The organism is Pseudomonas umsongensis (assembly GCF_012647205.1).
GTDB classification, from domain to species: Bacteria; Pseudomonadota; Gammaproteobacteria; order Pseudomonadales; family Pseudomonadaceae; genus Aquipseudomonas; species Aquipseudomonas umsongensis.
The window spans coordinates 900,172-957,842 of sequence record NZ_CP051487.1 but is presented as its reverse complement, the minus strand read 5'-3'; the positions used below and the strand labels follow the sequence as shown (position 1 = coordinate 957,842).

General features: G+C 58.8%; 52 protein-coding genes, 3 tRNA genes, 1 other RNA gene and 1 pseudogene (1 of these 57 running past the window's edge). 18 read left to right on the top strand and 39 right to left on the bottom strand.

Annotation, left to right across the window (positions count from 1 at the left end; genetic code table 11):
* The first annotated feature begins 119 nt into the window (after positions 1–119).
* Together cra and HGP31_RS04180 are read left to right on the top strand one after the other, a co-directional pair.
* On the top strand, positions 120–1,115 hold the full coding sequence (cra, locus tag HGP31_RS04185; protein ID WP_020796548.1) for a catabolite repressor/activator: 996 nt from the start codon (positions 120–122) through the stop codon (positions 1,113–1,115).
* Between the two features lie 3 nt (positions 1,116–1,118).
* Positions 1,119–1,895, top strand: coding sequence for a TatD family hydrolase (locus HGP31_RS04180; protein WP_020796547.1), 777 nt, complete (start codon positions 1,119–1,121; stop codon positions 1,893–1,895).
* Here HGP31_RS04180 and HGP31_RS04175 read toward each other — a convergent pair whose 3' ends face one another.
* From HGP31_RS04175 to HGP31_RS04155, 5 genes are all read right to left on the bottom strand, one after another.
* Entirely contained in the window at positions 1,896–2,285 is a 390-nt protein-coding gene (locus HGP31_RS04175; protein WP_168757225.1) for a hypothetical protein, read from the bottom strand.
* A gap of 174 nt (positions 2,286–2,459) precedes the next feature.
* On the bottom strand, positions 2,460–3,164 hold the full coding sequence (locus HGP31_RS30905; RefSeq protein WP_371106603.1) for a methyl-accepting chemotaxis protein: 705 nt from the start codon (positions 3,162–3,164) through the stop codon (positions 2,460–2,462).
* A 1,544-nt stretch (positions 3,165–4,708) separates the two neighbouring features.
* Positions 4,709–5,545: a regulatory signaling modulator protein AmpE gene (gene ampE / locus HGP31_RS04165; RefSeq protein WP_168757223.1), complete on the bottom strand. Its 837-nt coding sequence runs from the start codon at positions 5,543–5,545 to the stop codon at positions 4,709–4,711.
* Positions 5,545–6,102, bottom strand: coding sequence for a 1,6-anhydro-N-acetylmuramyl-L-alanine amidase AmpD (ampD, locus tag HGP31_RS04160; RefSeq protein WP_168759130.1), 558 nt, complete (start codon positions 6,100–6,102; stop codon positions 5,545–5,547). Before ampD ends, ampE begins: the two co-directional genes overlap by 1 nt.
* Before the next feature lie 62 nt (positions 6,103–6,164).
* A complete protein-coding gene (locus HGP31_RS04155) occupies positions 6,165–7,541 on the bottom strand; it encodes a DUF1631 family protein (RefSeq protein ID WP_168757222.1) in 1,377 nt (458 codons plus the stop codon).
* A gap of 242 nt (positions 7,542–7,783) precedes the next feature.
* Between HGP31_RS04155 and nadC the strand changes: the two genes are divergently transcribed.
* Positions 7,784–8,632, top strand: coding sequence for a carboxylating nicotinate-nucleotide diphosphorylase (nadC, locus tag HGP31_RS04150; RefSeq protein ID WP_020796541.1), 849 nt, complete (start codon positions 7,784–7,786; stop codon positions 8,630–8,632).
* Between the two features lie 94 nt (positions 8,633–8,726).
* Here nadC and HGP31_RS04145 read toward each other — a convergent pair whose 3' ends face one another.
* The 17 genes from HGP31_RS04145 to rlmE form a co-directional block, all read right to left on the bottom strand.
* A complete protein-coding gene (locus HGP31_RS04145; protein ID WP_020796540.1) occupies positions 8,727–9,032 on the bottom strand; it encodes a DUF6388 family protein in 306 nt (101 codons plus the stop codon).
* A gap of 134 nt (positions 9,033–9,166) precedes the next feature.
* Positions 9,167–9,242, bottom strand: a tRNA-Thr gene (locus HGP31_RS04140).
* Positions 9,243–9,423: 181 nt separating this feature from the next.
* On the bottom strand, positions 9,424–11,529 hold the full coding sequence (gene pnp / locus HGP31_RS04135) for a polyribonucleotide nucleotidyltransferase (protein ID WP_020796539.1): 2,106 nt from the start codon (positions 11,527–11,529) through the stop codon (positions 9,424–9,426).
* A gap of 209 nt (positions 11,530–11,738) precedes the next feature.
* Positions 11,739–12,008, bottom strand: coding sequence for a 30S ribosomal protein S15 (gene rpsO / locus HGP31_RS04130; RefSeq protein WP_011332409.1), 270 nt, complete (start codon positions 12,006–12,008; stop codon positions 11,739–11,741).
* Positions 12,009–12,123: 115 nt separating this feature from the next.
* Positions 12,124–13,041, bottom strand: coding sequence for a tRNA pseudouridine(55) synthase TruB (truB, locus tag HGP31_RS04125; protein ID WP_020796537.1), 918 nt, complete (start codon positions 13,039–13,041; stop codon positions 12,124–12,126).
* A gap of 3 nt (positions 13,042–13,044) precedes the next feature.
* Positions 13,045–13,446 carry a 30S ribosome-binding factor RbfA gene (gene rbfA, locus HGP31_RS04120; RefSeq protein WP_033039870.1) on the bottom strand — a complete coding sequence of 134 codons (402 nt, stop codon included), beginning with the start codon at positions 13,444–13,446 and terminating at the stop codon, positions 13,045–13,047.
* A 159-nt stretch (positions 13,447–13,605) separates the two neighbouring features.
* Positions 13,606–16,131 carry a translation initiation factor IF-2 gene (gene infB, locus HGP31_RS04115; protein WP_168757221.1) on the bottom strand — a complete coding sequence of 842 codons (2,526 nt, stop codon included), beginning with the start codon at positions 16,129–16,131 and terminating at the stop codon, positions 13,606–13,608.
* Positions 16,132–16,158: 27 nt separating this feature from the next.
* Entirely contained in the window at positions 16,159–17,640 is a 1,482-nt protein-coding gene (gene nusA, locus HGP31_RS04110) for a transcription termination factor NusA (protein WP_020796534.1), read from the bottom strand.
* A gap of 59 nt (positions 17,641–17,699) precedes the next feature.
* Positions 17,700–18,158, bottom strand: a complete 459-nt coding sequence (rimP, locus tag HGP31_RS04105) for a ribosome maturation factor RimP (RefSeq protein ID WP_007973115.1) — start codon at positions 18,156–18,158, stop codon at positions 17,700–17,702.
* 138 nt (positions 18,159–18,296) lie between these two features.
* Positions 18,297–18,373 (bottom strand) — tRNA-Met (locus HGP31_RS04100).
* Between the two features lie 97 nt (positions 18,374–18,470).
* Positions 18,471–18,556, bottom strand: a tRNA-Leu gene (locus HGP31_RS04095).
* Positions 18,557–18,578: 22 nt separating this feature from the next.
* Positions 18,579–18,962 (bottom strand): preprotein translocase subunit SecG, encoded by a 384-nt coding sequence (gene secG / locus HGP31_RS04090; protein WP_017336473.1) that lies wholly within the window; start codon positions 18,960–18,962, stop codon positions 18,579–18,581.
* 4 nt (positions 18,963–18,966) lie between these two features.
* Positions 18,967–19,722, bottom strand: a complete 756-nt coding sequence (gene tpiA / locus HGP31_RS04085) for a triose-phosphate isomerase (RefSeq protein ID WP_033045245.1) — start codon at positions 19,720–19,722, stop codon at positions 18,967–18,969.
* Positions 19,723–19,788: 66 nt separating this feature from the next.
* Positions 19,789–21,126 (bottom strand): phosphoglucosamine mutase, encoded by a 1,338-nt coding sequence (gene glmM, locus HGP31_RS04080; protein ID WP_020796532.1) that lies wholly within the window; start codon positions 21,124–21,126, stop codon positions 19,789–19,791.
* Between the two features lie 16 nt (positions 21,127–21,142).
* Entirely contained in the window at positions 21,143–21,994 is an 852-nt protein-coding gene (gene folP / locus HGP31_RS04075) for a dihydropteroate synthase (RefSeq protein WP_168757220.1), read from the bottom strand.
* 8 nt (positions 21,995–22,002) lie between these two features.
* Positions 22,003–23,913: an ATP-dependent zinc metalloprotease FtsH gene (gene ftsH / locus HGP31_RS04070; protein ID WP_020796530.1), complete on the bottom strand. Its 1,911-nt coding sequence runs from the start codon at positions 23,911–23,913 to the stop codon at positions 22,003–22,005.
* Positions 23,914–24,115: 202 nt separating this feature from the next.
* On the bottom strand, positions 24,116–24,745 hold the full coding sequence (gene rlmE / locus HGP31_RS04065; RefSeq protein ID WP_008057410.1) for a 23S rRNA (uridine(2552)-2'-O)-methyltransferase RlmE: 630 nt from the start codon (positions 24,743–24,745) through the stop codon (positions 24,116–24,118).
* A 101-nt stretch (positions 24,746–24,846) separates the two neighbouring features.
* Here rlmE and HGP31_RS04060 point away from each other — a divergent pair, with 101 nt between their 5' ends.
* Positions 24,847–25,155, top strand: coding sequence for a YhbY family RNA-binding protein (locus HGP31_RS04060; protein WP_020796529.1), 309 nt, complete (start codon positions 24,847–24,849; stop codon positions 25,153–25,155).
* 9 nt (positions 25,156–25,164) lie between these two features.
* On the opposite strand, the gene HGP31_RS04055 is transcribed toward HGP31_RS04060, so the two are convergent.
* From HGP31_RS04055 to grpE, 8 genes are all read right to left on the bottom strand, one after another.
* Positions 25,165–25,569 carry a hypothetical protein gene (locus tag HGP31_RS04055; RefSeq protein ID WP_020796528.1) on the bottom strand — a complete coding sequence of 135 codons (405 nt, stop codon included), beginning with the start codon at positions 25,567–25,569 and terminating at the stop codon, positions 25,165–25,167.
* Between the two features lie 28 nt (positions 25,570–25,597).
* Positions 25,598–26,074, bottom strand: a complete 477-nt coding sequence (greA, locus tag HGP31_RS04050; RefSeq protein ID WP_032831479.1) for a transcription elongation factor GreA — start codon at positions 26,072–26,074, stop codon at positions 25,598–25,600.
* Positions 26,075–26,076: 2 nt separating this feature from the next.
* Positions 26,077–29,298 (bottom strand): carbamoyl-phosphate synthase large subunit, encoded by a 3,222-nt coding sequence (gene carB / locus HGP31_RS04045; RefSeq protein WP_020796527.1) that lies wholly within the window; start codon positions 29,296–29,298, stop codon positions 26,077–26,079.
* A 118-nt stretch (positions 29,299–29,416) separates the two neighbouring features.
* Positions 29,417–30,553, bottom strand: coding sequence for a glutamine-hydrolyzing carbamoyl-phosphate synthase small subunit (carA, locus tag HGP31_RS04040; protein WP_168757219.1), 1,137 nt, complete (start codon positions 30,551–30,553; stop codon positions 29,417–29,419).
* Between the two features lie 259 nt (positions 30,554–30,812).
* A complete protein-coding gene (dapB, locus tag HGP31_RS04035; RefSeq protein ID WP_008057399.1) occupies positions 30,813–31,616 on the bottom strand; it encodes a 4-hydroxy-tetrahydrodipicolinate reductase in 804 nt (267 codons plus the stop codon).
* A gap of 10 nt (positions 31,617–31,626) precedes the next feature.
* Positions 31,627–32,751 carry a molecular chaperone DnaJ gene (gene dnaJ, locus HGP31_RS04030; protein ID WP_168757218.1) on the bottom strand — a complete coding sequence of 375 codons (1,125 nt, stop codon included), beginning with the start codon at positions 32,749–32,751 and terminating at the stop codon, positions 31,627–31,629.
* Positions 32,752–33,048: 297 nt separating this feature from the next.
* A complete protein-coding gene (dnaK, locus tag HGP31_RS04025; RefSeq protein ID WP_020796524.1) occupies positions 33,049–34,965 on the bottom strand; it encodes a molecular chaperone DnaK in 1,917 nt (638 codons plus the stop codon).
* 102 nt (positions 34,966–35,067) lie between these two features.
* Complete coding sequence (gene grpE / locus HGP31_RS04020) at positions 35,068–35,634, bottom strand: nucleotide exchange factor GrpE (RefSeq protein ID WP_020796523.1); 567 nt, start codon at positions 35,632–35,634, stop codon at positions 35,068–35,070.
* A 241-nt stretch (positions 35,635–35,875) separates the two neighbouring features.
* Between grpE and recN the strand changes: the two genes are divergently transcribed.
* On the top strand, positions 35,876–37,549 hold the full coding sequence (gene recN / locus HGP31_RS04015) for a DNA repair protein RecN (RefSeq protein WP_020796522.1): 1,674 nt from the start codon (positions 35,876–35,878) through the stop codon (positions 37,547–37,549).
* A 192-nt stretch (positions 37,550–37,741) separates the two neighbouring features.
* On the opposite strand, the gene fur is transcribed toward recN, so the two are convergent.
* The gene (gene fur / locus HGP31_RS04010; protein WP_003197684.1) at positions 37,742–38,146 is read right to left on the bottom strand and encodes a ferric iron uptake transcriptional regulator; all 405 of its coding nucleotides are present in this window, start codon (positions 38,144–38,146) and stop codon (positions 37,742–37,744) included.
* Between the two features lie 97 nt (positions 38,147–38,243).
* On the opposite strand from fur, the gene HGP31_RS04005 reads away from it, so the two are divergent.
* Positions 38,244–38,771, top strand: coding sequence for an outer membrane protein assembly factor BamE (locus HGP31_RS04005; RefSeq protein WP_020796520.1), 528 nt, complete (start codon positions 38,244–38,246; stop codon positions 38,769–38,771).
* A gap of 59 nt (positions 38,772–38,830) precedes the next feature.
* On the opposite strand, the gene HGP31_RS04000 is transcribed toward HGP31_RS04005, so the two are convergent.
* Genes HGP31_RS04000 through HGP31_RS03990 form a run of 3 tightly spaced genes read right to left on the bottom strand, consistent with a single transcriptional unit; the run spans position 38,831 to position 40,983 of the window.
* Positions 38,831–39,145 (bottom strand): RnfH family protein, encoded by a 315-nt coding sequence (locus HGP31_RS04000; RefSeq protein WP_042955274.1) that lies wholly within the window; start codon positions 39,143–39,145, stop codon positions 38,831–38,833.
* Entirely contained in the window at positions 39,138–39,572 is a 435-nt protein-coding gene (locus HGP31_RS03995; RefSeq protein ID WP_020796518.1) for a type II toxin-antitoxin system RatA family toxin, read from the bottom strand. The genes HGP31_RS04000 and HGP31_RS03995 overlap by 8 nt, the downstream gene beginning before the upstream one ends.
* Before the next feature lie 7 nt (positions 39,573–39,579).
* The gene (locus HGP31_RS03990) at positions 39,580–40,983 is read right to left on the bottom strand and encodes a sodium-dependent transporter (protein ID WP_083350116.1); all 1,404 of its coding nucleotides are present in this window, start codon (positions 40,981–40,983) and stop codon (positions 39,580–39,582) included.
* A gap of 118 nt (positions 40,984–41,101) precedes the next feature.
* Here HGP31_RS03990 and smpB point away from each other — a divergent pair, with 118 nt between their 5' ends.
* Positions 41,102–41,584 carry an SsrA-binding protein SmpB gene (gene smpB, locus HGP31_RS03985; RefSeq protein WP_008057382.1) on the top strand — a complete coding sequence of 161 codons (483 nt, stop codon included), beginning with the start codon at positions 41,102–41,104 and terminating at the stop codon, positions 41,582–41,584.
* 126 nt (positions 41,585–41,710) lie between these two features.
* Here the strand turns inward: smpB and HGP31_RS03980 are convergent, their stop codons facing one another.
* Positions 41,711–42,478 (bottom strand): GntR family transcriptional regulator, encoded by a 768-nt coding sequence (locus HGP31_RS03980; protein WP_020796516.1) that lies wholly within the window; start codon positions 42,476–42,478, stop codon positions 41,711–41,713.
* A gap of 263 nt (positions 42,479–42,741) precedes the next feature.
* On the opposite strand from HGP31_RS03980, the gene HGP31_RS03975 reads away from it, so the two are divergent.
* The 7 genes from HGP31_RS03975 (at position 42,742) to ssrA (ending at position 51,355) form a co-directional block, all read left to right on the top strand.
* Positions 42,742–44,436 (top strand): lactate permease LctP family transporter, encoded by a 1,695-nt coding sequence (locus tag HGP31_RS03975; RefSeq protein ID WP_020796515.1) that lies wholly within the window; start codon positions 42,742–42,744, stop codon positions 44,434–44,436.
* Between the two features lie 144 nt (positions 44,437–44,580).
* A complete protein-coding gene (locus tag HGP31_RS03970; protein ID WP_020796514.1) occupies positions 44,581–45,405 on the top strand; it encodes a (Fe-S)-binding protein in 825 nt (274 codons plus the stop codon).
* Positions 45,402–46,856, top strand: coding sequence for a LutB/LldF family L-lactate oxidation iron-sulfur protein (locus tag HGP31_RS03965; protein WP_033044654.1), 1,455 nt, complete (start codon positions 45,402–45,404; stop codon positions 46,854–46,856). The genes HGP31_RS03970 and HGP31_RS03965 overlap by 4 nt, the downstream gene beginning before the upstream one ends.
* Positions 46,856–47,527, top strand: a complete 672-nt coding sequence (locus HGP31_RS03960; protein WP_168757217.1) for a LutC/YkgG family protein — start codon at positions 46,856–46,858, stop codon at positions 47,525–47,527. Before HGP31_RS03965 ends, HGP31_RS03960 begins: the two co-directional genes overlap by 1 nt.
* Positions 47,524–50,337, top strand: a complete 2,814-nt coding sequence (locus tag HGP31_RS03955) for an FAD-binding and (Fe-S)-binding domain-containing protein (RefSeq protein ID WP_168757216.1) — start codon at positions 47,524–47,526, stop codon at positions 50,335–50,337. The genes HGP31_RS03960 and HGP31_RS03955 overlap by 4 nt, the downstream gene beginning before the upstream one ends.
* A 249-nt stretch (positions 50,338–50,586) precedes the next feature.
* Positions 50,587–50,862, top strand: coding sequence for a hypothetical protein (locus HGP31_RS03950; protein ID WP_083350114.1), 276 nt, complete (start codon positions 50,587–50,589; stop codon positions 50,860–50,862).
* Positions 50,863–50,958: 96 nt separating this feature from the next.
* Positions 50,959–51,355: a transfer-messenger RNA gene (gene ssrA / locus HGP31_RS03945) on the top strand.
* A gap of 116 nt (positions 51,356–51,471) precedes the next feature.
* Here the strand turns inward: ssrA and HGP31_RS03940 are convergent.
* Both HGP31_RS03940 and HGP31_RS03935 read right to left on the bottom strand, forming a co-directional pair.
* Positions 51,472–52,242, bottom strand: a complete 771-nt coding sequence (locus HGP31_RS03940) for an APH(3') family aminoglycoside O-phosphotransferase (RefSeq protein ID WP_168757215.1) — start codon at positions 52,240–52,242, stop codon at positions 51,472–51,474.
* An 84-nt stretch (positions 52,243–52,326) separates the two neighbouring features.
* Positions 52,327–53,046 (bottom strand): hypothetical protein, encoded by a 720-nt coding sequence (locus tag HGP31_RS03935; RefSeq protein WP_168757214.1) that lies wholly within the window; start codon positions 53,044–53,046, stop codon positions 52,327–52,329.
* A gap of 131 nt (positions 53,047–53,177) precedes the next feature.
* Here HGP31_RS03935 and HGP31_RS03930 point away from each other — a divergent pair, with 131 nt between their 5' ends.
* Together HGP31_RS03930 and HGP31_RS03925 are read left to right on the top strand one after the other, a co-directional pair.
* Entirely contained in the window at positions 53,178–53,774 is a 597-nt protein-coding gene (locus HGP31_RS03930) for a hypothetical protein (protein WP_168757213.1), read from the top strand.
* 465 nt (positions 53,775–54,239) lie between these two features.
* Complete coding sequence (locus HGP31_RS03925; protein ID WP_168757212.1) at positions 54,240–54,506, top strand: DUF6124 family protein; 267 nt, start codon at positions 54,240–54,242, stop codon at positions 54,504–54,506.
* Here the strand turns inward: HGP31_RS03925 and HGP31_RS03920 are convergent.
* Together HGP31_RS03920 and pmrG are read right to left on the bottom strand one after the other, a co-directional pair.
* The gene (locus HGP31_RS03920) at positions 54,487–55,332 is read right to left on the bottom strand and encodes a phosphatase PAP2 family protein (RefSeq protein ID WP_151140453.1); all 846 of its coding nucleotides are present in this window, start codon (positions 55,330–55,332) and stop codon (positions 54,487–54,489) included. The genes HGP31_RS03925 and HGP31_RS03920 overlap by 20 nt on opposite strands.
* Positions 55,333–55,358: 26 nt before the next feature.
* Entirely contained in the window at positions 55,359–56,030 is a 672-nt protein-coding gene (pmrG, locus tag HGP31_RS03915) for a lipopolysaccharide core heptose(II)-phosphate phosphatase PmrG (protein WP_020796485.1), read from the bottom strand.
* A gap of 251 nt (positions 56,031–56,281) precedes the next feature.
* Here pmrG and HGP31_RS30900 point away from each other — a divergent pair.
* Positions 56,282–57,343: pseudogene (locus HGP31_RS30900) on the top strand (methyl-accepting chemotaxis protein); the annotation flags it as partial.
* A protein-coding gene (locus HGP31_RS30895) for a methyl-accepting chemotaxis protein (RefSeq protein WP_411157092.1) crosses the window boundary here: on the top strand, positions 57,338–57,671 show its beginning. Its footprint extends 530 nt past the window's final position; only the first 334 of its 864 coding nucleotides appear in the window; it begins with the start codon at positions 57,338–57,340; its stop codon lies off the right edge, out of view. The pseudogene HGP31_RS30900 and the gene HGP31_RS30895, both read left to right, overlap by 6 nt.

The following is a 57,671-nucleotide window of genomic DNA, read 5'->3' as shown; positions in this document are numbered from 1 at the left end:
ATAATGGTGCATCGTTGAAGCCCAACTTGTCGGATGCGTTGTGACCAAGGTCGCCTGCCTGAATCGGGTAGGATTGGTGAAAATGTCGAGGCAAGCTCGAAAAAACAAGGAATAGCGGGTTGAAACTCAGTGATATAGCCCAGCTGGCCGGTGTGTCCGTCACCACCGCCAGCTACGTCATCAACGGCAAGGCCGAACAGCAACGTATCAGCAGCGCCACCGTTGAGCGCGTGCGCGCGGTCGTCGAAGAACATGGTTTCACGCCTAATCCCCAGGCGGCCGGCCTGCGCAGTCGCCACACCCGGACCCTGGGCTTCATTCTGCCGGACCTGGAAAACCCCAGTTACGCGCGGATCGCCAAGCTCCTTGAACAAGGTGCCCGGGCGCGTGGCTACCAGCTATTGATTGCCAGTTCCGACGATGCACCCGACAGCGAACGGCAATTGCTGCAACTGTTCCGCGCCCGTCGTTGTGATGCCCTGATCGTTGCCAGTTGCCTGCCGCGGGGTGACGACAGCTATCGCCAACTGCAAGCCAAAGGCATTCCGATCATCGCCATCGACCGGGTCATGGAGCCTGAATATTTCTGCTCGGTGATCAGCGATGACCGAGAGGCCAGCCTGCACCTGACCCAAAGCCTGCTTGAGCCGTTGCCCAAGCAGATCGCCTTGATCGGCGCGCGTCCCGAATTGAGCATCAGCCAGGAACGGGCTGCTGGCTTCAAGCAGGCCCTGGTCGGGTACGACGGCGAAGTGCTCATCGAACACGCTGATTCGTTCAGCCGTGAGTGCGGCAAGCAGTTGATGGAAGAACTGATCCAACGCGTAGGACATTTGCCCGAGGCCCTGGTGACGACGTCCTATGTACTGCTTCAGGGTGTGTTCGATGCGTTGCACGATTTCCCGTTGAAAACCCGCCCGCTGCGTCTTGGCACATTTGGAGACACCCAGTTGCTGGATTTCCTGCCGCTGCCGGTGAACGCCATGGCACAACAACACCAATTGATTGCCGACAAGGCGCTCGCACTCGCCCTGGCAGCCATCGAGCAGTCCGATTACCAACCCGGTGTGCTGGCCATCGCGCGGACGTTCAAACAACGTATTCGCCAGGACTGAGCCATGGACCTGATCGACACCCACACCCACCTGGACTTCCCCGACTTCGACGCGGATCGTCAGGCACTGATGGCCCAGAGCCGAGCTCTCGGGGTACGTGAAATGGTGGTATTGGGGGTGTATCAGGGTAATTGGCAGCGCGTCTGGGAATTGGTGCAAAGCGATCCCGACCTGCATGCGGCGTTCGGTTTGCACCCTGTGTACCTGGAGGATCATCGCCCCGAACATCTCACCGAACTGGGCGACTGGCTGGGGCGACTGGCCGGCCATCGCCAGCTGTGTGCGGTGGGCGAGATCGGCCTGGACTACTTCATCGAAACCCTGGACCGCGAACGACAGCAGGCGTTGTTCGATGCGCAACTGCAACTGGCGGTGGATTTCCACCTGCCCGCGCTGATCCATGTGCGGCGCAGTCATGCGGCGGTGATTGCCACGCTCAAGCGTTTCAAGTTGAAACGCGCCGGAATCATCCACGCCTTCGCGGGCAGTCAGGAAGAAGCGCGCGAATACATCAAGCTCGGTTTCAAGCTCGGCCTCGGCGGCGCTGCGACCTGGCCCCAGGCGCTGCGCATGCACCGCGTACTCGCCCACTTGCCACTGGAGTCGGTGGTGCTGGAAACCGACTCGCCGGACATGGCGCCAGCGATGTTCCCCGGCCAGCGCAACAGCCCGGCGCACTTGCCAGCGATCTGCACGGCGCTGGCGCAAATCATGTCGCTCGCCCCGGAACAACTGGCCGCCGCGAGCAGCGCCAACGCCCGTGAACTGTTCAACTGGTAATCAGTCGACGTGGGCCTTGGCGGCCTCGAGAATCAACGTCATGTGCTGACGCTGGCGGGCGAATCGAAGAGCAACGAAGTAGACGAAAATCGCCACCAGTGAAATGTTCAGTTGCTCCACGACGCTGAGCATTCCAATCCATTCCAGTACCAACGCCACCAGCAATGTGCTGCAAATCATGATTAGCAGGCTGGCCTTCAACATGGCTAACGAGTCCAGGGTCTTGAAGCGCCTGATCTGTTTCGGGTCGCTCAGTTGCAGGGCTTTCTGACAGTGGGTACAGGTGAATGCTTCGTTGATTGCAATGGCATTGAGTTGCCAGGGTTTGAGCAATAGCGTGCGCTGGCAATGTCCACAGCGCCCCTGGATACCAAGTGTTGCGACAGCCATAACCGTGCCTCCTCCATGCGGTCAGTGACGTTGATAGTCCTTCATTGAAGACGAAAAAAGCAGTTCCTAAGAAAATAAGGACCTTTCCTACAAAAGAAGAGGATGAGGTACTACAGAAATTTCAGGCGCTCACCAACCTGTGGGACTGAACTCCCACAGGTTGGTGAGATGTCTTCAGACCCGGAAGGCGCTGATCAACTGCTTGAGCTGCACCACCTGCGCCGACAGCGCGCGACTGGCATCCTCCGTCTGGTGCGCACCTTCGGCAGTACGCTCTCCGGCACGATTGATCTCGACAATGTTCTGGTCAATGTCGTGGGCCACGGCGGTCTGCTGCTCCACAGCCGCGGCAATCTGCTGGTTCTGATCGACGATCATGCCGACAGCGCCCAGGATATTGTCCAGGGCTTGCTGGACCTTTTCCGACTGCCCCACCGTTCCATTGGCCATCTCATGGCTGACGCTCATCGCCTTGACCGCGGCCCCAACACCGCCATGCAGCTTGGCGATCATCTGTTCGATCTCTTCGGTCGATTGCTGGGTGCGCTTGGCCAGTGTGCGGACTTCATCCGCCACCACCGCAAATCCGCGCCCCTGCTCACCCGCCCTGGCTGCCTCAATAGCGGCATTGAGTGCCAGCAAGTTGGTCTGTTCGGCAATGCTCTTGATCACCTCCAGCACACGACTGATGGACTGGCTGTCGCTGGCCAGTTGGTTAATCACCTGCACCGACTGGTCGATTTCACTGGCCAGCGCAGCGATGCTGCCCTGCTGCGATTCCACCAGCCCACGACCGCTCGCCGTTTCGTCGTTGACACTGTGGGCGCTGCTGACGGCGGCGGCAGCGCTGCGCGCCACCTCAAGGGACGTGGCCGACATCTGATTCATCGCCGTGGCGACCTGCTCGATCTGCGAGCGCTGACCGGCCACGGCCTGGTTGCTTTGCGCGGAGACACTCTCTACTTGCCCGGCTTGGCGCTCGACCTCGCCGACGGTCTGTCCGACACGCTCGATCAAGTCATGGATCTTTTTCACGGTGCCGTTGAACACCTCGCCCAACTCACCCAGCTCATCACGACTGTGGGCGTTGAAAGTGACCGTCATGTCGCCGGCCGCCACTTTGTCCATGACCTCGCCAAGACGCTTGAGGGTGGTGCGGGTCGAGGCGTAGAACGCACCGTACAGATAAAAAATCAGCACAAACACCACCGACAGCGCCACGGCCTGCAGAATCATGTGCGTGCGGTTCTGTTCCAGGCGTTGTTGCAACTGGGTGCCGAGAAATTTCAAGGTGGCTTCATTGAGTTGATAGGTCTGGCCCATCAGCGCCGAGACCTGATCGTAAAAGGCCTGCCATGGTGCATCGAGCGTGTCGGCCATCACCACCTGCTCTTCGAACAGTTCGCTGGCCTTTTTCAACGAGGCCTTGCTGCTGTCAGCCTGGGTCGCCAGGGTTTCACGTGCGGCGTTGCTCGAGCCCGTTGCGTCCTGCAGCTTCAGGCCGTACTCGGCATGGAGCTTGTCGAGCTGTACCAGCAATTCATCGAAACGCGTGCTCGACGACGAATTGAGAAACCCCTGGCCCAAGGAAGAGGAGCCCAATGCGCGACCTTCACCCAGCATCTGGGTAACGCGCGGAGTGATGTTGGTGACGAGCTCGCTCAGCTGACGCATGTCACTCTGGCTATCGTGGCTGAGACCGGCCTGACTGGCGATGATCTGGCCGAAGACCTGTGCATTGCCGAGCAGCTTGCTGATCAGTGCACTTTTGCTTTGCAGGGACTTTTCCGTCTGCTGCGCTTTGAATGCGTTGATCATTTCATCGCGCTTGGCATCGAACAGCACGACCTGCTCCGGATCGGTGGCCATTGCCGTCAAGCCCTGCAAACGTGCCAGGACACCTTGTTCAAGCGTACCGATCTGCGTCTCGACATTTCCCGCCTTGCCCGACTGGCCCAAGGCGACGTTGATCTGCACAAGATTGTTCAGGGTTTCCAGATCACGCCTTAACGCGAGACTGCTACCCAACAGATCCAGGCTCTGCAATTCGACCCGGGTGCCCTGGAACTCGCGATAGGAATCACGCACCAGGTAGAAGTTGGTTACCAGCATCGGCACCAGGAACAGTACGCTGATCAGGCTGAACTTCATGCCGAAGCTCAGGCGGTTCATCAGCGCGACGGCGGGATAGAGCAAGCTCTTCACTGGAAGTCTCCCTTCGATTTCTTATTTTTATTGGCGGGCGCAGCGAGACGGCAGATAGCCAGTATTCGGCGCTATCTCTGTATAGCGTAAATCAGGGGAGATTTTTGTAACTTAAGGTTAACGGAAGACACATTTTAAGAGTGACGGCATTCCCGAGAAGAACGATGACGCGGTGCTACAGACACACCGCGGCGCCTGGTTCCCCGGCAACCCAGCGCCTACGGCAGAACCGTCCACAACGCAAACCCCGCATACCAGAGCACTGCCGCTCGCAGCAGCAACTCCCAGATGCGATCGAGGCTGTTGACGCCTTCAGGCCCGACCACCGGGGCTGGAATCTCACCGGCTACCAGCCCGACCTTTTCGATCAATTGGGCAGCGCTGATGTTCCAGTTCAACAGTTCGTGCAACATCACCCGGCTGACCGCGACAAAGTTGCCGACCAGGGCAAAACTCGCTGCCAACAGACGCACCGGCACCCAGTCGAATGCATGGCGCAGTTGCGCCGCGCGCTCGACCACAGCCGGGTTTTGCCCGTGTTCTTCGGCCAGCGTCAGCAATCGATAACTCAGCGCGGCCACCGGCCCGAGCAGGAAGTACCAGAAAATGATCGCGAAAAAGCTCTGGTAGGCCTCCCACAGCAAATGCCCTTCGACCCGCTCCAGCAGTTGCTCGGCATTGTCGGCGCAGATGTCCAGGTCACGCTTGGCCACATGAGCCGCCGCTTGCAGGTCTTCGCGACGCCAGGCATCGCGAAAGGATCCTAGCTCCCCCAGCAGGTCACCACGCCCCAGGCTGTAGATCACCACCAGCAAATGCACCGGCAACGCCAACAGACCGTAGGCTACGGGGTCGAGCACCACCAGCAGCAAGCCCAGCACCGCCACTGGAAACAACACCAGCACGGCAAGGACCAGCCACGGCCGCTCTACCAGACGCGGGCTGAGCTCTAGCTTGTTCAGCTCACGAATCCAGCCAGCGTCGTGCTGAACCCGGTGGCGCAGGGCCGAAAACTTCTCGATCCATACCGCCAACAGCAACACCAGAAAACTCATTATCCTTCCTCTTGTGCCAAGGCCGCGCGATAGCGTGCCCAATCGAACGCGGGTCCCGGATCGGTCTTGCGCCCAGGGGCGATATCGCTGTGCCCGCAGATACGCTGCGTGGTGATGGCCGCAAATGCCGATTGCAACTGCCGGGTCAGGGTCGTCAACGCTCGATATTGCGCATCCTCGAACGGCAGATCATCCGTGCCTTCGAGTTCGATGCCTATGGAAAAATCGTTACAGGTTTCCCGCCCTTCAAAACTCGACACGCCCGCATGCCAGGCACGCTCAAGGCAAGAAACAAACTGAGTGACGGTGCCGTCACGCTCGATCAGAAAGTGCGCGGAAACCCGCAGGTGCGCAATCCCTTCAAAATAGGGATGCTCCGTGACATCCAGGCGGTTCTGGAAAAACTCCTGCACCTTTCCAGTCTTGAACTGCGCTGGCGGCAGGCTGATGTTGTGGATCACCAGCAGGGAAATTTCGCCCTCGGGGCGCGCATTGAAGTTGGGCGAGGGGCATAAATGCACGCCTTTGCACCAACCGCTGGCGGGGTCCAACTGCATACAGGTTCCTTCAACGACGACTGTGTTGGCGCCAGTATGCCGCGATAGGCCATCGGGGGCGATCATTTGACGCGATTGAGGTACTGCAATTTGCCCATCACTGAAGCCAGGTCTGGTTCAAACAATACGCCATCGTCGAACACACGTGCAGTATCGACCGGACCTTCCTCAGCCGTAGGCAGGATGATTGGCTCCAATACCTCGACCGTCGCTGTCGCATCGGCTCGCGAATGCCCTGGATGCTCGAACATTTGAACGTGCAGGTACTCCAGCTCGCTGAAAAACGCACGGGTCGCAAATGGATCGAACGCCGAACCGCTCAGCCCTTCGCGCAATGCCTTTAGCAACGCCGGAACCAGCGTCAACAAATGCTCACGAGCATCGGGCGGGTCATGACGTTGGACGCTCCAGATCAATTGCATCATGGTCTGCACATCAGCCTGCCACTGCAGTGACAGATGGCCACGCTTGAGGCAGGTCAGTAGCAATACCTTGCTCCAAGTCTCGAGCACGAATGCCAGCACACTTTGCGGCAATGTCTTACCCAGCAGAGCCTGGTTCAAAGCTTGCTCTACTCGCTGGCGGGCCAAAGCGGTCTGGGCGCGGCTTTCTTCGGCGTCGCGAATCCGCTGCTCCAGCCGTTCAATGCGTCGGCGTTCGTCACGGGTGAGCGCGTCAGCTTGCTCACCTTCCGGCATGGCAAGCTCAGAAGCGGTGTTGTTATCCATCGTGTCGTTTGTAGGGGCAGGTGTCAGGCCTGGCAGCACGCCGGTGGCGATCAACAGTTGGTTGGCCTGGGCGTAAAGCTGGCCGGCGCCACTGAGCACATAGCGATCAAACAGCGTGAGGATGATCAGCTTGACCTTGATGTCCACACCCAGGTGACGCCCGGCCGCCAGGAAGCACTTGCAGAGCACCGTGGGCCCCAGGGGATTGTGCTGTTCGATCAGCGTCCTTCCCAACAACGTACTGAGGCGTGCGGTGAGCTGGTCGAGGGCGAAACCGTCGCGGTAGAGCACCTTGTTGACCATCGCTTGCACAGCCAGGTTGCGTTCGGGCGCGTCATCAGTCGGCGCAACACTCGCATTGGGAGACAATGACCGAGGCAGCATCCTGTAGGCGAGATCGCATTGGCCGAGGTTGATGAACGCCTTGAAGAGTTGCTCGAAAAACAACCGCTCGATACTTTTGCGTTTCAAACGCAAATCGCGCATCGCCTCAAAGAAAAGATTCTGCTCAACATCGTCAGGTGCCCGGTCGGCCATTTCGAAGAGGGTATCGTCGGCATTATCGAACAGCACCTGCAAGCCCTGCCTGAGCTGTTGCGTCGCCTTGTCGCGAACCTGCAACACAATGACAGGCAGGCGGGCGAGTGGCAGTTGCGTCGCCTGGTCACTAGCGACCCTGCGCAATGGCACTACATTCCCGTCGATGTGCATCCAGCCTCCTGAAATTCCAGACCGTCAAAGCCATGACGTCAAATCCAAGGCGAATTATCAGGTAAAGGGCGTCCTTGCGCCACCCCGGCGCGTACTTCGCAGGAAAAGGAGGCAGCCCCAAGGGGGCATCACACACGCAATCGACCAAATGCAGGCTTCAGAACGCCAGCAACCGTTCTGACGCCTTGGGTTGCTCAGTACCATGGCCCTATAATCGGGGCACTTTGTTTGTGGAGCGCCTTATGCCGAATCTACGTCTCGCCGACTTGAACGCCGAAATCGAAGCCAACGTGCGCCGCGCGTTGCTCGAAGACATCGGCAGCGGCGACATCACCGCACAGCTGATCCCTGCTGAACGCCTGGCCAAAGCCACCATCATCACTCGCGACGCTGCCGTCATCAGCGGTACCGCCTGGGTGGATACCGTGTTTCGCCAGCTCGACCCACGGGTTGCGGTGCACTGGCAGGTTGCCGATGGCGAGCGGGTCAAACCCAATCAGGTACTGTTCCACCTCGAAGGGCCAGCTCGCTCGCTGCTGACGGGGGAGCGCAGCGCGCTGAACTTCCTGCAAATGCTCTCTGGCGTTGCCACTCGCGCGCAGCAGTTGGCGGACTTCGTTGCCAATACCCAAGTTAAACTGCTCGACACCCGCAAAACCCTGCCAGGGCTGCGTTTGGCGCAGAAGTACGCCGTAACCTGTGGCGGTTGCCACAACCACCGCATCGGCCTGTATGACGCCTTCCTGATCAAGGAAAACCATATCGCCGCCAGCGGTGGCATCCCGCAGGCCATCGCCGCCGCCCACAAGATTGCGCCGGGCAAGCCGGTAGAAGTCGAAGTGGAAAGCCTGGATGAACTCAAGGAAGCCCTGGCGGCCGGTGCCGACATCATCATGCTTGATGAGCTGAGCCTGGATGACATGCGCGAAGCCGTGCGCTTGAACAACGGCAAGGCAAAGCTGGAGGCCAGCGGCGGGATCAACGAAAGCACGCTGCTGCCGATTGCCGAAACCGGGGTGGATTACATTTCGATTGGGGCGATGACCAAGGATGTGAAGGCTGTCGATCTGTCGATGCGACTGAGTCTGTGACCAGCAACGCATACCTGTAGAAGCCCGGCTTGCCGGCGATGGCGATCTGAAGGACGCTATCGTCGGCAAGCCGGCCTCTTAAAGAGCGTTTTTGTCAGACCACCAGATTGTTCATCTCGCAGTACTCTTCCCATTCCACACCCAAGACCTCGGCCGCTTCCTTGTGCAGTTTCAGGCGTTCGGTCTCGTACTCTTCAGGGGTCGAGGTGTACTTGAGCGTCAACTCCCACGGCTGCAAGCCCTGGGCTTCGGCTTCATCCTCGAATGCCCACTGGATCTGGTCCTTCTGATCATCGGGTGGCAAGTCCTTGATCTCTTCCAGCAAATGGGGTACGTCCAGCACGTATTTCTTGAGGGCTTCTTCGTGTCTGGCTTCTTGAGACAATTCTTTAACGGTCATGGCGTTCTCTTTGATCGGGGGAATGGAAGATGGATCTGGATCATCAAGGATCTCTCTGACGCAAAAAAACCGCGTGAAGCCCGGCTTTTCTGGCCTTCAGAACCATTCGGGATCATCTGAAAACAACGTGTCGCTGGTGCCCGAGACAGGAATCGAACCTGCGACCTTCGCGTTACGAGTGCGCTGCTCTACCGACTGAGCTACACGGGCAGTGGGCTAAACCTAGCACTGACCATGGGGCCAGGCAACTTCGAACACTGTTAAAAATCAAAAGATCGCAGCCTTCTGCAACGCCCGCATAAGGCTACGATCCTTTGATTTTTCTGCACATGGCAAAACGCCCCGAACCAGTCGGGGCGTTTTGTTGTTCAGCGGTCAGATGCGGGAGTGATTAAACGCCCGAAGCCTTCGCCGCCGCTACGTCCTTGATGGACAGCTTGATACGGCCGCGGTTGTCCACGTCCAGTACCAGCACTTCCACTTCCTGACCTTCTTTCAGGATGTCAGTCACTTTCTCTACGCGAGCATCGCTCAGCATGGAGATGTGAACCAGACCGTCCTTGCCAGGCAGGATGTTGACGAATGCGCCGAAGTCGACGATGCGCTCAACCTTACCGACGTAGATCTTGCCGATTTCGGCTTCAGCGGTAATACCCAGGACGCGCTGACGAGCAGCTTCTGCAGCTTCCTTGGTTTCACCGAAGATCTTGATCGAACCGTCGTCTTCGATGTCGATCGAAGCCTTGGTCTCTTCACAGATCGCACGAATGGTCGCGCCGCCTTTACCGATGACATCACGGATTTTGTCGGTGTCAATTTTCATCGCGATCATGGTCGGAGCGTTTTCCGACAGCTCGGTACGCGACTGGCCAATGATCTGGTTCATCTGGCCGAGGATGTTCAGGCGCGCTTCCAGGGCTTGGCCCAGAGCGATCTCCATGATCTCTTCGGTGATGCCCTTGATCTTGATGTCCATCTGCAGCGCGGTCACGCCTTTGGCGGTACCGGCTACCTTGAAGTCCATGTCGCCCAGGTGGTCTTCGTCACCCAGGATGTCGGTCAGGACGGCGAATTTCTCGCCTTCTTTAACCAGACCCATGGCGATACCGGCAACCGGTGCCTTCATTGGGACGCCAGCGTCCATCAGGGCCAGGGAAGCACCGCAAACGGAAGCCATGGAGCTCGAACCGTTGGATTCGGTGATTTCCGATACAACGCGGATGGTGTACGGGAACACGTCAGCGGCAGGCAGCATGGCCTGAACCGAACGACGTGCCAGGCGGCCGTGACCGATTTCACGACGACCAGCGCCACCCATGCGACCACACTCGCCCACCGAGAACGGAGGGAAGTTGTAGTGCAGCATGAACGGGTCTTTTTTCTCGCCTTCCAGGGTGTCCAGAAGTTGTGCGTCACGGGCAGTACCCAGCGTCGCAACTACCAGGGCCTGGGTTTCGCCACGGGTGAACAGGGCCGAACCGTGAGTCTTCGGCAGAACGCCGACTTCGATGTTCAGCGGACGTACGGTACGGGTGTCGCGACCGTCGATACGTGGCTTGCCGTTCACGATGTTTTCGCGAACGGTGCGGTATTCGATTTCGCCGAAAGCCGCTTTGACTTCAGCAGCGGAAGGCTGGCCTTCTTCGCCGGACAGCTTGGCGACGACCTGGTCCTTCAACTCACCCAGGCGAGCGTAACGGTCAGCCTTGATGGTGATGGTGTAGGCCTGGGAGATCGCCTCGCCGAACTCGGCGCGGATCGCACCCAGCAGTTCAGTGGCTTCGGCTTGCGGAGCCCAGGTCCAGGTTGGCTTGGCAGCTTCGGCAGCCAGCTCCTTGACGGCCTGGATCACGGCCTGGAATTCGTCGTGGGCGAACAATACTGCGCCCAGCATCTGGTCTTCGGTCAGCTCTTTGGCTTCCGATTCAACCATCAGGACGGCTTCCGAAGTACCGGCAACGACCATGTCCAGGCTCGAAGCCTTCAGTTGTTCGTAAGTCGGGTTCAGCAGGTAGCCGGTGCTTTCGTGGAAGGCAACGCGGGCAGCGCCGATCGGGCCATCGAAAGGAATGCCGGAGATGGCCAGGGCAGCCGAGGTACCGATCATCGCAGCGATGTCCGGATCGGTCTTCTTGCTGGTGGACACGACGGTGCAGACAACCTGCACTTCGTTCATGAAGCCTTCAGGGAACAGCGGACGGATCGGACGGTCGATCAGTCGGGAAGTCAGGGTTTCTTTCTCGGAAGGACGGCCTTCGCGCTTGAAGAAACCGCCAGGGATCTTACCGGCAGCGTAAGTCTTTTCCTGGTAGTGAACAGACAGTGGGAAGAAACCCTTGCCTGGATCGGCTTGCTTGGCACCAACGACGGTCACCAATACGCTGACGTCGTCGTCAACGGTGACCAATACTGCGCCGGAGGCCTGACGGGCGATACGGCCAGTCTCGAGGGTAACGGTCGACTGACCGAACTGGAATTTTTTGATTACCGGGTTCACGGTGTCCTACCTTCTTTTGTGGCTCTTGGGGAAACTGGGTTCTTGCGAAATTCTTGGGCAACACCGGGAATCGGCCCGACGGGTTGTCCTGGGTGCTCTTGCACAGGCAAAACGAGTATCCAGATAAAACTTGAGGCTGGGAGCCTGCCATGCGCCGGCGGAAACCCGCTGACGCACGACAGACAACCAACCTCTAGCGCAATCGCTGATTAGCGACGCAGACCCAGGCGAGCGATCAGAGCGCTGTAACGGCTCACGTCCTTGCCTTTCAGGTAGTCCAGCAGCTTACGACGCTGGTTAACCATGCGGATCAGACCACGACGGGAGTGGTGATCTTTACCGTTGGCCTTGAAGTGACCTTGCAGTTTGTTGATGTTGGCGGTCAGCAGTGCAACTTGCACTTCTGGCGAACCAGTGTCACCAACAGCTTGCTGGTAGTCAGCTACGATTTGAGCTTTTTCTTGAACGTCGAGAGCCATGTGGCAATCCTTTTATCAGGAAACTGTTTCAAAAACAGTTTCAACAGGCCAGGGACAAATCCCTGTATCTAAAAATGAGTAGTGACCGTGCCTGCTAACAGCCACACTCGTCCGGTCATTCTGACCGAATCAGTCGACGCGGCGCGATGCGCCCGTCTTCGCTCACTTCACCAATACCGATGAAGCGACCATTGTGATCCTGTACCCGTACCATGCCGAACTTCGGGGCATCCGGGGCGCGTACCGGCTGGCCATTGAGCCAGTAGAACGCGCTCGCTTCCGAGAACTGCAACAGTGGCCAATCCAGCAGGCCGCTGTCCGATGGCATCAGGAAGCGGTCGACCGCCTCGTTGCCGCCTTCGGCATGTACCGCTTCCAGCTCTTCGAGGGTCACGGTCTGCGCCAGGGTGAAAGGCCCGGCCTGGGTACGTCGCAGTTCTGCAACGTAAGCGCCACAACCGAGTTGCTCACCGATATCCTCCACCAGGGTGCGAATATAGGTGCCTTTGGTGCAATCCACCGCAAGCCGCGCAGTATCCCCTTCGAAGGCCAGCAATTCCAAGCGCGTAATAGTAACAGAACGCGGTTCGCGCTCCACTACTTCACCTGCACGGGCCAGCTTGTACAAGGGCTGCCCATCACGCTTGAGAGCCGAGTACATCGGCGGTATCTGACTGATTTGCCCACGAAATTGCGGTAATACAGCTTCGATATCGGCGCGACCAACGGTCACCGGGCGCTCCTGCAAAACCTCGCCCTCGGCATCGGCCGTGGTGGTTGTCTTGCCCAGTTGCGCGAGGGTTTCGTAACCCTTGTCGGAATCGAGCAGGTACTGCGAGAACTTGGTGGCCTCACCGAAGCACAGCGGCAACACGCCAGTGGCCAGCGGATCGAGACTACCGGTGTGCCCGGCCTTCTCGGCGTTGAGCAACCAGCGGACCTTCTGCAAGGCTGCGTTGGAGGTGAACCCCAGCGGCTTGTCGAGCAGGATGATGCCGCTGACGTTACGACGGATACGTTTGACCTGAGCCACCGATTACTCCTTGGTGTCTTCGGCTTGTGCCGCAACCGAGTGCTGGTTGTCTTCAGCCACTGCGCGCTCGATCAAGGCCGACAGATGCGCACCGCGCACGACGCTTTCATCGTAGTGGAAGTGCAACTGTGGAACGCTGCGCAGCTTCATCTCGCGAGCCAGCTGCATGCGCAGGAAGCCAGCGGCGGAGTTGAGCACCTTGATGCTTTGCGCGATCTCTTCGTGACTGTCCTGGCCCATCACGGTGATGAAAATCTTGGCGTGACCGACGTCACGGCTGACTTCCACAGCGGTAATGGTGACCAGGCCGACGCGCGGGTCTTTGACTTCACGACGGATCAGTTGTGCCAGCTCACGCTGCATCTGATCGCCGATACGTTGGGTACGGCTGTATTCTTTTGCCATGTCTTGTTACCTGTTACTGCCCCACGGTGAAACCCGTAAGGTCTGAAAGCGGCAAACGCCCGGCCTGACAAAAGCCAGACCGGGCGTTGCGTTTAGAGTCCGGGCGATGCGCCGCGCAATTGCATGCGGCTGGCCATCACGGCTCTTGAAGTGCGCGAGTTAGAGGCTGCGAGCAACCTGGACCTTCTCGAAGACTTCGATCTTGTCACCGACCTTGACGTCGTTGTAGCTCTTCACGCCGATACCGCATTCCATGCCGGCACGTACTTCGGAAGCGTCATCCTTGAAGCGACGCAGGGATTCCAGCTCGCCTTCGAAGATAACGATGTCTTCACGCAGTACACGGATTGGACGGTTACGGTGAACAACACCTTCGATCACCATGCAACCGGCGATCGCGCCAAACTTCGGCGAACGGAACACGTCACGCACTTCGGCGATGCCCAGGATGTTCTCGCGAACGTCGCTGCCGAGCATACCGGTCAAGGCTTTCTTGACGTCTTCGATGATGTCGTAGATCACGTTGTAGTAACGCATATCCAGACCTTCCTGCTCGACGATCTTGCGAGCGCCGGCATCGGCACGCACGTTGAAGCCGAACAGTACAGCGTTGGAAGCCAGTGCCAGGTTGGCGTCGGATTCGGTAATACCACCAACACCGCCACCGACCACGCGCACTTGCACTTCGTCGTTGCCCAGGCCGTTCAGGGCACCGTTCAACGCTTCCAGCGAACCACGGACGTCGGATTTGAGGACGATGTTGAGCGTCTTCTTCTCTTCCTGACCCATGTTTTCAAAGATGTTTTCCAGCTTGCCGGCGTGAGCACGGGCCAGCTTGACTTCGCGGAACTTGCCTTGACGGAACAGAGCCACTTCACGGGCTTTCTTCTCGTCGGCAACCACGCTCATCTCGTCGCCAGCGTCCGGGGTACCGTCCAGGCCGAGGATCTCGACAGGGATGGCCGGACCGGCTTCCTTGATTGGCTTGCCGTTCTCGTCGAGCATGGCACGAACGCGGCCATAGTTCGAACCGACCAGGACCATGTCGCCCTGGCGCAGGGTACCGTCTTGAACCAGAACGGTAGCCACCGGGCCACGACCCTTGTCCAGACGGGATTCAACCACGACACCACGGCCAGGAGCCGATGGCGTTGCAGTCAGTTCCAGGACCTCGGCTTGCAGCAGTACCGCTTCGAGCAATTCGTCGACGCCAGTACCCATTTTCGCCGAAACCGGTACGAATGGAGTGTCACCACCCCACTCTTCCGACGTCACGCCGTGTACCGACAGCTCGCTACGAATGCGATCGAGGTCAGCACCTGGCTTGTCGATCTTGTTCACTGCGACAACCAGCGGAACGCCAGCAGCCTTGGCGTGCTGAACAGCCTCGATGGTCTGTGGCATCACGCCGTCGTCCGCCGCAACCACCAGGATCACGATGTCAGTCGCCTTGGCACCACGGGCACGCATTGCGGTAAACGCGGCGTGACCAGGGGTGTCGAGGAACGTCACCATGCCACGGTCGGTTTCAACGTGGTAGGCACCGATGTGCTGGGTGATACCGCCGGCTTCGCCAGCAGCTACCTTGGCACGACGGATGTAGTCGAGCAGGGAAGTCTTACCGTGGTCAACGTGGCCCATTACGGTCACGACCGGTGCACGGGAAACCGCCTCACCTTCAAACTTCAGGGACTCAGCCAGGGAATCTTCCAGGGCGGTGTCGCTGACCAGGGTCACTTTGTGGCCCAGCTCTTCGGCAACCAGCTGGGCAGTTTCCTGGTCCAGTACCTGGTTGATGGTCGCTGGGGTACCCAGTTTGAACATGAACTTGATGATTTCAGCAGCCTTGACCGACATCTGCTGGGCGAGATCGCCCACAGTGATGGTCTCGCCGATCTTCACTTCGCGCACGACAGGGCCGGTTGGGCTCTGGAAACCGTGGGCGTTGCGCTTCTTCAGCTTGGCCTTGCCGCGACCACCACGACGGAAGCCATCGCTTTCTTCGTCGGTAGTACGTGGGGCAACGCGTGGCGCAGGCGCCTTCTCCTTGACCGAAGCACGATGCGGAGCGTTTTTGCGCTCACCATCGCCGCCACCGCGACGACTGTTGTCGTCGGCACGTGGCTTATCCGGACGACGCTGCTCGTCGCGCTTGCGGGTATCGGCTGCAGGTGCCGGAGCGGCAGCCACGACCGGCGCGCTTTCGCGCACAGGCTCGGCCACCGCAACTGGCGCTGCAGCAGGTTGGGCTTGGGCGGTCGGCGCAGCAGCTGGCTGGCGACGCGCTTCTTCTTCGGCGCGGCGCTTGGCTTCTTCTTCAGCCTTCTGACGTGCAGCATTTTCTACTGCGCGACGTTCATCCAGTTCACGCTTGCGCTCGGCTTCGATTTCTTCCGGGCTGCGCTGTACGAAGACTTTCTTCTTGCGTACTTCAACGCTGATGCTTTTGCTGCCAGCAACACGCAGGGTGCTGGTGGTTTTACGCTGCAGCGTAATCTTGCGTGGTTCTTCCACTTTCGCCTTGTGACTGCTCTTCAAGTGAGTCAGCAACGATTGCTTCTCACTGTCAGTCACACTTTCTTCGGCGGCGGTGTGCGGCAGACCTGCCTCACGCATCTGCTGCAACAGGCGCTCTACCGGTGTTTTGACCTCATCGGCCAGTTGTTTCACCGTGACTTGCGTCATGCATTTCTCTCCTCAGGCCGCGCCTAATTACTCGAACCAGTGGGCTCGGGCGGCCATGATCAACTTGCCGGCACGATCATCGTCAATGCCGTCGATGTCGAGCAGGTCGTCAATAGACTGCTCGGCCAGGTCTTCGCGGGTAATTACGCCGCGCACCGCCAGTTCCATCGCCAAATCCTTGTCCATACCCTCAAGCGAGAGCAGGTCTTCGGCCGGATGGGCGTCTGCCAGCTTTTCCTCAGTAGCGATGGCTTTGGTCAACAAACGATCCTTGGCACGAGCGCGAAGCTCGTTGACGGTGTCTTCGTCAAAGCCGTCGATGTTGAGCATTTCTTCCAGCGGTACGTAGGCAATCTCTTCCAGGCTGGTAAAGCCTTCATCGACCAGCACCTGTGCCAGATCTTCGTCGACTTCCAGCTCGTCGATGAAGTTGCGCAGGATGTCGCCGGTTTCTGCTTGCTGCTTAGCCTGGATGTCCGATTCGGTCATCACGTTCAGGGTCCAGCCAGTCAACTGGCTGGCCAGACGCACGTTCTGACCACCACGACCGATGGCCTGAGCCAGATTGTCTGCGCCGACGGCGATGTCCATTGCATGGGCATCTTCGTCAACGATAATTGCCGCAACCTCAGCCGGGGACATGGCGTTGATCACGAACTGAGCCGGGTTGTCGTCCCACAGGACGATGTCCACACGCTCACCGCCCAACTCGCCCGACACTGCCTGGACGCGCGAACCGCGCATACCGATGCAAGCGCCCTGCGGGTCGATGCGTTTGTCCTTGGAGCGAACGGCGATCTTGGCGCGCGAACCCGGATCACGGGACGCAGCCATTACTTCGATCAGCCCTTCAGCAATTTCCGGCACTTCGATGCGGAACAACTCGATCAGCATTTCCGGCGCGGTACGCGACAGGATCAACTGCGGGCCGCGGTTCTCGGTGCGGATTTCCTTGAGCAGCGCACGCAAGCGCACGCCAACCCGGAAAGTTTCGCGAGAAATGATGTCCTCACGGGCCAGCAACGCTTCGGCGTTGTTGCCCAGATCAACGATCACGTTGTCGCGGGTAACTTTTTTCACGGTGCCGGAGATGATTTCACCCAGGCGTTCGCGGTAAGCGTCGACAACCTGGGCGCGCTCGGCTTCGCGAACCTTCTGCACGATGACTTGCTTGGCAGTCTGTGCAGCGATACGGCCGAATTCGATGGACTCGATCTTCTCTTCGACAACGTCACCGACCTTGGCGCCAGGATGCGTCTCGGCAACCTTGCTTGGCCAGGTTTCGATGGCCGGATCGTCAAGATCGTCTTCTTCGACGACCGTCCAGCGACGGAAAGTCTCGTACGCACCGGTGTGGCGGTTGATTTCCACACGCAGATCGACTTCGTCCTCGAAACGCTTTTTGGTAGCCGTGGCCAGAGCGAGCTCCAGCGCTTCAAAAATTACGTTAGCCGGTACGCCCTTTTCATTGGATACCGACTCAACAACCAGCAGTACTTCTTTGCTCATCGTACGCCTCGCCTTTCGCAAGCCATTGGATCCGCGGGATCCGCAGTATCTGGCACGCCTCAGTCAAAACTGGGAATAATGTTGGCCTTGTCGATCATATCGATCGGCAACAGGAACTCATGGTCTTCTACCTGCACCACGACGTCCTGCTCTTCTACACCGCGCAGAAGGCCCTGAAAGTTGCGTCGTCCTTCAAAAGGCGAGCGCAGCTTGATCTTCACTTGTTCACCGGCAAATTTTGCAAACTGCTCAAGAGTGAACAGCGGGCGTTCCATGCCTGGCGAGGAAACTTCGAGGGTGTATTCAACGGAGATTGGATCTTCAACATCCAGCACACCGCTGATCTGACGGCTGACGATGGCACAATCGTCCACCAGCACACCGCCCTCTTTATCAATATAAACGCGCAACATCGAGTGACGACCCTGAGCCGAAAACTCGATACCCCAGCATTCATAGCCTAGGGCCACGACCACCGGGGCCAGCAAGGCCTGCAACTCTTCTAGCTTGCTCGACACCTGAACCCCCTCGTGCATGTATGTGCATGCTATGCAAAATAAAAAAATGGGCGAAGCGCCCATCCTTGAAACGCCGTCGAACAGCGGCGTTGGAAGTGTCCAGCTAACAAAAAGCCCCTTAAAAGGGGCTCCTTAAACTGGTTGCGGGGGCCGGATTTGAACCGACGACCTTCGGGTTATGAGCCCGACGAGCTACCAGACTGCTCCACCCCGCGACAAAGCTGGGGCGGAAGTATACGACCGATCCCCGACAGGGTCAATGTAACCTTCCACCTGCAAGAAAGCCCGCAACAGCGGGCTCTCCTGACTAATTGGTACCGAGAAGGGGACTCGAACCCCTACACCCTATGGGCACAACCACCTCAAGGTTGCGTGTCTACCAATTCCACCACCTCGGCAATACTACGTTTGAAACCCTTCTTACTTCTGCTCTTGAGCTGGAGGCACGTCAGTCGCTGGAGTAGCCGACTTTTGCTCTTGAAGCACCGGGACATCATCAGAAGCCGGTTGTTGCTTTGGTACTTCCAACACTGCTGGGTTTGGCAAACCTACTTGAGTCAGCTGGTGAGCTTTCTCTTTAGCAAAGTAACCTAACCCTAAGCTGGTTATGAAGAAACCTGCGGCAAGTATAGCAGTAAACTTACTAAGAAAGGTAGAGGAACCTTGGCTTCCGAACACAGTATTTGAAGCACCTGCTCCGAAAGACGCGCCAGCGTCCGCACCTTTACCCTGCTGCAGCAAAACCAGAGCTACTACGCCCAATGCACCCAGCAGATGAAAAACGACTACGACTGTTTCCAGCATTTTTTCAGTTTCCCGCGGCGCGAATAATCGCACCGAACTCATCTGCATTCAGGGAAGCCCCACCAATGAGGCCCCCATCGATATCCGGCATGCCGAACAGTTCGACCGCATTGGCCGCCTTCACGCTGCCGCCGTATAGAAGCCGCACACCTTGTGCGACTTCAGAATTCTCTGCCGCCAACTGCGCGCGAATGGCTGCGTGCACATCCTGCGCCTGTTGCGGCGAAGCAGTCAGCCCGGTGCCAATGGCCCAGACCGGCTCGTAAGCAATTACTGCCTTTGCAAACGCACCGACACCCAACTCATCGATGATGCTGCCCAATTGCTGCGAGACAACCTCAAGGGTCTTCCCGGCTTCACGCTGCTCAAGGGTTTCCCCTATGCACAACACCGGAACCAGGCCACTTGCCTGTGCCGCTGCGAACTTGCGAATCAGCACTCCGTCCTGCTCACCCATTAACTGGCGGCGCTCGGAATGCCCGACAAGAACCAGGGAACAACCTGCATCCACCAACTGACTAGGCGAGACCTCACCGGTCAGTGCACCTTGTCCGGATTCCACCGCAGAATTCTGCGCACCGACCGAAATCGACTTTCCTTTCAAGCCATCAACCACTTGGCTGATATGCAACAAAGGCGGGAATACCGCTACTTCAACACCGCTCGGCAAGGCCAAGTCACGTAGGCCGTTGATCAGCTCAGCGACGCTGGCGCGGGTACCGTGCATCTTCCAGTTACCAGCTACCATAGGGCGACGCATGCTGTACCTCGTCGGTCAAAGTGGGCGCAGATGTTACCCAACACAATCGAGGCTGGCAAGCCGAATTCAGGCAGAAACTTCAGTAACCAGTTTTGCCAGCTCTTCGGCATAGCCGCGAACCAGGGTTTCGTCTTCGCCTTCGACCATCACACGCACCAGCGGCTCGGTCCCGGACTTGCGCAACAACACGCGCCCGCGACCCGCCATGGCCTGGGTGACACGCTCGCTGGCTTCCTTGACCGACGCATGCTCGAGCGGGTTTGCACCGCCACCGAAACGCACATTGATCAATACCTGAGGGCACTTGCGTAACGCCTGACGAGCCTCTGCCAACCCTTGCGAACGAGTCTTCAACGCCATCAACACCTGCAACGCGGCAATGATCGCATCACCGGTCGTGGTGTGATGGAAGCACACGATATGCCCCGAGTTCTCGCCACCGATCAGCCAGTTACGCTCCAGCAGGTCCGCGATCACATAACGGTCACCGACGTTGGCGCGCACAAAGGGAATCGCCAGGTCCGCGAGGGCGAGCTCCAGCCCCAGGTTACTCATCAACGTACCGACTACGCCGCCTTGCAGCTTGTCCTGTTCATGCAAATCGCGAGCGATGATAAACAGCAGCTCGTCGCCATCGACGATGGCACCGGTGTGATCAACCATCAACACCCGATCGCCGTCACCATCAAATGCGATACCCAGGTCGGCATGCTCGGCCAAGACGGCAGCCTGCAATTGGCCCATGTGGGTTGAACCGCAGTTGTCGTTGATGTTCAGGCCATTGGGGTGCGCGGACAGAACCACGACCTCGGCACCCAGCTCGCGAAATACGCTTGGCGCCACCTTGTACGTCGCACCGTGGGCGCAATCGATGACGATTTTCAGACCGGAGAAGCTGGTGCCGGTTGGCACGCTGCTCTTGCAGAATTCTATATAGCGGCCAGAGGCATCGTTGATTCGCGAGACCTTGCCGATCTTGCTCGACTCAACCACGGTCATCGGGGTGTCGAGCAACTCTTCGATCATGTGCTCGATCTCATCGGGAAGCTTGGTGCCCTTCCCGGAGAAAAACTTGATGCCATTGTCGTCATGGGGATTGTGCGAAGCACTGATCACGATGCCGGCTTCGGCATGAAAGGTACGCGTCAGGTAGGCGATGGCCGGTGTCGGCATCGGGCCCAGGAGCATCACGTCGGCACCCGCCGATGTCAGCCCGGCCTCGAGCGCCGATTCGAACATGTAACCGGAAATCCGCGTGTCCTTGCCCACCAGCACCTTGCACGCACCCATCTTGCGGAACGCCATGCCGGCAGCCCAGCCCAGCTTGAGCATGAAGTCAGGAGTGATCGGATAAACACCGACCCGACCGCGAATGCCGTCGGTGCCAAAATATTTCTTTGTCATAACTACTCCATAATTCTTATTCGGCTGATTCCACTGCGGCGATCATTTTCACCACATCAACTGTTTCAGCTACGTCATGGACACGCAATATACGCGCGCCCTTGTGCGTTGCCAGCGCCGCCAGGGCAAGACCGCCATACAGGCGCTCACCGACAGGGCGACTCAACGCTTGACCGATCATGCTCTTTCGCGACACCCCAACCAACAACGGGCGCCCCAAGGCATGCAAGGCTTCCATATGCTTGAACAAGCTTAGATTGTGCTGCAGATTTTTTGCGAACCCAAAACCCGGATCAAGAATGATCCGCTCAGCTGGAATCCCCACCGTCGCACATTGAGCCATGCGCTCGGCTAGAAACTCGCCCACCTCTTGGGTGACGTCCTGGTAGTGCGGGTTGTCCTGCATGTCACCCGGCTCACCGAGCATATGCATCAGGCAAACGGGCAAGCCGGTCGCCGCCGCCGCATCCAGGGCACCCTCGCGGCGCAAGGAACGCACGTCATTGATCAGGCCGGCACCCAGCCGCGCCGATTCGCGCATGACCGCGGGTGTGGAGGTATCGACCGAGATGATCACATCCAGTTCACGGTGAATCATTTCAACGATTGGTGCCACGCGCTCAAGCTCTTCGAGCGGTGAAACCGCCCTCGCGCCTGGCCGAGTAGACTCGCCGCCAACATCGATCAAGGTGGCGCCAGCCGCAACCATGGCTTGCGCATGGCGCAACGCCGTATCGAGCTGGCTGAATTTGCCACCATCGGAGAAAGAATCGGGAGTGACATTGAGAATGCCCATGACATGCGTCTGGGACAAATCAAGAACCCGGTTGCCGCAAGGCAACCGGGTCGAGGACTGAACAAAAGTCATTTCAAACCTTAAACGTCAGCAGCGGGACCGCCGATAGGTGTTTCCGGACGCTCACCCTGCACCGCTGGCGGCGTACCGGAGGTACCCGTGCCACCCGACCAGTCGCGAGGCTCGCGAGGTGTGCGTCCAGCCATGATGTCGTCGATCTGCTCGGCATCGATGGTTTCATACTTCATCAGGGCATCGGCCATGGCGTCGAGCTTGTCACGGTTGTCCGTGAGGATCTGCTTGGCGGTGCCGTAGCACTGGTCGATGATGCTGCGCACTTCGGAGTCGATCAGCTTGGCTGTCTCACCGGAGAAACTTGCACTCTGGCCACCGCCTCCGCGACCGAGGAACACTTCACCTTCCTCTTCAGCGTACATCAGCGGACCGAGTTTTTCGGAAAGACCCCACTTGGTCACCATGTTCCGTGCAATCTGGCTGGCACGCATGATGTCGTTGGACGCACCGGTGGTGACGCCATCGAAGCCCAGGGTCATTTCTTCAGCGATACGACCACCGTAAAGCGAGCAGATCTGGCTGATCAGCGCACGCTTGGACAGGCTGTAGCGATCTTCTTCCGGCAGGAACATGGTCACGCCCAGCGCACGACCGCGCGGGATGATCGAGACCTTGTAAACCGGGTCATGCTCAGGCACGACGCGACCCACAATGGCGTGGCCAGCTTCGTGATAAGCGGTGTTCTGCTTTTCTTTCTCGGACATGACCATGGATTTGCGCTCGGCGCCCATCATGATCTTGTCCTTGGCCAGTTCGAACTCTTTCATTTCGACGATGCGCTTGCCGGCACGGGCAGCGAACAACGACGCCTCGTTGACCAGGTTGGCCAGGTCGGCACCGGAGAAACCCGGGGTACCACGAGCGATCACTGCCGGAGCGACGTCGTCGCCCATTGGCACCTTGCGCATGTGGACCTTGAGAATCTGTTCGCGACCACGGATATCCGGCAGACCGACCACGACCTGACGGTCGAAACGGCCCGGACGCAGCAGCGCAGGGTCCAACACGTCAGGACGGTTGGTCGCGGCAATCACGATGATGCCATCGTTCATTTCGAAGCCGTCCATCTCCACCAGCAACTGGTTGAGTGTCTGCTCGCGTTCGTCGTGACCACCGCCCATGCCGGCACCACGGTGGCGACCGACGGCGTCGATTTCATCGATGAAGATGATGCACGGAGCGTGTTTCTTGGCCTGTTCGAACATGTCGCGAACACGGCTTGCACCGACACCGACGAACATCTCGACGAAATCGGAACCGGAAATGGTAAAGAAAGGCACCTTGGCTTCGCCGGCAATCGCCTTGGCCAGCAAGGTCTTACCGGTACCCGGAGGACCGACCATCAATACGCCACGAGGAATGCGGCCACCCAGGCGCTGGAACTTGCCCGGATCACGCAGGAACTCGACCAGCTCACCGACTTCTTCCTTGGCTTCGTCGCAACCGGCAACGTCTGCCAGGGTGGTTTTCACCTGGTCTTCGGAGAGCAGGCGCGCCTTGCTCTTGCCAAAGCTCATCGGCCCGCCCTTGCCACCGGCACCGCCCTGCATCTGGCGCATGAAGAACATGAACACGGCGATGATCACCAGGATCGGGAAGCTCGCGACCAGGAGTTGGGTCCAGATGCTTTGCTGTTCAGGCTGCTTGCCTTCGACCACGACGTGGTTATCCACCAGGTCGCCGATCAGGCCGTTGTCCTGGATTGCCGGACGAATGGTCTTGAAGCTGTCGCCATCGTTGCGCTTGCCGGTAATCACGTAGCCATCAACCGCCACGCGCTCGACCTTGCCATCCTTGACCTGCTGGATGAAGTCGGAATAGTTGAGGGTCTGCGGCTCGTTAGGGCTGGAGAAGTTGTTCATCACTGTCACCAGGACAGCCGCGATGATCAACCACAGGATCAGATTCTTTGCCATATCGTTCAATTAACTACCCTCTGAAGCAAGCGCCGCTGTTGGCGCGCGCTTCGCATGATATTCACCGGCCTAACTTACTACATTACCTACAACTCTGGCAGGCGCCGTCTGTAACCCTTTGTGAAACTCTTCCTACACAATATTCGCTATTTCCCACAGGGCGAAATACGAAATTCCTATTGCCCTGCAAAAAAACCGCGCTTTATTCACTCCGGCCGCGGTAGCCCCAAGCCAGCATGTATTGCTCGCGGGAGCTGCCTCGGGAAGAGTCCGGCTTGATCATCTGGACCTTGTCGAATTTCTGACGAGCGTCCTTCACGTAAGCATCAAACCCTTCACCCTGAAAAACCTTGATCACGAAATTACCACCCGGCTTGAGTATCCGGGCTGCCAGATCAAGCGCCAGCTCGCAAAGAAACATGGCTTTGGGCATATCTACGGCAGGCGTACCACTCATATTGGGGGCCATATCGGAAATCACAAGGTCCACCGGCGAATTACCGACGGCGTCCAGGATCTGAGCGAGCACTTCGTCCTGGGTAAAGTCCCCCTGGATGAAAGTCACGTCCGGAATGCTGTCCATTTCCAGGATATCCGAGGCGATCAGGCGCCCCTGACCACCGATCAGCCGGCTAGTGACCTGCGACCAGCCACCAGGCGCCGCCCCCAGGTCAACAACGGTCATGCCCGGACGGATCAGCTTGTATTTCTCCTGGACCTCCAGAAGCTTGTAACTCGCACGCGAGCGGTAGCCATCCTTCTGCGCCTGCTTCACATAGGGATCATTGACATGTCTTTTCAGCCAACCAAGGCTTGTCTTGGAACGCGCCATTGGGCACCTCGATGATAAGGGTCGTGATTAGTTGGGCGGATCCACGAACCCTCGGGTAAAATGGCCGCCATTTTACAGAATCCAGACGAAAGGGTCAGATTATGCCGCTCACTCAAGAGCAGAAGAAACAGTACAAATCCATTGGCCACCATCTGAAACCGGTTTTGATTGTGGCTGACAACGGTTTGACTGAAGGTGTGTTAGCCGAATTTGAACGCGCATTGGCGGATCACGAACTGATCAAGATCAAGCTCAATATCCTCGATCGCGAATCGCGCCTGGCATCCATTGCCGAGCTGTGCAAGGTTGGCAAAGCGGATCTGGTACAGGTCATCGGCAAGATGGCACTGATTTACCGCAAGAACTTCAGCGTCAACAAGCAGCTGTCGAACGTCCATCGCTTCAAGTGATGACAAGGGTCAAGGGTGTGCTTCGCGCACCCTGACACTCCATCCGGGCACCGGCTGCATAATCAGCACCAGCCCCGAGAACCCCAAAACCAGATAGCTGAACACCTGCCAGCGCTGCGCATCCGGCCAGCCGATAGGCACGGCCACAAACATCGCACAGGCGCACAACGCGACCAGCAGCACCTGCCCACGAAAATCCCGCCATAGACTGGCAAGGCCATTAGCCTGTACCAGCACCAAAGCCTGAAAGATCACGCACACGGCGGCAAACCCTACCACCACGGTCTCGAACATGCCGGCGATCTCATCGATCAGCAACGGTGCCAGGCCAATTCGGCCCAACACCGGCTGCAAACCGAGATGCACCAGCCACAGACCGCCGACCCACAACATCTGGGCCAGCTGCCAGAGCATGGCGCCCGCATTTAGCGGGCGCCTTGCTTCAGATGTGACGGACTTCGACAATCTCGTACTCGATAACGCCACCAGGCGTTTTGACGACGACCACATCACCCTCTTCCTTGCCGATCAAGGCTCGAGCCAAGGGTGAACCGACCGAAATCTTGCCGAGTTTGAAGTCAGCCTCATCCTCACCCACGATGTGGTAAGTGACGCTTTCATCAGTCTCGACGTTGGCGATTTCGACGGTGGTGCCGAAGATAACCTTGCCAGTGTGAGGAATGGTTGTGACGTCGATGATGACCTGATTCTGAATCCGGCCTTCGATGTCACGAATCCGCGCCTCGACCATACCCTGCTGCTCGCGAGCAGCGTGGTATTCGGCGTTTTCCTTCAAGTCGCCCAACTCACGGGCCGTACCGATGTCCTGGCTGAGCTTTGGACGGACGACTTTGGTCAGGTGAGCGTGCTCTTCCTCCAGGGCGCGAGCGCCCTGAACGGTCATCGGGTACTTCGTTATGCTCATGCCTTCAATCCTGCGTGTAGATCCTGCAAGCGGCGTACGGTCTTCTCGGGACCGAACTTCAGCGCTTCACAGATCGCTTCGCCAGCAGCAATGGTGGTGGTGCAGTAAATCTTGTGCTGCAGGGCATTGCGACGAATGGAATAGGAGTCAGCGATCGACTGACGGCCTTCGGTGGTGTTGATGATCAAGGTGACTTCGTCATTCTTGATCATGTCGACTACGTGCGGACGCCCTTCGGTCACCTTGTTCACGCGGCGCACTTTCAGGCCTGCGGCTTCGATCAGCTTGGCAGTACCGGCAGTGGCAACCACTTCAAAGCCCAAGTTGATCAGATCACGGGCCACGCCTGCAACCAGTGGCTTGTCGTCATCACGTACGCTGATGAACGCAGTACCGCCGGTCGGCAGCACTTCGCTGGCACCCATCTGGGCCTTGGCGAATGCTTCACCGAAGGTGTCGCCCACGCCCATCACTTCTCCGGTCGACTTCATCTCTGGGCCGAGGATCGGGTCGACGCCAGGGAATTTGGCGAACGGGAACACCGCTTCTTTCACGCTGTAGAAGTTCGGGATAATTTCCTTGGTGAAACCCAGCTCCTGCAGGGTTTTACCGGCCATCACGCGCGCTGCGATCATCGCCAGGGAAACACCGATGCACTTGGACACGAACGGTACGGTACGCGAAGCGCGCGGGTTGACTTCGATGACGTAGATGTCTTCGCCTTGCAGCGCCAACTGAACGTTCATCAGGCCGACCACGCCCAGTTCCAGGGCCATTTTCTTGACCTGTTCGCGCATTTCGTCCTGGATGTGCGCCGGCAGGGAGTATGGCGGCAGCGAGCACGCGGAGTCACCGGAGTGAACGCCGGCCTGCTCGATGTGCTGCATGATCGCGCCGATCACTACGTCCTTGCCGTCGCAGACCGCATCCACGTCCATTTCGATGGCGCAGTTGAGGAAGTGGTCCAGCAGCACCGGGCTGTCGTTGGACACTTGAACCGCTTCACGCAAGTAGCGCTTGAGTTCTTCTTCTTCGTAGACGATTTCCATCGCACGACCGCCCAGTACATAGGACGGGCGCACCACCAGCGGGTAACCGATCTTGCTGGCTGCACGAATCGCTTCGTCTTCGCTGCGCACAGTGGCGTTTGGCGGCTGACGCAGGTTCAGGCGCTGGACCATTTGCTGGAAGCGCTCGCGGTCTTCGGCACGGTCGATGGCGTCAGGGCTGGTGCCGATGATCGGCACGCCAGCGGCTTCCAGGGCACGGGCCAGTTTCAGCGGGGTCTGGCCGCCGTACTGGACGATCACGCCTTTTGGCTTCTCGACGCGGACGATTTCCAGCACGTCTTCCAGGGTCACTGGTTCGAAGTACAGGCGATCGGAGGTGTCGTAGTCGGTGGAAACGGTTTCCGGGTTGCAGTTGACCATGATGGTCTCGTAACCGTCATCGCGCAGGGCCAGTGCCGCGTGCACGCAGCAGTAGTCGAACTCGATACCCTGGCCGATACGGTTAGGACCGCCACCCAGGATCATGATCTTGTCGCGGCCCGACGGCGCGGCTTCGCACTCTTCTTCGTACGTGGAGTACAGGTATGCGGTATCGGTGGCGAACTCGGCGGCGCAGGTGTCGACGCGCTTGTAGACCGGGAAGATTTCCAGCTTGTGGCGGTGGGCACGCAGGCTCTTCTCGGTCACACCCAGCAGCTTGGCCAGGCGCATGTCGGAGAAGCCCTTGCGCTTGAGGCGGAACATCAGGTCGCGGTCGATGCTGGTCAGACCCAGGGTCTTGACCTTCTCTTCGTCCTTGATCAGATCTTCCATCTGCACCAGGAACCAAGGATCGATCATGGTCATGCCGAAGATGTCTTCAACGCTCATGCCAGCGCGCATGGCGTCCGCCACGTACCAGATACGCTCGGCGCCCGGCACGGTCAGTTCGCGCTTGAGGATGCTCATGCTTTCCGGGTTGCGCAGGTCAACCTTCTCGTCCAGACCGCAAACACCGACTTCCAGGCCGCGCAGGGCTTTCTGCAGGGATTCCTGGAAGGTGCGGCCGATGGCCATGACTTCACCTACCGACTTCATCTGAGTGGTCAGGCGCGCATCAGCCTTGGAGAACTTCTCGAAGGCGAAACGTGGCAGCTTGGTCACGACGTAGTCGATGGACGGTTCGAAGGACGCCGGGGTCTTGCCGCCGGTGATGTCGTTCGACAGCTCGTCCAGGGTGTAGCCCACAGCCAGCTTGGCCGCGACCTTGGCGATCGGGAAACCGGTGGCCTTCGAGGCCAGTGCCGAGGAACGGGATACACGCGGGTTCATTTCGATCACGACCATGCGGCCGGTGTTCGGGCAGATACCGAACTGAACGTTCGAACCGCCGGTTTCCACGCCGATCTCACGCAGTACCGCCAGGGAGGCGTTACGCAGGATCTGGTATTCCTTGTCGGTCAGGGTCTGTGCCGGCGCCACGGTGATCGAGTCACCCGTGTGCACGCCCATCGGGTCAAAGTTTTCGATGGAGCAGACGATGATGCAGTTGTCCTTTTTGTCGCGGACAACTTCCATTTCATATTCTTTCCAACCGATCAGCGATTCGTCGATCAGCAGCTCTTTGGTCGGAGACAGGTCCAGGCCGCGGGCGCAGATTTCTTCGAACTCTTCACGGTTGTACGCGATACCGCCACCGGTGCCGCCCATGGTGAAGGACGGACGGATGATGCACGGGAAGCCCAGCTTCTCGAGGACCGCATTGGCCTCTTCCATGCTGTGGGCGATGCCGGAACGCGGGCACGCCAGGCCGATGGATTTCATTGCCTTGTCGAAACGCGAACGGTCTTCAGCCTTGTCGATGGTGTCGGCGTTGGCACCGATCATTTCTACGCCGAACTTCTCCAGGACGCCTTCGCGCTCCAGGTCCAGGGCGCAGTTCAGGGCGGTCTGGCCGCCCATGGTCGGCAGCAGCGCGTCCGGACGCTCTTTCTCGATGATCTTGGCAACGGTCTGCCACTTGATCGGCTCGATATAGGTGGCGTCGGCCATGGCCGGGTCGGTCATGATGGTGGCCGGGTTGGAGTTCACCAGGATGACGCGGTAGCCCTCTTCGCGCAGGGCTTTGCAGGCCTGGGCGCCGGAGTAGTCGAATTCGCAGGCCTGGCCGATCACGATCGGGCCAGCGCCAAGAATCAGGATGCTTTTAATGTCTGTACGTTTTGGCATGGGTTTGTCACTCAAATCCGCAGGTCAGTCGGCAAGCCGTCTTGTTCAATCTGTGAAGACTTGAAGGGGTCGCCGATATCGGGACCACCCTCAAGCTTTGCAACATCAGGGCGAGCGATCAGCGTCGCTTGGCCATCTCGTTGATGAAGCGATCGAACAGAGGTGCTACGTCGTTCGGGCCAGGGCTGGCTTCAGGGTGACCCTGGAAGCTGAAGGCGCTCTTGTCGGTACGCTCGATACCTTGCAGGGTGCCGTCGAACAGCGATTTGTGAATCGCGCGAACGTTGGCAGGCAGGGTGGCTTCGTCTACCGCAAAACCGTGGTTCTGGCTGGTGATCATCACCACGCCGCTGTCCAGATCCTGGACCGGGTGGTTGGCACCGTGGTGGCCGTGACCCATTTTCAGGGTCTTGGCGCCGGAGGCCAGGGCCAGCAACTGGTGACCGAGGCAGATACCGAACACCGGGATCTCGGTTTCCAGCACATCCTTGATCGCCTGGATCGCGTAGTCGCAAGGCTCGGGATCGCCAGGGCCGTTGGACAGGAACACGCCGTCCGGCTTCAGGGCCAGCGCTTCGGCGGCTGGAGTTTGTGCAGGCACCACGGTCACGCGGCAACCGCGCTCGACCAGCATGCGCAGGATGTTCACCTTGACGCCGTAGTCGTAGGCCACCACGTGGTACGGCAGTTCGGAGGCTTCGATGGTCGCGTGGCTGTCGGTCTTCAGATCCCAGACAGTCGAACGCCACTCGTACTTCTCTTTGGTACTGACGACTTTCGCCAGGTCCATGCCCTTGAGGCCAGGGAAGCCCTGGGCAGCGGCGATGGCGGCCTCTTCGGAAATGTTGTCACCGGCCATGATGCAGCCGTTCTGTGCGCCTTTTTCACGCAGGATGCGCGTCAGGCGGCGAGTGTCGATACCGGCGATGGCCACGACGTTGTTGGCCTTCAGGTAGTCCGACAGGGACATCGTGTTACGCCAGTTGCTCGCCACCAGCGGCAGGTCACGGATGACCAGGCCAGCAGACCAGACGCGGTTGGACTCGGCGTCTTCCGGCGTGGTGCCGGTATTGCCGATGTGCGGGTAAGTCAGGGTAACGATTTGTTGGGCGTAGGAAGGATCGGTAAGGATTTCCTGATAGCCGGTCATTGCGGTGTTGAACACCACCTCACCAACGGTTTGACCGTCGGCTCCAATGGCTTCGCCGCGAAAAATGCTGCCATCAGCAAGGGCGAGTATGGCTGGCTTAGTCAAGAAGACCTCCCGTAAATAAAGCCTGAAAGGGCGATCGCAGGTTGTAAAAAAGCGGAGTGACGTATGGACACGTCACCCCGCTTCTTCACTGAATTATTCTGCGCGCTTTTAGTGGACACACTAAAGCTGTAGCTTACAGAAAAAGGCATTTTTGGTCTACCGCCAATGAGCCTTAAAGGCTGGAGAATGCGACAGGTCGTCGCTTGGCGGGGTAAAACCGGGCTCAAACGCTGTGCGCGAGCCCGATTTAGGGTGCATCTTAACGCAGGTCGAGCACGTCTTGCATGTCATAAAGACCCGCTTCACGCCCGTCGAGCCACAAAGCAGCACGCACCGCACCCTTGGCGAAGGTCATGCGGCTGGAGGCCTTGTGAGTGATCTCGACACGCTCACCGTCGGCTGCGAACAACACAGTGTGATCACCCACGATATCGCCAGCGCGCACCGTGGCAAAACCGATGGTCTCGCGCTCGCGAGCACCGGTCTGGCCCTCACGACCGTAAACCGCGACTTTCTTCAGGTCGCGACCCAGGGCATCGGCAATCACCTCACCCATGCGCACGGCCGTACCGGACGGCGCATCGACTTTATGCCGATGGTGAGCTTCGGTGATCTCGATATCGACATCATCGCCCAGCACCCGGGCGGCGGTATCGAGCAGCTTCAGGCACAGGTTTACACCGACGCTGAAATTGGCCGCGAAGACGATCGGGATATCCTTGCCCGCCTCTGCCAGCAACTGCTTCTCTTCAACACTGAAGCCGGTGGTGCCAATGATCATCGCCTTGTTGTGCTTGCGGCAGAAGGCGAGGTTTTTCAGGGTCACCGTCGGATGAGTGAAGTCGATCAGCACGTCGAACTCATCGACCACGCGATCCAGGTCACCCGACAGCGGCACGCCGATGCGACCGATAGCCGCCAGCTCACCGGCGTCCGCGCCGACCAGCGTACTGTCAGGACGATCCACTGCCGCCGTCAGGCCGGCACCTGGCGCCTGCTGCACAGCCTCGATCAGGGTTTTGCCCATGCGCCCGGCGGCGCCCATCACAGCTATACGTCGCATGCCTGTCTCCTTACAAATCGCCGAAGAAGCGCTTCACGCCTTCGAACCAGCCCGTGGTTTTCGGGGAATGACTGTTGTCGTCCGCAAGGGAGCTGCGGAACTCTTCGAGCATTTCACGCTGGCGACGACTCAGGTTGACCGGCGTCTCGACTGCCACACGGCACATCAAGTCACCCGCACCGCCGCCACGCACAGGCGCAACGCCCTTGCCACGCACGCGGAACTGCTTGCCGGTCTGAGTCCCCTCAGGGATTTTCAGCTTGACTCGACCATCGAGGGTCGGAATCTCCAGCTCGCCACCCAACGCCGCATCGACGAAGCTGATAGGCACTTCACAGAACAGATGCTTGCCGTCACGCTGGAAAATCGAGTGCTCGCGCACGTTGATCACCACGTACAGATCGCCGGTTGGCCCGCCCTGGGCACCCGCCTCGCCCTCGCCCGACAGGCGAATGCGGTCACCGGTATCGACACCGGCCGGCACTTTGACCGACAGGGTCTTGTACTCTTCGACACGACCTTCGCCATGGCAGGAATCGCAAGGATCGGAAATGATCTTGCCCTGGCCGTGGCAACGCGGACAGGTTTGCTGCACCGAGAAGAACCCTTGCTGCATGCGCACCTGGCCGATACCGCCACAGGTCGGGCAGGTCACCGGCGAAGAGCCTTTCTTGGCACCCGAGCCGTCACATGGCTTGCAGTTGACCAGTGTCGGAACGCGAATATTCACGCTGGTGCCACGCACCGCTTCTTCCAGGTTCAGCTCCAACGTGTAACGCAGGTCGCTGCCTCGCTGGGCACCACCGCGGGAACCACCGCGACCGCCACCGAAGAAGTCGCTGAAGACATCACCAAAGATGTCCGAGAAGTTCTGGCCACCGAAACCGGCGCCGCCACCACCCATGCTCGGGTCGACACCGGCATGACCGTACTGGTCGTAGGCCGCACGCTTGCCGGAATCGGAGAGCACTTCGTAGGCCTCGTTGGCCTCCTTGAACATCTCTTCCGACGCCTTGTCATCAGGATTACGGTCCGGGTGGTGCTTCATCGCCAGGCGACGGTAGGCCTTTTTCAGGTCCGCCTCGCTTGAACCTCGCTCAACACCCAATACTTCGTAATAGTCACGCTTTGCCATAAGTCTCTGCACTCTTGAGGACGTTCGACAAACCTCTCCTGAGCCTCGTCAAACTCGTTGAGCCCCAATACAGGCCCGGACCCAACTCACGTCAATTCAACGATCCTGGTCTTTGTTTCAATGTGGCACTTTCGGCTCGGAAAGCAGGAGCATTCCCGACCATGCCGCCAACAAGCGAACCGTGTCGCATGCTGTAAAAATTCGCTGACTCCAGACACGCCAACGCGGGAGCAAGCTCCCGCGCGGCGACATCCTACCAGTCACCGCCTGAAGGCAGTCAACCGGCCGACCAACAACTTACTTGTGGTCTTTTACTTCTTCGAACTCAGCATCGACAACGTCGTCTGCCTTTTGCGCCTTGTCGTCGTGCGGTGCCGCGCCTTCAGCAGGCTGAGCCTGTTCGGCGTACATCTTCTGCGCCACTGGAGCGGAGACTTTCGACAGTTCTTCAACCTTGGCTTCGATAGCAGCCTTGTCGTCGCCTTTTACAGCGGCTTCCAGGGCAACCACGGCAGCTTCGATCGCAGTCTTCTCTTCAGCGCTTACCTTGTCGCCAGCGTCAGCGACCATTTTGCGCGTCGAGTGAACCAGTGCATCACCCTGGTTACGGGCAGCGGCCAGCTCTTCGAATTTGCGGTCTTCCTCGGCATTGGCCTCGGCGTCACGCACCATGCGCTCGATCTCTTCATCGGACAGGCCGGAGTTGGCCTTGATCACGATCGACTGAGTCTTGCCGGTGGCCTTGTCCTTGGCGCCTACATGCAGGATGCCGTTAGCGTCGATGTCGAAGGTCACTTCGATTTGTGGCACGCCACGTGGTGCTGGTGGAATCTCGGCCAGGTCGAACTTGCCCAGGGACTTGTTCTGTGCAGCCTGCTTACGCTCACCTTGCAGCACGTGAATGGTCACGGCGCCCTGGTTGTCGTCGGCAGTCGAGAACACTTGCGATTTCTTGGTAGGAATCGTGGTGTTTTTCTCGATCAGCGCAGTCATCACGCCACCCATGGTTTCGATACCCAGGGTCAGCGGGCTGACGTCCAGCAGCAGAACGTCTTTCACGTCACCGGCCAGTACCGCACCCTGGATGGCAGCACCCATGGCAACAGCTTCGTCCGGGTTCACGTCTTTACGTGCTTCTTTACCGAAGAACTCGGTCACCAGCTTCTGAACCAGTGGCATACGGGTCTGACCGCCGACCAGGATCACGTCGTTGATCGCACCAACGTCGATACCGGAGTCTTTCAGCGCAATGCGGCAAGGTTCGATAGTGCGTTGAACCAGGTCTTCAACCAGCGCTTCCAGCTTGGCGCGGGAGATCTTCACGTTCAAGTGCTTAGGACCGGTAGCGTCTGCAGTGATGTACGGCAGGTTGACGTCGGTCGACTGAGCGGAAGACAGCTCGATCTTGGCTTTTTCAGCGGCTTCTTTCAGGCGCTGCATCGCCAGCGGATCACCCTTGAGGTTCATGCCGCTTTCTTTCTTGAATTCGTCGACGAGGTAGTCGATCAGACGAATGTCGAAGTCCTCACCACCCAGGAAGGTGTCGCCGTTGGTGGCCAACACTTCGAACTGGTGCTCGCCATCGACTTCAGCGATCTCGATCACGGAAACGTCGAAAGTACCGCCACCCAGGTCATAAACGATCACGGTGTGATCGCCCTTGGCCTTGTCCATACCGTAAGCCAGAGCAGCCGCGGTTGGTTCGTTGATGATACGTTTCACGTCCAGGCCCGCGATGCGGCCGGCGTCCTTGGTCGCCTGACGCTGGCTGTCGTTGAAGTAGGCCGGAACGGTGATCACCGCTTCAGTCACTGGCTCGCCGAGGTAGTCTTCGGCGGTCTTCTTCATCTTCTTCAGGATTTCAGCCGAGATTTGTGGCGGCGCCATCTTCTGGCCGTTCACTTCAACCCAGGCGTCACCGTTGTCAGCCTTGGCGATCTTGTACGGAACCATCTTGATGTCTTTCTGCACGACTTCTTCGTCGAACTTGCGACCGATCAGACGCTTCACGGCGTACAGGGTGTTATGCGGGTTGGTCACAGCCTGACGCTTGGCGGACTGGCCGACCAGGATTTCGCCATCGTTGGCGTAAGCGATGATCGACGGCGTGGTACGCGCGCCTTCGGCGTTTTCAATAACTTTGGCTACGCCGTTTTCAAGCACGGAGACGCAGGAGTTGGTGGTCCCCAGGTCGATACCGATAATTTTGCCCATGTTCACTCTCCCGAAACTTTGGATTTGGTTGCCGCAGCAGTGGTGGCTAACTGCGGTAGCACTTAAACGCTTGACTTCTAAATGGGGGCCTTGCGGCTAATTTCAAGCCTGCTCGTCAATAGAAGGCGAAACTGGCGCCGGAGCCTTGCTGACCACGACCATCGCCGGGCGCAGCAGGCGACCGTTAAGCTGGTAGCCCTTCTGGAACACCTTGAGCACGCTGTTTGGCTCGAGGTCAGCGCTTTCCTGCATGGCCATTGCCTGATGAAGAACGGCGTTGAACGGCTCGCCATGCGGATCGATCGCTTCCAGCTGATAACGCTTCAGGGTGTCCTGGAACATTTTCAGGGTCAGCTCGATGCCTTCACGCATCGGACGAATGCTTTCGTCATCCGGGCTGGACAATTCCAGGCCACGCTCCAGGCTGTCGATGATCGGCAGCAGGTCGCCGGCGAATTTTTCCAGCGCGAACTTGTGAGCTTTTTCTACATCCTGCTCGGCGCGACGGCGGACGTTCTGCAGATCGGCGGCTACACGCAAAGCCTGATCCTGCGCACCTGCCAGTTGCTCTTCGAGCACTTGTACACGAGCCGCCAGGTCATCACCCGAAGCCTGGGAAGCCTGATCGGCGTCTAGATTTTGCGTATCCACTGTCTGTTCGTCAGCCATAGAATTCTCCTTTCAATATCGTCCGCGAGCCTGACTCGCGCTTCTGTCCAGCTATATGGGGCCGCAAAATCCGGCTTCAAGGGCTGATCAAACATTAACCCTACAAAAAACAGCTGCATTGTCATTCCCCTCCGCGCTAAGGATTTCGTCGGATCAAGCAAATCGAGCTAACGAGGGGCATTGTCAGCCGCAAATAAAACACTGTATAAATAACCAGACCTAAAGCCTGGGAGCGGCCTTCATGCTGGTGCACCTGTCCGTACATAACTACGCCATCGTTGAACATCTCGATCTTGAACTCGATCGAGGCATGAGCGTGATCACAGGGGAAACCGGCGCCGGCAAGTCGATCATGCTCGACGCCCTGGGCCTGACCCTCGGCGATCGAGCCGACAGCGGCGTGGTCCGCCCCGGCGCAGACAAAGCCGACATCCTGGCAACCTTTGACCTGGCCGACATCCCGGAAGCCAGCGCCTGGCTCGCCGAACGCGACCTCGAGAACGACGGCCCGTGCATCCTGCGCCGAGTCATTACCGCCGAAGGGCGCTCGCGCGGCTACATCAACGGCACCCCCTGCCCGCTGGGCGACCTCAAGGCCCTGGGCGAACTGCTGATCGACATCCATAGCCAGCATGAACACCAGTCCCTGCTCAAGACCGATACCCATCGCCGCCTGCTCGACGAATACGCCGGCGCCACGGACCTTGCCCGCCAGGTGCACCTGGCCGCCCAGCGCTGGCGCCAGACTCACCAGGAGCTTGAGCGACTGTCCAACTCCGGCGACGAGCAGCGCGCTCGCCATCAGTTGCTCAGCTACCAACTTGAAGAGCTTGAAAACCTTGGCCTCGGCGACAACGAGCTGGAGCAGTTGGAACAGGAACACAAGAACCTGACCAACGCGGAAACCTTGCTGGGTATCTGCCGGCAAGTGGTCGAACAATGTAGCGAGAGTGATTCCGGCAATGTCCTGAACGCCCTGACTGCAAGCCTTAATCGCCTGTCGAGCGTGAACAACTCGATTGGCGCGCTGGGCGAAGCCAGCAGCTTGCTGACCAGCGCGCAGATCCAGGTTGAAGAAGCCGTGGGTGAGCTGAACCGCTTCCTGGATAACTTCGACGCAGACCCGGCGCGCCTTCAATACCTGGAAGAACGCCTCGATGCGATCTACACCATGGCACGCAAGCACCGCATCCAGCCAACCGAGGTCGCAGAGATGCAACAGCGGTTACTGGATGAAATCGAAACCCTGAACGCCAACGATGAATCCATCGAGCGACTGAGTGATGAGCTGGCGTCTTATGCCCGTCATTATCAGGAGAAGGCTCGAGAGTTGAGCGACCTGCGCCACCAAGCCTCCAGCAGCCTGGCCAGCGCGGTGGAACAGGAGATCCAGCGCCTGGGCATGCCCGGAGGGCGCTTTGCCATTGAGCTGCGACCGAACAGCAGCAATGAATTGCTTCCGAACGGACTCGAACAGGTGGAACTGTTGGTTAGCGCTAACCCGGGGCAGCCGTTAAAAGCCCTGGCGAAGGTGGCATCGGGTGGCGAACTGTCGCGTATCAGCCTGGCGATCCAGGTGATCACCGCGCAAACGTCCCGGGTCCCGACCTTGGTGTTCGACGAAGTGGACGTCGGCATTGGCGGACCGACTGCAGAAATCGTCGGCCAATTGCTGCGCAGGCTTGGTGAACGCGGGCAGGTCCTGACGGTCACGCACCTGCCCCAAGTGGCCGCACAAGGGCATCAGCACCTGTTCGTGCACAAAGTCCGGGGCGAAGATGCCACTCGCACGGCCGTCTCCAAATTGAGCAAGAACGATCGCGTAGAAGAAGTGGCGCGAATGCTGGGCGGGATCGATCTCACCAAGGAATCCCTGGCTCACGCCAAGAAAATGGTCGTCACTGCAAAAATCTAAAACGAATCCATGTAGGAGCTGCCGAAGGCTGCGATCTTTTGACTTTGTCCATACAAACGCAAAGATCAAAAGATCGCAGCCTTCGGCAGCTCCTACAGAACCGTTTGCAAACCGCACAAGCGGCAGAAAGCACGAAGGCGACCCTGGGGTCGCCTTCGTTCGTTTCGCGAACCCTGGGTTCGCGCGACATGCTTACTTTTTCTTGCGCACGTACAACACAAGATTGTGATCAACCATCTCGAAACCGTACTTGTCGACGATGGCTTTCTGCAGGCGCTCGATTTCTTCGTCGAAGAATTCGATCACTTCGCTGGTTTCGACGTTGACCATATGATCGTGATGCTTGCCGTCGTCCAGTTCGAAGACCGCATGGCCTCCGTCGAAGTTGTGCCGCACCACAAGTCCAGCCGCCTCGAACTGGGTCAGTACACGGTAAACCGTGGCCAGACCGACGTCCTCGCCAGCCTCCATCAATGCCTTATAGACATCCTCGGCACTCATGTGGCGCTGCTCGGCAGAGTCGAGCATTTGCAGAATCTTGACCCGTGGCAGGGTCACTTTGAGGCCGGCTTTGCGTAGTTCGCTATTTTCAACCATGGTCAGCTTTCTCGCGATGCTGCTTCGCAGCTTCTCTTAATGCGGGTATGATCGGCGTTTACGTTGTCCCAGCCAAGATAGTGGAAGTCGCCCACCGATGCAAAACACCAAGCTCTTGCTAACCAGTTTCACCTTTGTGGGACTGCTCGCACTCGCCGGTTGTTCATTCCCCGGGGTTTACAAAATCGACATCCAGCAGGGCAATGTCGTCACGCAGGACATGATAGACCAGTTACGCCCGGGAATGACCCGTAAGCAAGTAAGGTTTATCATGGGCAACCCCCTGCTGACCGATACGTTCCACGCCGATCGCTGGGATTACCTGTATAGCCTGCAACCGGGTGGCGGCGAACGCCAACAGGAACGCATTAGCGTTATCTTCAACTCAAATGACCAGCTTGTCAGTCTCTCTGGCGATTTCATGCCTGGCATGAGCCGCGACGAAGCCATTCTGGGCAAGGACACTGGCACCACCGTGACTGCGCCAGCAGAGCAGGTCGAGCAGCCGAAACCGGAAAAACCGGTCAAGCCTGGCTCGTTGCTCGATCAGATCCAGAAGGAAGTGGACGGTGTCGAAACCGTGCCAGTCCCGACTCCAGAACCTCTGGAAACCTCGCCGCAATAATTTGCGACATAAAAAAACCCGGCATGTCCGGGTTTTTTTACGCCTGGCATTTACCCGACTTACTGATTCCGGGCCTTGGCCTCGGCAGCCTTCGCCGCACGCAGGCGACGCACTTCCTTCGGGTCCGCCAGCAACGGCCGGTAGATCTCGATGCGATCACCTGATTGAACCGGACGACTGTCGGGATCGGCAATCACCTTGCCGAAGATCCCCACCGGACACTGCGACAGGTCCAGCTCAGGAAAAGCCTGACGCATGCCGGACTTCAACAACGCGGCGCGAACGGTGGTTCCTGCCGGCACGCTCACCGACAAGAGCAGCTGACGATCAACGGCGGCATAGACCACCTCGATTTCTATCATCGCCTCAACCATGCATTTGCTTGGCGCGCTGGCAGAACGCGTCCACCAGCGTATTCGCTGCCTGATTGAACAACGGCCCCAGGGTGGCGCGAATGATCGGCCCTGCATAATCGAACGACAGGTCCAGGCTGATCTTGCAGGCCTTCTCACCCAACGGCTTGAACACCCAAACGCCATGCAACTGGGTGAACGGCCCCTCCTCGAGGTTCATCTCGATCGACTGGCCGGGCACCAGGGTGTTGCGCGTCACGAAATGCTGGCTGAGCCCGCCCTTGGCCACACCAACGCTCGCGCGCATATGATCGGCAGAGCTTTCCAGCACTTCAGCTGAAGAGCACCAGGGCAGGAATTCCGGATAACGCGCCACGTCGTTGACCAGGTCATACAGCGCTTGCGCGGGGTACGGCAGCAACGCCGAACGTGAAATGTGTGTCGTCATGTCAGCGTCACTTCCAGAGCTGGGCGGCAAACACTATGAGAATGCCGATTGGCGCCACATAGCGCATCAAGAACAAGGACAAGGCAAACAACATCGGGTTTCGCATCGACAGCTCGTCACGCACTGCTTCACGCCCCATTACCCAGCCTGCAAATACCACGAAACACAATCCACCGAGCGGCAGCATGATCCGTGAGGTGAAGAAATCGATCACGCCAAAGAAGTCCAGACCACCCGCCGCACCCCATTGATAGAGGTGAAACAGCCCGTCTTCGTTCACGAAAAACTTGGCTTGTTTCCAGACATTGAAGGAAAACACGGTACCCAGACCGACAAACCAGCAACTGAAGGCCAACCAGAAGGTGACCCAGGTTCGACTGATTTTCGAGCGCTCCACCAGGTAAGCCACCATGGGTTCGAGCAAGGATATGGCCGAACTCCAGGCTGCAATCGCGACCAGCACGAAGAACACTACGCCCATCAACTGGCCAAACGCTACGTTGCCAAAGGCATATGGCAGGCTGACAAACATCAGGCCAGGGCCTTCGCTTGGGTTCAACCCTCCGGCAAATACAATCGGAAACAGCGCCAGGCCAGCCACCAGGGACACAAAGGTATCCAGCAGCGCCACGCCAACGATGGTCCCGGAGATCGACGAATGCTTGGGCATGTAGGCGCCGTAGATCATGATCGAACCGACACCGACGCTCAGGGAAAAGAAGGCGTGCCCCATGGCAGGCAGCAAGCCGTCGAGGACTTTTTCCGGGTGGAAGTCGAACATGAAATGCACGCCTTCCATGAAATGCCCGGTGGTCATGCTGTAGCCCAGCAACACAAGGATCATCACGAACAGCAACGGCATCATGATCCGCAGACTGCGTTCAAGCCCCGCGACCACGCCTTTTGCGATCACCACCGCAGACAGCAGCATAAAAATCGTGTGCCAAAGTGTCAGGCGCCAGGGATCGGCAATCACATTGCCAAAGTACGCCCCCACCTGATCGGGAGTCGCTCCCTGGAAGTCGCCACGACCCATATCGATGATGTAGTCCAGCGACCAGCCGCCGACGACACTATAGAAAGACAGGATCAACAATGCCGTGATCATTCCGGCAAAAGCACCCCAGGACCATTTTGTCGAATGGCCCGCTTCCAGCGCCAGCACCTTCAAGGCATTGGCCGGGCTCTGCCGGGCACGCCGGCCAATCAGGGTTTCGGCGAGCATGACCGGCACGCCGATCAAGGCGATACAGGCCAGGAACATCAGCACGAAAGCGCCGCCGCCGTAGACGCCAACCATGTAGGGGAATTTCCAAATACTACCCAGGCCCACGGCCGAACCGGTCGCGGCGAGTATGAAAACCCAACGGCTAGCCCAACTGCCGTGGACAGAAACCTTGTCTGTCGACATCTATATTACGACCAAGCGTTCAAAAAAGAGGCCGCATTGTCCGGGATTCAATCAACCTGCTCAAGCATGTAGCAATCCCGTAGCCGACTCGCGTGCAACTCCCTATAATGCCGCCCCTATGGCTAAACAGAAGAAACACCCAACAGGGACCATCGCGCAAAATAAAAAGGCGCGACACGATTACTTCATCGAACATCGGTTCGAGGCTGGTCTGGTCCTGGCCGGCTGGGAAGTAAAAAGTCTGCGGGCAAGCAAGTTGCAACTGGTTGACAGTTACGTACTGCTCAAGGATGGCGAAGCCTGGCTGCTCGGCAGTCATATCACGCCCCTGACGACCGCCAGCACCCACGTCATCGCCGATCCGGTGCGCACGCGAAAATTGCTGCTCAACCGGCGGGAGCTGGAAAAGCTCGCCGCTGCCGTGCAGCAAAAAGGCTACGCCTGCGTGTGCCTGTCCTGGTACTGGAGCAAGCACATGGTCAAGTGCGAAATTGCTCTGGGCAAGGGCAAGAAGGAATACGACAAGCGCGACACCGAGCGCGAACGCGACGCCGGGCGCGAATTGCAGCGCGCGGTGCGCAACAAGGGCAAGGAAGATTAATTCCTTGCACTGATCGTTCCCACGCTCTGCGTGGGAATGCATCCCGTGACGCTCCGCGTCACAAAGCGAATGCAGAGCGTCCATTGCCGCATTCCCACGCAGAGCGTGGGAACGATCACCAGCTGACTACATCCCCTTGCGCCGCTCCGCCCGAGCCACGCGCTGCACTTCCTGACGCACCTCCTCCAGCACCTCCTGCACATACAGAATGTGTCGACTGGAGACTTCCCGGGCCTGTTCCGCCCTGCCTTCGATAATTGCCTGATACAGCTCCCGGTGCTGCGTAATCAGCATGTCGCGGGTCTCTGTACGCTGCTTGTACATGCCGCCAATGTTCGTGACCACGTTGCGCTTGAGCAGGTCGAACAACCCGCGAATGGTGTGCAGAAGCACCGCGTTATGACTGGCTTCGGCAATCGCCAGATGAAAATTTGCATCCGCCGCACCCTCCTCCGCCCGACTGACTTCATCGTGACGCGAATAGCAGTCCTGCAATTGATTGAACGCGGCAGCCAGTCGCTCGCGGTCAACGTCGGTGGCACGTAGCGCTGCGTAATAGGCGCAGGACGCTTCCAGCGTGTGGCGAAACTCCAGCAGATCGCGCTGCGCTTCGGGGTTGCTTTCCAGCAGATGCAACAGCGGATCACTGAACGTCGTGCCCAGGGATTCCACCACATAATTGCCGCCACCTTGACGGCTGACCAGCAGCCCCTTGGCGGTCAATTTCTGAATAGCTTCGCGCAACGAAGGTCGAGAGACACCAAATTGCTCGGCCAGCGCGCGTTCCGCCGGCAGGCGTTCACCGGCTTTCAGCGTGCCCTCAAGGATCATGCCCTCGAGCTGCTCGACAATATCGTCAGACAAACGGCGCTGCCGAATCTGATCAAACCCCATAACTCGATTTCTCCACCATCCCGACGGCGCGCCGGGGCTCTATTCTGGCCTATCCAGGCTACGCAGGCACCTGCCAAGCGACCATTACCCAAACGGGCCAGACCTTCTGCAAATCCCTGCCTACGACAAAAGTTTTAGGGCGGCAAATTGACACACCGCCTACAACGCTTTTACCCTAGCCAACAGCGATTGTAAATTGGTATTACCAATTAACCAAGAACGCTGATCAGTGCCTGACCAACAACAATTAGGGGCCACCCCATATGCAAACCTGGCAACAGCTCTACAGCCCACTCGGCAGCCTCGGCCTGTCCGCACTCGCAGCCGTTATTCCCATCGTGTTTTTCTTCCTGGCCCTGGCCGTGTTCCGCCTCAAAGGACACGTGGCTGGCAGCATCACCCTGGCCTTGTCGATCCTGGTGGCAATCATTGCCTTCAAGATGCCAGTCGACATGGCGTTCGCCGCCGCCGGGTATGGTTTCGCCTACGGTCTGTGGCCAATCGCCTGGATCATCGTGGCGGCCGTGTTCCTCTACAAACTGACGGTCAAGAGTGGCCAGTTCGAAGTGATCCGCAGCTCGGTGCTGTCGATTACCGACGACCAGCGCCTGCAAGTCCTGTTGATCGGCTTCTGCTTCGGCGCCTTCCTCGAAGGTGCGGCCGGTTTCGGCGCACCGGTGGCGATTACCGCCGCACTGCTCGTAGGGCTGGGCTTCAACCCGCTGTACGCCGCGGGCCTTTGCCTGATCGCGAACACCGCGCCGGTCGCCTTCGGCGCCCTGGGTATTCCGATCATCGTGGCCGGGCAAGTGACCGGCATCGACGCCTTCAAGATTGGCGCCATGACCGGTCGCCAGTTGCCGCTGCTGTCGTTGTTCGTGCCATTCTGGCTGGTGTTCATGATGGATGGCCTGCGCGGCGTGCGTGAAACCTGGCCGGCAGCGCTGGTCGCGGGTTTGAGCTTTGCCGTGACCCAATACTTCACCTCCAACTTCATCGGCCCGGAACTGCCGGACATCACGTCAGCCCTGGCCAGCCTGGTTTCCCTGACTCTGTTCCTGAAGGTCTGGCAGCCAAAACGCGCCGCCGGCCAACACATCGTCGGCGCCGTCTCGGCTTCCGTGGTCAGCGCCAGCGTCGGTGGTTTCGGCCAGAAGCGCACCACCGTGGCTTCGCCTTACAGCCTCGGGGAGATTTTCAAGGCCTGGTCGCCGTTCCTGATCCTGACCGTGCTGGTGACCATCTGGACGCTCAAGCCATTCAAGGCGATGTTTGCCGCGGGCGGCTCGATGTACAGCTTCGTGTTCAATTTCGCCATCCCGCACCTGGACCAGTTGGTAATCAAGGTGGCACCGATCGTGGCCGCGCCGACTGCCCTTCCGGCGGTGTTCAAGCTTGACCCGATCTCCGCCACCGGCACCGCGATTTTCTTCTCGGCGCTGATCTCGATGCTGGTCCTGAAGATCAACCTCAAAACTGGTCTGACCACTTTGAAAGAGACCTTCTACGAACTGCGCTGGCCGATCCTGTCCATCGGCATGGTGTTGGCCTTCGCGTTTGTCACCAACTACTCGGGCATGTCGTCGACCATGGCCCTGGTCCTGGCCGGTACAGGCGCAGCCTTCCCGTTCTTCTCGCCGTTCCTCGGCTGGCTGGGCGTGTTCCTGACCGGCTCCGATACCTCGTCCAACGCGCTGTTCAGTTCGTTGCAGGCGACCACCGCCCACCAGATCGGCGTCAACGACACCTTGCTGGTGGCAGCGAACACCAGCGGTGGCGTGACCGGCAAGATGATCTCGCCACAATCGATCGCCGTGGCCTGTGCGGCAACTGGCCTGGTGGGCAAGGAATCGGACCTGTTCCGCTTCACCCTCAAGCACAGCCTGTTCTTTGCAACGATTGTCGGCCTGATCACCCTGGCCCAGGCCTACTGGTTCACCGGCATGCTGGTGCACTAAGCGCTATAAGCGACATGGAAAAACGACGCCGGGCCACGACCCCGGCGTCAGCTATTCACTACCCGGTCTGCAAGGCTGCTGAAAGATTTTCTCTCTATATTCAGTGGCCTCGACGGACGGATAACCGGCCGAGAGACACGCCTGATGAGCGAGCTTTTTTACAACGCTGTGCCGAATGCGACCCGTGTCGCCCCGCCACTGCCCGAGCCTCGGCAATACCCCAGCGAGAAACCTCAACGGGTGTACCTGTTCGGGACCTGCGTAGTGGATCTGTTCTACCCGCAAGCCGGAATGGACGCGATCCACCTGCTGGAACGCGAGGGCATTCGTGTCGAGTACCCGCAAGGGCAAAGCTGCTGCGGTCAACCGGCCTACACCTCGGGCTACACCGAGCAGGCCAGGACCGTCGCGCGCTCGCAACTGGCGCTGTTCGCCGGGGATTATCCGGTGGTGGTACCTTCGGGTTCCTGCGCGGGCATGTTGCGTGAACACTATGCCGACTTGTTCAAGGATGAGCCGGACACCTTGCAACAGGTTCAGGCACTGGCTGCCAGGACCTATGAACTGGCCGAGTTTCTGTTGTTTGTCTGCAAGGTGCAGTTCAAGGACAGCGGTATGCCGGTGAAGGTAGCGTTGCACACGTCGTGTTCGGCACGCCGTGAGATGAACACCCACCTGCACGGCCGCGAGCTGTTGTCGCAACTGGGCAACGTGGAGCGGGTCGAACACAGCCACGAAAGCGAATGCTGTGGCTTCGGTGGGACTTTCAGCGTCCGTATGCCAGATATTTCCGGGGCGATGGTGGCTGACAAGACCCGCTCGTTGAAAGAATCCGGCGCACACCAGGTACTCAGTGCCGACTGCGGTTGCCTGATGAACATCAACGGCTCGCTGGAGAAACAGAAGGAAGCGCTGCGCGGTCAACACCTGGCCAGCTTCCTCTGGCAGCGTACCGGAGGTGCCCAATGAGTGCCGCCGAGATTATTCCTACGGTCGCCGTAGAAGAAGACTTTCGCACCCGGGCGCACGAGGCGCTGGGTGACGCGCAATTGCGGGGCAACTTCCGCAAGGCGATGGATTCACTGATGACCAAACGGGCAGCGGCTTTCAGCGATGCTCACGAAAGAGAACATCTGCGAGCGCTGGGCAATGCTGTCCGCGCCCGTGCGTTATCGAAGTTGCCCGATTTGCTCGAGCAACTTGAACAGAACCTGACCCGCAACGGTGTGACAGTGCACTGGGCGGAAACGGTGGACGAAGCCAATGGCATCGTCCTGTCGATCATCCGCGCTCACGAGGGGCGGCAAGTGATCAAGGGTAAATCGATGGTCAGCGAAGAAATGGAGATGAACCACGTCCTCGCTGAACAGGGCATTGAATGCCTGGAATCGGACATGGGCGAGTACATCGTCCAGCTCGACCACGAGAAGCCTTCACACATAATCATGCCGGCGATCCACAAGAACGCCGGTCAGGTCGCGTCCTTGTTCCACGACAAACTTGGCGTGGAATACACCAAGGACGTTGACCAACTCATTCAGATCGGTCGCAGGGTCCTGCGGCAGAAGTTCTTCGAAGCGGACATCGGCGTCTCCGGCGTCAACTTCGCCGTGGCCGAAACCGGCACCTTGTTGCTGGTGGAAAACGAAGGCAACGGCCGCATGACGACCACTGTGCCACCGGTGCACATCGCCGTCACCGGCATCGAGAAAGTCGTAGAGAACCTGCGCGACGTAGTGCCGCTGCTGTCGTTGCTGACCCGCTCGGCCCTGGGCATCCCGATCACCACCTACGTCAACATGATCTCCGGTCCGCGCAAGGAACATGAGCTCGACGGCCCGCAGGAAGTGCACCTGGTCCTGCTCGACAACGGTCGCAGCCAGGCGTTTGCCGACAGCGAACTGCGCCAGACCTTGAACTGCATCCGCTGCGGCGCCTGCATGAATCATTGCCCGGTCTACACTCGAATCGGCGGCCATGCCTACGGCGAGGTCTACCCCGGCCCTATCGGCAAAATCATCACCCCGCATATGGTCGGCCTGGCGAAAGTCCCGGATCATCCGAGCGCCTCTTCGCTGTGCGGTGCCTGCGGCGAAGTGTGCCCGGTCAAAATCCCGATCCCGTCTTTGCTGCGCCGTTTGCGCGAAGAGAACGTGAAAGCGCCGGACAGCCCGGATCAAGTGATGCGTGGCCAGGGCAGCAAGTACTCGCGCAAGGAACGATTCATCTGGAATGCCTGGGCCAGGCTCAACAGTTCACCGACGCTTTATCGCCTGTTCGCTTTGGCCGCAACTCGCCTGCGTGCCCTTACGCCGAGCAATGTCGGACCATGGACGCAGAACCACAGTGCCCCGAAACCCGCCGCCCGCTCACTGCATGACATGGCTCGCGAGCATCTGGCCAAACAGGGAGATCGTTGATGAGCGCCAAGCAAAATATCCTAACCAAGTTGCGCAAAAGCCTGACAGGCACGACGCCGGTGCCTGACAACTTCGACGTCGAACTGGTGACAAAGCCCTATACCTACACGCCAGATCAACGCATCCCGCAACTGCGCAAATTGATGGAAGCAGTGCACACGGAAATCCACCTGACTTCGGGCGAGCACTGGCCGACCCTGTTGGCAACACTGCTGCAAGACCGCCAGTTGCCCAGCCTGTTGATCGCCCCGACTACGCCGCACGGGCAACGCGTCTCGCAGCACTGGGCGAAAAACCCCGGCCTGCCGACGCTCAAGGCCTACGACCGCCCGATTGAGGAATGGAAAGCAGAACTGTTCAACGACACCCCGGCGAGCCTGACCACCACCCTTGGCGCAATCGCCGCCACGGGCAGCCTGATTCTCTGGCCGACGCGAGAAGAACCGCGCCTCATGAGCCTGGCGCCACCGGTGCATTTCGCCTTGCTCAAGGCCAGTGAAATCCGCGATAACTTCTATCAGGTACAACAGGAATTCGAATGGGCCCAGGGCATGCCGACCAACGCCTTGCTGGTTTCCGGCCCGTCGAAAACCGCTGATATCGAGCAAGTCCTGGCTTACGGCGCCCACGGTCCGAAAGACCTCGTGGTGTTGATCCTGGAGGACCAATGAGTCTACCGGCCGCTTTCCTGCGCGATGCGCAGCAAATGATTCCCCGGGAACGGCGTTTCGACGATCCACTGTCGACGCTGGCCTTCGGCACCGATGCCAGCTTCTATCGACTGATTCCGCAACTGATAATTCGCGTCGAGTCCGAAGACGAAGTGGTGGCGCTGCTGCAACTGGCGCAGCGCGACCGGGTTCCCGTGACCTTCCGCGCTGCTGGCACCAGCCTGTCCGGACAAGCCATCAGCGATTCGGTGTTGATCGTGCTTGGGGATAACTGGAACGGTCGCGAGATCCGTGGCCAGGGCACACAAATCCGCCTGCAACCGGGGGTGATCGGCGCGCAGGCCAACGCCTGGCTGGCACCATTCGGGCGCAAGATCGGCCCGGACCCTGCGTCGATCAACGCCTGCAAAATCGGCGGAATCGTTGCCAACAATGCCAGCGGCATGTGCTGCGGCACGGCGCAAAACACTTATCACACCCTGGCGGGCATCCGTCTGGTGCTGGCCGACGGCAGCCGTGTCGATACCGAAGATGCCGCCAGTGTCGCGGCGTTTCGCGCCAGTCACGGCGACCTGCTGGAGCGTCTTGCGACCTTGGGCCGCGAGACCCGCGCCAATGCCGAACTGGCTGCAAAAATTCGCCACAAATATCGTCTGAAAAACACCACGGGCCTGTCACTCAACGCCCTGGTGGACTACGACGAGCCTGTGGATATCTTGAGCCACTTGCTGGTGGGTTCCGAAGGCACTCTGGGCTTCATCAGCGCGGTGACCTACGACACGGTGATCGATCACCCGAACAAGGCCTCGGCGCTGATCGTATTCCCGGACGTGGAAACCTGCTGCAACGCTGTCACCGTACTGAAAAGCCAACCGGTCTCAGCGGTAGAACTGCTGGACCGCCGCAGCCTGCGCTCGGTACAGAACAAGCCCGGCATGCCCGCTTTCGTACAACACCTGTCGAACAATGCCTGCGCCCTGCTGATCGAATCCCGCGCGGCATCGACCTCTTTGTTGCACGAGCAACTGGCGCAAATCATGGCGTCACTGTCCTCGTTCCCGGTAGAGAAACAAGTCGATTTCACCGAAGACCCACTGGAAAACGCCCGACTCTGGGCAATCCGCAAGGACACCTTTCCCGCCGTAGGCGCTGTGCGCAAAACCGGGACCACAGTGATCATCGAGGACGTGACCTTCCCGGTGGAACAACTGGCGACCGGCGTGAACCGCCTGATCGAGTTGTTCGACAAACATCACTACGACGAAGCGATCCTTTTCGGACACGCCCTGGAAGGTAATCTGCACTTCGTCTTCACCCAAGGCTTCAACAGTGCGCAAGAAGTCGCACGCTACCAGGCGTTCATGGACGACGTGGCGCAACTGGTGGCGGTCGAGTTCGGTGGTTCGCTCAAGGCCGAGCACGGTACCGGGCGCAACATGGCACCCTTCGTCGAACTGGAATGGGGCAGCGACGCCTACCAGTTGATGTGGCAGCTCAAGCGCCTGCTCGATCCCAACGGTATTCTCAATCCGGACGTGGTGCTCAGCGAAGACCCACAAATCCACCTCAAGCACCTGAAGCCGCTGCCAGCCGCCGACGAGATTGTGGATAAGTGCATCGAATGCGGCTTCTGCGAACCGGTCTGCCCCTCCAAAGGCCTGACCTTGAGCCCGCGCCAGCGCATCGTGATCTGGCGTGACATCCAGGCGAAGAAACGCGCCGGTGTCGATACCCGCGAACTCGAAGCTGCCTTTGAATACCAGGGCATCGATACCTGCGCCGCCACCGGTCTTTGTGCCCAACGTTGCCCTGTAGGCATCAACACCGGCGAGCTGGTGAAAAAGCTTCGTGGACAGCACGCTACCCATAGGAAAACTGCCACCTGGCTTGAAGGCAATTTCGCCACGGCGCTGCAAGGGGCGCGCTTCACCCTCCACGTGGCCAACGGTGCACGGATGTTGTTGGGCGCGCCACGCCTGGCAAAACTGTCGGCAACGCTGACCCGCTTGTCCAAAGGCCAGGTCCCGCAATGGACCAACGCCATGCCGCAGCCGGAAAAAGCCATTCGCTTCAGTCCGGCGGTGACCGACGAACGCCCGCGCGTGGTGTATCTGGCAGCCTGCGTTTCACGCGCCATGGGCCCGGCGGCGGGCGACAAGGAGCAAATGTCGCTGTACGACAAGACTCGTGGCCTGCTGGAAAAAGCCGGTTATCAGGTGGTTTTCCCCGACAACCTGGATAACCTCTGCTGCGGCCAGCCCTTCGCCTCCAAGGGTTATGCCGAACAGGCCGAACACAAACGCCAGGAACTGATCGGCGCCCTGCTCCACGCCAGTCGTGGCGGGCTCGATCCGATTTACTGCGACACCAGCCCCTGCACCTTGCGCCTGACCCAGGACCTCGGCGATGTGCGCCTGGACCTGTACGATCCGGTACGTTTCATTCGCACACACTTGATGGATCGACTGCAATTCACACCGCAGGAAGCCCCCATTGCCGTGCATGTCACCTGCAGCACCCAGCATCTGGGCGAAAGCCAGGCGCTGATCGATCTGGCGCGCAAGTGCAGCAATAACGTGATCATCCCCGAGGGTATTCACTGCTGCGGGTTTGCCGGCGACAAAGGCTTCACCACCCCGGAGCTGAACGCACATTCGCTGCGTACCTTGAAGGATGCGGTGCAGTATTGCAGCGAAGGCATTTCTACCAGCCGCACCTGTGAAATCGGCCTTAGCCAGCACGGCGGGATCGATTATCACGGGCTGGTCTACCTGGTGGACCGCGTAACCCAAGCCCGCCCGGCCCTGTAGGAGCGAGCATGCTCGCGATGGACGTCAACGATAACGCGTGTTTTCTGGCCAAACGCGTTGCCTCAGCGCCATCGCGAGAAACCTCGCCTCTATAATATTCATATCCCCCTCACGCAATCGCAAAAGAAAACCGAATTCCTGCGCGCGGCTATAGTCATTTAATTAGGCCCTGCGAACGGGCTTAAAAACCCCTCGGCCAGCAGCCCCATCGACCGGCAGCACCGAGCCCTCATGCGCAAGGAGATACCCATGAAGCACTCTGCAATGGCTGGATTGTTTATCACTGCGGCACTGCTGGCATCGCCCGTATTCGCGGCAGACAAGGATCTTTGTGCGGCAAACATTCAACAGATAAGCGACTTCGTGGACAGCGCGCCGTCTTTACCGGAAAACTCGCTGGACAACGTCAAAGCAGCGCTGGAAAAATCCAAGGCTGCCCAGGCGGCCGGTAACGACAAGGATTGCGTCGAAATCACCTCTGGCATGATCACCAAAATGCAGATTCGAAACCCTACGCGCAACTGATGTCAGGCGAGGCCAACCTTCGGGTTGGCCTTCCGCGCCTCATTGGCGTACACTGTACTGGCTTGTTGCTCAATGAGATTTTCGGGCAATGAGTTCGGGGCCGTTTAGGATTCGACGCCGGTTGCGAAACTTTAGGTGCATGCCGAGTTGGTAACAGAACTCGTAAATCCACTGTTGCAACTACTTATAGTTGCCAATGACGAAAACTACGGCCAGGAATTCGCTCTCGCTGCGTAAGCAGCCTTAGCCCTGAGCTTCTGGTACCTTCGGGTCCAGCAATCACCAGGGGATGTCTGTAAACCCAAAGTGATTGTCATATAGAACAGAATCGCCGTGCAGTACGTTGTGGACGAAGCGGCTAAAACTTACACAACTCGCCCAAAGCACCCTGCCCGTCGGGTCGCTGAGGGTTAACTTAATAGACACGGCTACGCATGTAGTACCGACAGCGGAGTACTGGCGGACGGGGGTTCAAATCCCCCCGGCTCCACCAAATACGAAGCAAGACAAAACCCGCCCAGTGCGGGTTTTGTTGCATCTGGGGTTCGGTAATCCCTGCAACACACGCCCCTGTGGGAGCGGGCTTGCCCGCGAAGAGGCCAGCCAGACTCAATAGAACTCGTCCAGCAAACAGTAAAACGCTATACGTTGCTGATCTGGCTCCACACCGTACTCACGAAAAAATGGGGCCACCCATGCCGGTCCCAAATTGCGTTCAATGCTTCGGGCAGCCAGGGCAAGGTCTTGATAGATGTCACTGATGCCTAGCCCGCCGCAGTCGATGTAGCCGGTAAAACGGCTCGCGTCGACCATGAAATTCGGCAGACAAGCATCGCCGTGGGTGACGGCAAGGTCATAGGTTTCGGGAAGCGTCGACAGCAGCTCTGCGAAGACATCCTCAGCGGTCCGCCCCAGCCGCTCATCGTCAAAGTCTGATTCGTCAACCAGCCCGGCACTCATTCGACTCCTGGCAGCTGCCATGCGTTGCTGTAACGGGTGGTCAAAGGGACATTTCTCAATGGGCACCTGGTGCAGCCTACGTAGCGCCATCGCCAGGGCGTTGATGACTTGGGGCGCAGACAAGTCGTTGGCACTGGCTAGATCTCGTCCGGGGACGGCACTCATGAGTAACCAATGGCGATTGTCCTCTGTCGTCGCATCAAGAACGGTCGGCCCAGGCAGGTCTAGCCGGTTCATCCAACGAAGACGCTTAATCTCTTCCGGCAGCTCACTGTGCGGGCCAATGGATTCGGACTTCAGGAACAGGTGTTCGCCGTTGATGCAGCGAATGCGAGAAACCTCGGCTCCTGACTCTCCGATAGTTTGTCGCTCAATAAGCGCCGTACTGAATGTTCGGGACCATTGGGCAGGAATATCCATCCTCTCATTACTCTTTGTATTTGGAGATGCGTCGGGGTGAATCAGGTTTAAATCTATTTCAGGATTAGAGACCCACCTTGCCACTCAGCTCAATCGAAAATCGCTCAAGTCAATCGACACCATCACCCTCTCCCGCAATGGCTGCCGATCCTCACCCCGCAAATAGGCTCTGCGCCGAGTGGGAAAACGAAAGCCCTGGGCCTCAACGTACTCGCTCACGTACTGGGCGGCTGCAAACCCGCCCGCCACATCGACGTGGTAATCATGCCGACGCAACAGGCCATCGTCCCCGAAGTAAAAATCCTGGAAACGGCTATGGCTGGCGATGTGTGCTGGAAACTCGACCCGCAGGCCGCGCCATGTCTCGGCGCCTTCCTGCCAGGGCGCGATTTGCGTGACGTTGAAACCCGGCATCGCCATGAAAAATGGTGTCGTCAGGTAGGTCCACATGGCGTAGCCGCTGAAGTACGCGCGGTGCAGCGGGTCCCAAGGGGTGTCCATGGCGTGGCCGGCGAATGAATCTCGCGGGTTCGATCGCTCGCGCACGATTTCGCCATCGGTGGTTTCGATGGCGATGTAGTCGGCCCGGAATGCCGTGCGCCAGTGCGGGTTGCCGAAGGGTGTCACGCTGGCGTTTTGCTTGTGCAGGCTGACGGTCATCTCGCGGGGCATGGTGTCTTGCACCACGCTTTTCATTGCCCATAATTCCCCGCCGGTGACGATGGTGGCGTTGAGCGTGGTGAACGTGTTCCAGCGCTCCAGCTGGCCATGGGCGTCGAGTACTTTTTTCAGCAAATCGTTCATCGGTCTTGCCCCTTTCGATGCTGGCCGGAATCAAAAGAATAGATCACCGGCGGGTCGTGGGCGGCTCTATGCTGATGACGTCCCTACAGGCTCGATCCTCCACTGAACAGAAGCATTGAGGCATGCAAAACATGAATAAGCGGATTCTGGCCCTCCTGGCAGCGATGGTTTGCCTGCCGGCACATGCCGCCAGCAAAGTCGGTGCCTTCGATGCCGGCAATGGCGGCCGGCCTTTCGACCAGACGCTGGAACTGCAGGGCATTGTCTTTCATGTGACGGATGAGTCGATCGACGGTAGCCGTGCAGTACGCATCGCTCCCCAAGGGCTGGAAATCGATAATTCGGTCATGACTCACCCCCTGAATGGCGACATTGCCCGGGCGGAGGTCGCGGACCTTGATCGAGATGGCTCACCGGAAATCTACGTCTTCGTCAGGTCACCAGGGCGCGGACTACCCGGCGAACTCGTGGCCTACGCCGCCAACCGTAAAAAGTCGCTGAGTGCGATCTATCTGCCACCGGTCAGCGAAGACCCGACGATTGCCAAGGGGTATCGGGGCGAGGATGAGTTTGCCGTGGTGGAAAACACATTGGTGCAGCGATTTGCGCTGTATGACAGTGCGGACGCCTCGGCGGGTAGAACCGGGAAGATGCGCAAGATTCAGTACCGGTTGATGCCGGGCGAAGCTGGGTGGATTTTACGCAGGCAGAAGGTGACGGAGTATTGAGCCACTTTCCGCTTTCGCCCCCGGGCAACACATGAACTTTTCTTCACCCCGCGTTCAGGCAACTCCCTGTAAATTTGCCCTCGCTCATTCAAGAAACTACGGTTTGCCCGCCCTCCCGCGGGCTTTTTTTTGTCTTGCGAAAAGTCCTACCCCAGAGCAAATCGCGGGGAAAAATCCCACAGGTCTTTCAGGTTGTCGGTCGGAAGGGGGCTGTTTAGCCTTTGTTGGTCACTGACGACTCAGTGATCGGGTGTGAGATCCCGGGAGTATGAATTCAGTGCCAGTACCACCATAATTGCCGCCAGCTATGCGCTGTCAGCAATGTTTTATGGCGGCTGTGTGCGGGCAGGCTTCGGTCTGGCCGGTTTCCTACTCCCGGTAATCTCACTCCGCACATAGCTGCCACCCATTTCTCCGCGTGAGATCGGTGATTGTGGTGGTTCTCAAATCGAGTGGAGAACTCAGATGGATAAACTTATCCCGGATCCGCCTTTCACAACTGAAAAACCCTACCGCCCCAGCCCCTTCTTCACGCTCCACCCCGACATAAAATCCGAAAGCCTACTCGCCCACGCGTGCGAATCATTGGCTTCAGCCAGCGTCATGCTCAATGATTTCGCCAATTACCTCAGCGGCCCCCAGCGCAACACCGCACTGGGGATTGCGCAGATCGTCATGCTGGCGGAGCTGGCAGTGAACCGGGCACTGGATACTATTGATCCGCAGGCATAAGTCCGACAGGTTGAGCCACCAACGCCGGTTCTTCAGCCTTGCCCAGAACCGGCATCTCCAACCGCGCCCGCCCATAAAACGCCAGCGCCGTCAGCAAACATGCCAGCCAAACGAAGATCCCGGCCCAGAAGGTGTGGGACATGTAGTGCCACCCCTGCACCACCCGCGTCGTGCCATACACGAACCCGAGGGCCAACGAGCCGTACATGATTGCCTTGGAATAGCGCCAGCGGTAACGGCGTGCAACAAAGTACAAGGCGAGCATGGTGAAGCCACCGGAGGCATGCCCGCCCGGCCAGCAGCGACCGTCACCCGCGACCTTGAGTAGATCGAAATTCTCGTACCACTCCTTATGCTCGATCTTCCCGCCGTACTGGGTCGTCTCGATCGGGCAATACACACTGGTGTGGCCCTTGAGGTAGTGAATCACACCGGTGCTGATGGAGAACGCAAGCACCACGTAGAGGAAATCCCGACGATGCCGGGTGGCGAAACGCAGTACCGGCGCAACTCTGATCTTTTCCAGAAAAGCGATGATTTTCGCGTGTTTTTCAGCCTTCAAACGCGGCCAGAGAAACGACAGCAAGGCACCGATGATGGCGATTTCGCCGGTCCAGTTCGGAATGATCCGCGCCCATTTATGGGTGATTTTTTCGAACAGGTGCACATGGTCCAGCGGGAACGTCTGCGTCACCGGATCATAAAAAAGATTGTTGAAGGCGATGTCGATCCGGGTCAGGTCGAACATCAGGAACACCACCACCGCGCAGGCCAGTGGGATACCAAAGTTCAGCCAGTAAAAACGGGAGCGGGAAGCCGTCTGCATCGTGTGTCCTGGTTCAGAGTGTGAATTCATTCGGTGGTCACCGAGTGCCAGTCCGAGGCCTCGATGAATCCAAGTACGTGTGGTGCTTGCAGCGCTTGGGCAGTGACGAAAAGCGCGGCGCCGTAGCCGAAGGTCGAGGTGGGCACCTCGAGATCCTTTTGCAGTTGCGCCATGCATTCGCTGTGGGTCACCAGGATAAGGTTGCGCCCGGCGACCTTGTGCGCCAGGGCGTCGCGCAACATCGTGCCTTTGCAGTTGATCAACCAGTCGTCGCCAGCGTCGACCTTGTTGAACATGTACCCGCTGGTCTGCGCGGTACGCACCATCGGGCTGTTGTAGATGTCGGCCCGCGCCAGACCCAGTCGCTCGAATCGCGCACCGACGGCCACCGCAACGCTGCGCGAGCGATCGGTGATGCCATCGTCGCCACTCAGGCAGGGGGCGCTGGAGTGATCGCAACGCTCGACATGGCGAACCAGCACGATCATGTCGCCCTTGGCCCAACCCGCCAACAGCGCCCGCGCGCCCTGCACATTGCCATGGGCCAGGTCCGGCACGGCGGCGGGCCGTAACAGCAATACTGTCAAGATGATCGCCAGCAGCGCCGAGGCCAGCACCACAAGCGCATTGCGATACCGGGCAAAAGGCCTCAGGTCGATCGAGCGGGTTATTCCGAACAGACTCAGTCTCAGTTCCACATCAAGCCGCCTCGCAGCCCTTCATCAGGTGCCGTGAGGGTAAGGAGGCGGGCGTCGGCTACCAGTGAAACCAATGTGAAAAAAAGCTTAAGCCTGCGGCAAAAAGCTTGTTACAGAATCCGCCCGACAAAATCCTTTCAGCTCTCACGATTGCTGCCGATACAGACCTGCAACCCACCTTGCTGGCGCCTAAAAACAACAATCTTCCAGCCAACCGACGATCAAGAAACACACGTTCCTGGAGGAATTTGATGAATAGCTGGTTCGGCAACATCAGCGTGAACCTCAAACTGGGCCTGGGCTTCGGCCTGGTCCTGGCCCTGACCTGCGTCCTCGCCCTGACCGGCTGGACCAGCCTGGGCAGTTTGATCGACCGCAGCAACTGGATGAGCGACATCACCCAGCTCAACGCGGGCCTGACCAAGCTGCGCGTGGTGCGCCTGCAGTACATGCTGACCAACGGCGACGAAGTCACTGCGCAAAATGTACAGGCCACGCTGCAAGACTTTTCCGATCAGCAACAAGCCTTGCTGGCGAAGTTCAAGAGCCCGGAAAACATCAAATTGCTCAAAGAGCAAGGCGCTGTCATCGACGCCTACAAGACGTCCCTGGCCAAGATGCGTGGCGCCTATCGCACCGGCAACAGCGCACGCGAGGTCATGGGCGCCAACGCCGAAACGGCCAGCACGCTAATCGACGATTTGAACAGTCGCGTGCAACAACTGCCACCGAGTGATCAGCGCTTCGAGCAGTTCCAGGCCATCACCGCCGCCAGGCAAGCGTTCTTGCTGGCCCGCTATGAAGTGCGTGGCTACACCGCGACTACCAATGCCGAAACCGAGCAAAAAGCCGTCGCTCAACTGGACGTCGCCATTGCCAGCCTGAAACAGCTCAACGTGCATTTCACCGACGTCCAGCCCGAAACCCTGCGTCAACTGGAGACCGCACTGGGCAACTACCGCAGCGCCTTGCAGGCTTACAAAGCCGCGAACAGCGATGCCGTGCAGGCGCGCAAGGAAATGACCGACCAGGGCGCGGCCATCGTGAGCCTGAGCGAACAGCTGTATCAGATCCAGCTCGACCGTCGCGATGCAGAAAGCGCCCAGGCGCGTACCCTGCAATTGATCAGCACGCTGCTGGCTCTGTTGGTCGGCATTATTGCCGCCGTTCTCATTACCCGGCAGATTACCGGCCCGCTGCGCGAAACCCTGGCCGTGGTCGATCGCATCGCCAGCGGCGACTTGTCCCAGGACGTGAGGGTGACCCGCCGCGATGAGCTGGGTGTCTTGCAACAAGGCATCGCGCGCATGGGCGTGACCCTGCGTGACCTGATCAGCGGTATCCGCGACGGCGTCACCCAGATCGCCAGCGCGGCCGAAGAACTGTCGGCCGTGACCGAGCAGACCAGCGCCGGGGTCAACAGCCAGAAAGTCGAGACCGACCAGGTCGCCACCGCCATGCACGAGATGACCGCGACCGTGCAGGAAGTCGCGCGCAATGCCGAACAAGCCTCCCAGGCCGCCGCCGCGGCGGATGGTGAAGCCCGCGAAGGGGACAAGGTTGTCGGCGAAGCCATTACCCAGATCGAACGCCTGGCCAGCGAGGTGGCACGCTCCACCGAAGCCATGGGCCTGCTGCAAC

Bases quoted from the DNA above. Each gene is read 5' to 3' on its own strand.
- HGP31_RS04180 (WP_020796547.1), top strand. From the start codon at position 1,119: ATGGACCTGATCGACACCCACACCCACCTGGACTTCCCCGACTTCGAC.
- HGP31_RS04175 (WP_168757225.1), bottom strand. From the start codon at position 2,285: ATGGCTGTCGCAACACTTGGTATCCAGGGGCGCTGTGGACATTGCCAG.
- HGP31_RS30905 (WP_371106603.1), bottom strand. From the start codon at position 3,164: ATGTCGGCCACGTCCCTTGAGGTGGCGCGCAGCGCTGCCGCCGCCGTC.
- ampE (WP_168757223.1), bottom strand. From the start codon at position 5,545: ATGAGTTTTCTGGTGTTGCTGTTGGCGGTATGGATCGAGAAGTTTTCG.
- ampD (WP_168759130.1), bottom strand. From the start codon at position 6,102: ATGCAGTTGGACCCCGCCAGCGGTTGGTGCAAAGGCGTGCATTTATGC.
- HGP31_RS04155 (WP_168757222.1), bottom strand. From the start codon at position 7,541: ATGCACATCGACGGGAATGTAGTGCCATTGCGCAGGGTCGCTAGTGAC.
- nadC (WP_020796541.1), top strand. From the start codon at position 7,784: ATGCCGAATCTACGTCTCGCCGACTTGAACGCCGAAATCGAAGCCAAC.
- HGP31_RS04145 (WP_020796540.1), bottom strand. From the start codon at position 9,032: ATGACCGTTAAAGAATTGTCTCAAGAAGCCAGACACGAAGAAGCCCTC.
- rpsO (WP_011332409.1), bottom strand. From the start codon at position 12,008: ATGGCTCTCGACGTTCAAGAAAAAGCTCAAATCGTAGCTGACTACCAG.
- rbfA (WP_033039870.1), bottom strand. From the start codon at position 13,446: ATGGCAAAAGAATACAGCCGTACCCAACGTATCGGCGATCAGATGCAG.
- infB (WP_168757221.1), bottom strand. From the start codon at position 16,131: ATGACGCAAGTCACGGTGAAACAACTGGCCGATGAGGTCAAAACACCG.
- nusA (WP_020796534.1), bottom strand. From the start codon at position 17,640: ATGAGCAAAGAAGTACTGCTGGTTGTTGAGTCGGTATCCAATGAAAAG.
- secG (WP_017336473.1), bottom strand. From the start codon at position 18,962: ATGCTGGAAACAGTCGTAGTCGTTTTTCATCTGCTGGGTGCATTGGGC.
- tpiA (WP_033045245.1), bottom strand. From the start codon at position 19,722: ATGCGTCGCCCTATGGTAGCTGGTAACTGGAAGATGCACGGTACCCGC.
- glmM (WP_020796532.1), bottom strand. From the start codon at position 21,126: ATGACAAAGAAATATTTTGGCACCGACGGCATTCGCGGTCGGGTCGGT.
- folP (WP_168757220.1), bottom strand. From the start codon at position 21,994: ATGACTTTTGTTCAGTCCTCGACCCGGTTGCCTTGCGGCAACCGGGTT.
- ftsH (WP_020796530.1), bottom strand. From the start codon at position 23,913: ATGGCAAAGAATCTGATCCTGTGGTTGATCATCGCGGCTGTCCTGGTG.
- rlmE (WP_008057410.1), bottom strand. From the start codon at position 24,745: ATGGCGCGTTCCAAGACAAGCCTTGGTTGGCTGAAAAGACATGTCAAT.
- HGP31_RS04060 (WP_020796529.1), top strand. From the start codon at position 24,847: ATGCCGCTCACTCAAGAGCAGAAGAAACAGTACAAATCCATTGGCCAC.
- HGP31_RS04055 (WP_020796528.1), bottom strand. From the start codon at position 25,569: ATGCTCTGGCAGCTGGCCCAGATGTTGTGGGTCGGCGGTCTGTGGCTG.
- carB (WP_020796527.1), bottom strand. From the start codon at position 29,298: ATGCCAAAACGTACAGACATTAAAAGCATCCTGATTCTTGGCGCTGGC.
- dapB (WP_008057399.1), bottom strand. From the start codon at position 31,616: ATGCGACGTATAGCTGTGATGGGCGCCGCCGGGCGCATGGGCAAAACC.
- dnaJ (WP_168757218.1), bottom strand. From the start codon at position 32,751: ATGGCAAAGCGTGACTATTACGAAGTATTGGGTGTTGAGCGAGGTTCA.
- dnaK (WP_020796524.1), bottom strand. From the start codon at position 34,965: ATGGGCAAAATTATCGGTATCGACCTGGGGACCACCAACTCCTGCGTC.
- grpE (WP_020796523.1), bottom strand. From the start codon at position 35,634: ATGGCTGACGAACAGACAGTGGATACGCAAAATCTAGACGCCGATCAG.
- recN (WP_020796522.1), top strand. From the start codon at position 35,876: ATGCTGGTGCACCTGTCCGTACATAACTACGCCATCGTTGAACATCTC.
- fur (WP_003197684.1), bottom strand. From the start codon at position 38,146: ATGGTTGAAAATAGCGAACTACGCAAAGCCGGCCTCAAAGTGACCCTG.
- HGP31_RS04005 (WP_020796520.1), top strand. From the start codon at position 38,244: ATGCAAAACACCAAGCTCTTGCTAACCAGTTTCACCTTTGTGGGACTG.
- HGP31_RS04000 (WP_042955274.1), bottom strand. From the start codon at position 39,145: ATGGTTGAGGCGATGATAGAAATCGAGGTGGTCTATGCCGCCGTTGAT.
- HGP31_RS03995 (WP_020796518.1), bottom strand. From the start codon at position 39,572: ATGACGACACACATTTCACGTTCGGCGTTGCTGCCGTACCCCGCGCAA.
- HGP31_RS03990 (WP_083350116.1), bottom strand. From the start codon at position 40,983: ATGTCGACAGACAAGGTTTCTGTCCACGGCAGTTGGGCTAGCCGTTGG.
- smpB (WP_008057382.1), top strand. From the start codon at position 41,102: ATGGCTAAACAGAAGAAACACCCAACAGGGACCATCGCGCAAAATAAA.
- HGP31_RS03980 (WP_020796516.1), bottom strand. From the start codon at position 42,478: ATGGGGTTTGATCAGATTCGGCAGCGCCGTTTGTCTGACGATATTGTC.
- HGP31_RS03975 (WP_020796515.1), top strand. From the start codon at position 42,742: ATGCAAACCTGGCAACAGCTCTACAGCCCACTCGGCAGCCTCGGCCTG.
- HGP31_RS03970 (WP_020796514.1), top strand. From the start codon at position 44,581: ATGAGCGAGCTTTTTTACAACGCTGTGCCGAATGCGACCCGTGTCGCC.
- HGP31_RS03965 (WP_033044654.1), top strand. From the start codon at position 45,402: ATGAGTGCCGCCGAGATTATTCCTACGGTCGCCGTAGAAGAAGACTTT.
- HGP31_RS03960 (WP_168757217.1), top strand. From the start codon at position 46,856: ATGAGCGCCAAGCAAAATATCCTAACCAAGTTGCGCAAAAGCCTGACA.
- HGP31_RS03955 (WP_168757216.1), top strand. From the start codon at position 47,524: ATGAGTCTACCGGCCGCTTTCCTGCGCGATGCGCAGCAAATGATTCCC.
- HGP31_RS03950 (WP_083350114.1), top strand. From the start codon at position 50,587: ATGAAGCACTCTGCAATGGCTGGATTGTTTATCACTGCGGCACTGCTG.
- HGP31_RS03940 (WP_168757215.1), bottom strand. From the start codon at position 52,242: ATGGATATTCCTGCCCAATGGTCCCGAACATTCAGTACGGCGCTTATT.
- HGP31_RS03935 (WP_168757214.1), bottom strand. From the start codon at position 53,046: ATGAACGATTTGCTGAAAAAAGTACTCGACGCCCATGGCCAGCTGGAG.
- HGP31_RS03930 (WP_168757213.1), top strand. From the start codon at position 53,178: ATGAATAAGCGGATTCTGGCCCTCCTGGCAGCGATGGTTTGCCTGCCG.
- HGP31_RS03925 (WP_168757212.1), top strand. From the start codon at position 54,240: ATGGATAAACTTATCCCGGATCCGCCTTTCACAACTGAAAAACCCTAC.
- HGP31_RS03920 (WP_151140453.1), bottom strand. From the start codon at position 55,332: ATGCAGACGGCTTCCCGCTCCCGTTTTTACTGGCTGAACTTTGGTATC.